Here is a 57,671-nt window from a genome sequence, read left to right on the forward strand (position 1 = left end):
GTATTGGGGTATCGCCAAGCGGTAAGGCACCGGTTTTTGATACCGGCATTCCCTGGTTCGAATCCAGGTACCCCAGCCATCGAAAATAGAGTAAGATTTTGGCTACGTAGCTCAGCTGGTTAGAGCACATCACTCATAATGATGGGGTCACAGGTTCGAATCCCGTCGTAGCCACCATACAAAGGAATTATTGATTCAGTTCGATAAATCCAAAAGAATTGTTGGGGTATCGCCAAGCGGTAAGGCTCTGGTTTCTGATACCAGCATTCCGAGGTTCGAATCCTCGTACCCCAGCCAATTTTAAAAGTCGCCCACGCTGTGCGCGCACCCGTTGGAGTATCTCCAGGCGCTAAGCCACCGGTTTGACCCCGGCACGAAATGGTCAACGTAAAATTGGGGTATCGCCAAGCGGTAAGGCACCGGATTCTGATTCCGGCATTCCGAGGTTCGAATCCTCGTACCCCAGCCAACATAAAGCAAAAAGCTCGCTTCGGCGGGCTTTTTTGCTTTATGAATTCCGAAAAAAGCTGACCTGAAGTGTACCTCGTTCTCAGCTCTGATAAATTACAGAGTCAATGAGTAAAAGGATTTACGATGAACTATCAGGTTTTCCCTCTCTTTACCCGCACCATAACCTTGCTCTTTTTTCTGATCGGCTTCGCTTTCTGCCTGTTCGGGATTTCAGCCTTACTAACCTACAGCATCGTGGTGGGTTTGTTTTTTCCCGTCGGCATATCCATGCGCCTGCATCGGCTCAACGAAACGGGCCTCGCGCTAACGCTCACCGAGGATACCCGCTGGATAACCTACATTCATGGCTTCCCGGCTAAGGAGCAGAGAGACGTCATTAAGAATCCCTGTTTTTGGTCAACAGAAAGAACGCGGCAATTTTTTCTTCGCTGCTTTGCGAGCAAGATGATTCTTCAGGCAGCATGTATCGCCATCCTTGCCTGTGACGTTCTGTCTTCCGAAGGCGACGCGGTAACTGCCATCATTGCGCTGCTGGCGCTGCTGTTCCTGCTCTATATGTCAGGTAAAAGCGCCTATTCCTTCTATTTGCTCACCACGAATCAGTGGCAGTGCGAATCCCTGACAACATCTGGCGGCAGTATCTGGTATCAGGGATTCTTGCCCAAAAAAGAGGGTAAAGACACGCTGTTTGCGCGATTATTTTGAATGCGGATTATAGCCCCAACGCGTATTTCAACGCATGACGCTTCAGTCCGCCGGCGCGTTCGGCCGCCATCAGCCCAATGTTTCTCAGCATACGCACCGGGGGCAGATCGTTGCTAAACCCGGCGTAAAACAGATCCATCCCAGACTGCATAATAAAGTTGTCCGCCTGACGTCGCGTCTGGTAGCGCTTAAGTACCGGCAGGCTGGCCCACTCTTCGCCGTGGGCTTTTGCTCTGCCAAGAATATCGAGCAGCGCATCGACATCGCGATAGCCGAGGTTAACCCCCTGCCCCGCCAGCGGATGAATGGTGTGCGCAGCATCGCCCACCAGCGCCATCCCCGGCTTAACATACTGCAATGCGTGGCGGCGGGTGAGCGGGAAGGCGCCCGCGCTCAGCGGCGTAATCTCTCCCAGCCGCGACGGGAAGTGGCGAGTAATTTCCTGCTGTAGCTGAGCCATACTCATCCCCTGCAGCTGGCGGATCCGCGCCGGCGCGTCGTACCACACCAGCGAGGCCCAATGATCGAACAGCGGTAAAAACGCGCGCGGCCCCGCCGGAGTGAACTGCTGCCAGGTGCTGTCGCCGGGATCGTCCGCACACTGTACGCTGATCAACATACAGGATTGCTGATACTGCCACGCGTGGATGCCGATTCCGGCCAGCTGACGCACCTGCGAACTGGCGCCGTCCGCGCCCACCACCAGCCGCGCATCAAGCCGGCTGCCGTCGGTCAGCGTTAAGGAGGCGTACGTTTCTTCCAGACGCATCTCCTGGAGCGATGTTCCCACCTGCAGCGATATGCGCTCATGGGCTTCCAGCGCCTGCCACAGGGCTCGCTGCAGGACGTTATTCTCCACCATATAGCCCAGTTCCGGCAGCTTCAGCTCCGCGGCGTTGAAGACAACATGCGCGCTTTCCCACTCCCAGGTTTCTAGCTGGCGGTACGCATGGGCGCGCATGGACCGCACGCTGTCCCAGACGCCGAGGCCTCTCAGCAGCCCTACCGATGACGCGCTGATTGCCGAAATACGCACGTCAGGCGGTGAAGACGCATCAAAAACCGGTGGCGCGTTTTTTTCAATGACCGTCACCGTAAAGCCCTGCTGCGCCAGGCCAAGCGCGAGGGCGCCGCCAACCATCCCGCCGCCGACGATAACGACATCTGTTGCATGAATTGTCATGGCTATTATCCTTAAACCCGAATCCCCTCAGTTTACCGGATTTTTATTCGGCTTGTGGTGATTACGGTCGTACTGGTCAGGGCGCGGTCAAAGCATTACAATACGCGTCCTGCAATCCTGGCTTTATATCCGTCACCCTTCACATTGCAGAGCAACATCCGGTGAAGACGCTGACTTTGGGTATACCTAATTAAGCATGAGCAAGTCGATGACAAAAAAACTCCATATTAAAACCTGGGGCTGTCAGATGAACGAATACGATTCATCAAAGATGGCCGATCTGCTGGATGCCACCCACGGGTATCAACTCACTGAAGTGGCGGAAGAAGCGGATGTGCTGCTGCTCAATACCTGCTCAATCCGTGAGAAGGCTCAGGAAAAAGTATTCCATCAGCTAGGACGCTGGAAGCTGCTGAAAGAGAAGAATCCCAACCTGATCATCGGCGTTGGCGGCTGCGTAGCCTCTCAGGAAGGCGACCATATTCGCCAGCGCGCCCACTACGTCGATATTATTTTTGGGCCGCAGACCCTGCACCGTCTGCCGGAAATGATCAACTCGGTACGAGGCAACCGCAGCCCGGTCGTCGATATCAGCTTCCCGGAAATCGAAAAATTCGACCGCCTGCCGGAACCGCGCGCCGAAGGCCCAAGCGCCTTTGTTTCCATCATGGAAGGCTGCAACAAGTACTGCACCTACTGCGTGGTGCCTTACACCCGCGGTGAGGAAGTGAGCCGCCCAAGCGACGATATCCTGTTTGAAATCGCCCAGCTTGCGGCTCAGGGCGTCCGTGAAGTCAACCTGCTCGGGCAGAACGTAAACGCCTGGCGCGGGGAAAACTATGACGGCACCACCGGTAGCTTTGCCGATCTCCTGCGTCTGGTTGCGGCGATCGACGGTATCGACCGGATCCGCTTTACCACCAGCCATCCCATCGAGTTCACCGACGATATCATCGAGGTTTACCGCGATACGCCGGAGCTGGTCAGCTTCCTGCACCTGCCGGTGCAGAGCGGTTCCGACCGCGTGCTGAACCTGATGGGCCGAACCCACACGGCGCTGGAATATAAAGCGATTATCCGCAAACTGCGCGCGGCGCGTCCGGATATTCAGATCAGCTCCGACTTCATCGTCGGCTTCCCTGGCGAAACCACCCAGGATTTCGAGCAGACCATGAAGCTGATTGCCGATGTGAATTTCGATATGAGCTACAGCTTCATCTTCTCCGCGCGTCCGGGAACGCCGGCGGCCGATATGGTTGACGACGTACCGGAAGAGGACAAGAAGCAGCGTTTGTATATTCTGCAGGAGCGCATCAACCAGCAGGCGATGGCCTGGAGCCGCCGTATGCTCGGCACCGTGCAGCGCATTCTGGTGGAAGGCACCTCACGTAAGAGCATCATGGAGCTGTCTGGCCGCACCGAAAATAACCGCGTGGTGAACTTCGAAGGCTCGCCTGAGATGATCGGCAAGTTTGTCGATGTCGAGATCACCGACGTCTGGACAAACTCCCTGCGCGGTAAAGTGGTGCGCACCGAGGACGAAATGGGTCTGCGCATCGCGGAAACCCCGGAGTCGGTAATTGCCCGCACCCGTAAAGAAAACGATCTTGGCGTCGGTATCTACCAGCCATAATCCGTTCAGGCCTGCCGGCTCCGGCAGGCCTTGTATTTCCTCTCCTGAACCCAATATCTATAGCGATGCTTGCGCCATATTCCGATGACGTGAATAATTTCCTGACCGGCTACCTTCCGGCTATCTATGTATAAGAGGAACAGCTTGAATACAGACACTCGCGAAATCACCCTTGAGCCCGCGGACAACGCCCGTCTGCTGAGCCTGTGCGGCCCGTTTGATGACAACATTAAACAGCTGGAACGCCGCCTCGGCATCGAGATTAACCGTCGTGACAACCACTTTAAACTGACCGGTCGGCCGATTTGCGTCACCGCTGCGGCGGATATCCTGCGCAGTCTGTACGTCGATACCGCGCCGATGCGCGGCGAAATTCAGGATATTGAACCGGAACAAATTCATCTGGCGATCAAAGAAGCCCGCGTGCTGGAGCAGAGCGCCGAAAGCGTGCCGGACTACGGTAAGGCCATCAATATCAAAACCAAGCGCGGCGTGATTAAACCGCGTACGCCGAATCAGGCGCAGTACATCGCCAATATTCTTGACCACGACATTACCTTCGGCGTCGGTCCTGCCGGGACCGGGAAAACCTACCTGGCGGTCGCCGCCGCGGTAGACGCGCTGGAGCGCCAGGAGATCCGCCGTATTCTTCTGACCCGTCCGGCGGTTGAGGCCGGCGAAAAACTGGGCTTCCTGCCCGGCGATTTGAACCAGAAAGTCGATCCGTACCTGCGGCCCCTTTACGACGCGCTGTTCGAGATGCTCGGCTTCGAGAAAGTCGAAAAGTTGATTGAGCGCAACGTGATTGAAGTCGCGCCGCTGGCCTATATGCGCGGCCGTACGCTGAACGATGCGTTTATCATTCTCGACGAAAGCCAGAACACGACCATTGAACAGATGAAAATGTTCCTGACCCGTATCGGCTTTAACTCTAAGGCGGTCATTACCGGCGACGTCACGCAGATTGACCTGCCGCGCAGCACCAAATCGGGCCTGCGCCATGCGATTGAAGTGCTGGCGGAAGTCGATGAGATCAGCTTCAACTTCTTCCATAGCGAAGACGTCGTGCGCCACCCGGTTGTCGCCCGCATCGTTAACGCCTATGAAGCCTGGGAAGAAGCAGACCAGAAACGTAAAGCAGAACTGGCCGCCGAGCGCAAACGCGAAGCCCAGGAACAGGAGCATAAATGAGTCAGGTCATTCTCGATTTACAGCTGGCTTGCGAAGATAACAGCGGAATGCCGGATGAAGCCCTGTTTCAGCGCTGGGTCGATAGCGTTATCCCGCAGTTTCAGGAAGAGTCGGAGCTGACGATTCGCCTGGTTGATGAAGCGGAAAGCCACGAGCTGAACCTGACCTATCGCGGGAAGGACAAACCGACTAACGTGCTCTCTTTCCCGTTCGAAGCCCCGCCGGGTATCGAAATGCCGCTGCTTGGCGACCTGGTCATCTGCCGTCAGGTGGTTGAACAGGAAGCGAAAGAGCAAGGTAAACCGCTGGAAGCGCACTGGGCGCATATGGTGGTCCACGGTAGCCTGCATCTTTTGGGCTATGACCACATCATTGATGAAGAAGCGGAAGAGATGGAATCCCTCGAAACAGAGATAATGCTTGCTCTGGGCTATGAGGATCCGTACATTGCCGAGAAGGAATAACCCGTTGCCGGCTTTGCCGGCGACTGGCCGCTATGCCGGGCGCTGAGTATACGCGTGACGAGCGACTATTTAACTAACATGAGAACCCATACGACGCCATGAGCGACGACAATTCACACAGTAGCGACACAGTAAACAGCAAAAAGGGATTCTTCTCCCTGTTACTCAGCCAGCTCTTTCACGGTGAACCCAAAAATCGTGACGAACTGCTGGCGCTGATCCGTGATTCCGGGCAAAACGACCTTATCGACGAAGATACGCGCGATATGCTCGAAGGGGTAATGGATATTGCCGACCAGCGCGTCCGCGACATCATGATCCCCCGCTCGCAGATGATTACCCTGAAACGCAACCAGACGCTGGACGAGTGCCTCGATGTCATCATCGAATCGGCCCACTCGCGTTTCCCGGTGATCAGCGAAGATAAAGATCACATCGAAGGGATTCTGATGGCCAAAGATCTGCTGCCGTTTATGCGCAGCGATGCCGAAGCCTTCAGCATGGAAAAAGTGTTGCGTCCGGCGGTTGTCGTGCCCGAGAGCAAGCGGGTTGACCGCATGCTGAAGGAGTTTCGCTCCCAACGTTACCATATGGCTATCGTGATCGATGAGTTTGGCGGCGTCTCAGGTCTGGTGACCATTGAAGATATCCTTGAGCTCATCGTCGGTGAAATAGAAGACGAATACGACGAAGAAGAAGATATCGATTTCCGTCAGCTGAGCCGCCACACGTGGACGGTGCGCGCGCTGGCCTCAATCGAAGATTTCAACGAAGCGTACGGCACCCACTTCAGCGATGAAGAGGTCGACACCATCGGCGGTCTGGTCATGCAGGCGTTTGGTCATCTGCCTGCCCGCGGCGAGTCTATCGACATTGATGGTTACCAATTCAAGGTCGCAATGGCTGACAGTCGACGTATTATTCAGGTACATGTAAAGCTTCCTGATGATGCCCCGCAGCCGAAGCTGGAAGACTAATCCAACGGGACGATTAACCTAAATGGTATTTGCCTCTCTTATTGAACGCCAGCGCGTACGTTTGCTGCTGGCGCTGTTATTCGGAGCCAGCGGAACGCTGGCTTTTTCACCTTATGACTTCTGGCCCGCAGCCCTTATTTCGTTAATTGGCCTGCAAGGTTTAACCCTCAACCGACGTCCCCTGCAAAGCGCCGCGATTGGCTATTCCTGGGGGTTAGGGCTGTTCGGCTCCGGTATTAACTGGGTCTACGTGAGCATCGCGCAGTTCGGCGGCATGCCCGGTCCGGTCAACGTTTTCCTGGTGGTGCTGCTGGCGGCCTATCTGTCGCTCTATAGCGGATTATTTGCCGGCATTCTTTCGCGCCTGTGGCCAAAAACCAGCTGGATACGCGTGGCTATCGCCGCGCCGGTGGTGTGGCAAATCAGCGAATTTCTGCGCGGCTGGGTGCTCACCGGCTTCCCGTGGCTACAGTTCGGCTACAGTCAGATTGACGGCCCGCTCAAAGGCCTGGCTCCCGTGATGGGCGTTGAGGCGATTAACTTCCTGCTGATGCTTGTCAGCGGCCTGCTGGTATTGGCCATCGCGCAGCGTAACTGGAAGCCGCTGATCGCCGCCGTCGTGCTGTTCGCCCTGCCCTTCCCGCTTCGCTATATTCAGTGGTATCAACCGCTGCCGGCGCGCGCGACCACGGTTTCGCTGGTACAGGGCGATATCCCCCAGGCGATGAAATGGGACCAGAATCAGCTGCTCAACACCCTGAAAACCTATCTGGATCTCACCCAGCCGCATATGGGTAAATCGCAGCTGATCGTCTGGCCGGAGTCCGCGATTCCGGATCTGGAAATTAACCAGCAGCGCTTCCTCAGCATGATGGACGACCTGATGCGGTCGAAAAATAGCTCGCTGATCACCGGCATCGTCGATGCGCGTCTGAACGCGCGCAATCGCTACGATACGTACAACACCATTATTACGCTGGGCAAAGATAACCCGTACAGCTACGACTCAAAGAATCGCTACAACAAGAATCATCTGGTGCCGTTTGGTGAGTTTGTGCCGCTGGAATCGATTCTGCGTCCGCTGGCGCCGTTCTTCGACCTGCCAATGTCCTCTTTCAGCCGCGGGCCGTACGTGCAGCCGCAGCTGGTGGCGCATAATATGCGTCTGACGGCGGCTATCTGCTACGAGATCATTCTTGGCGAGCAGGTGCGGGATAACTTCCGCCCGGATACGGATTTTCTGTTAACTATTTCGAATGACGCATGGTTCGGCAAATCTATCGGCCCGTGGCAGCACTTCCAGATGGCGCGAATGCGCGCGCTGGAGCTGGCCCGTCCGCTGCTGCGCAGCACCAATAACGGCATTACCGCGGTCATCGGCCCGCGCGGTGAAATACAGGAGATGATCCCGCAGTTCACCCGCGCCGTATTAACCACCAAAGTGACCCCAACGGCAGGACTGACGCCGTACGCGCGTACGGGGAACTGGCCGCTGTGGGCGTTAACCGCCTTGTTTGGCTTTGCTGCGCTGCTGATGAGCCTGCGCCAGCGCCGTCAATAATTGCTTCTCCCGCGGCGGCATTCGTCGCCGCGGTCATCTCCCCTTCTTATCCATTCTGGCACGACCATTGCTTAATAAATTCATGTCGCAACGCGATCCTCGGGGGTACAACCCGGTTGCACCACCATCGATCGTCAGGCGGCGCCATTTTGGTGCAATGGGGGATTTTTGCCTTTAAATGGTGCGGTGCGCTTCGCAAAAATCAACAATATAAGAGCAAAATCTTTACATTAAGCCAAACTAAATGCTAACAAACACATACAAATGCTGCACGCAAAGACGGCAGCGATAAAAAAGCACACACATTCACAATGGGTATCAATAGCGTCTGACGGCGCTGAGGATAAGGAGTCGGATATGCAATTACGTAAACTGGCCGCAGCAATGCTGGTCATGGGCCTCACCGCTGGGGTGGCGCATGCAGAAGATGCGGCATCCACCGCTGGCCAGAGCACTCTGGATAAAATTGCCAAAAACGGCGTTATCGTCGTTGGTCACCGTGAATCATCCGTTCCGTTCTCTTACTATGACAACAAGCAGCAGGTCGTTGGCTACTCCCAGGACTACTCGAATGCGATCGTTGATGCCATCAAGAAGAAGCTGAACAAGCCGGATCTGCAGGTCAAACTGATCCCGGTCACCTCACAAAACCGTATTCCGCTGCTGCAAAACGGCACGTATGATTTCGAATGCGGCTCCACCACCAACAACCTTGAGCGCCAGAAACAGGCGGCCTTCTCCGATACGATTTTCGTCGTCGGTACCCGTCTGCTGGTGAAAAAAGGCGGCGCGATTAAAGATTTCCCGGACCTGAAGGATAAAGCCGTCGTCGTCACCTCCGGCACCACCTCCGAAATTCTGCTGCACAAGCTGAACGACGAGAAAAAAATGAATATGCGTATTATCAGCGCAAAAGATCACGGTGACTCTTTCCGTACTCTGGAAAGCGGTCGCGCGGTGGCCTTTATGATGGATGACGCGCTGCTGGCGGGCGAACGTGCGAAAGCGAAGAAACCGGATAACTGGGAGATTGTCGGTACCGCTCAGTCTCAGGAAGCCTACGGCTGCATGCTGCGCAAAGACGATCCGCAGTTCAAAACGCTGGTCGATGAGACGGTCGCCCAGGTTCAGACCTCCGGTGAAGCCGAAAAATGGTTCGATAAGTGGTTTAAAAATCCTATTCCGCCAAAGAACCTGAATATGAACTTTGAACTCTCTGACGAGATGAAAGCGCTGTTCAAATCACCTAACGATAAAGCTCTTAACTAATTAAAAAAACAAAGGGCGGGGAATCCTGCCCTCCCGATTGTTGCTACGGCGCGGACAGACTATACGGCGGCTGGTCGTTCCCCAGCGGCCGCGAATACCGAAACAGGCTGAGCAACAATCTTCGAGGGTAGCGCTGCTACCCTTTTTTTTCCAGGAGTCATTTATGTCAATAGACTGGAACTGGGGGATATTCCTGCAACAGGCCCCGTTCGGCAACACCACCTATTTAGGCTGGCTGTGGAGTGGTTTTCAGATCACCGTCACCCTGTCGGTAACGGCCTGGATTATCGCGTTCTTTGTAGGTTCGCTCTTCGGTATTCTCCGTACGGTCCCGAACCGTCTGCTGTCGACTATCGGCACCTGCTACGTTGAACTTTTTCGTAACGTTCCGCTTATCGTTCAATTTTTCACCTGGTATCTGGTGGTGCCTGAACTGCTGCCGGAAAACATCGGCATGTGGTTTAAGTCCGAGCTGGATCCGAATATTCAGTTTTTCGTTTCTTCGATGCTGTGTCTGGGATTGTTTACCGCCGCGCGCGTCTGCGAGCAGGTTCGTTCCGGTATTCAATCCCTGCCGCGCGGCCAGAAAAACGCCGGGCTGGCGATGGGGCTAACGCTCCCGCAAACCTACCGTTACGTTCTGCTGCCCAACGCCTATCGCGTTATCGTGCCGCCAATGACCTCTGAAATGATGAACCTGGTGAAAAACTCGGCCATCGCCTCCACCATTGGTCTTGCCGATATGGCCGCGCAGGCGGGCAAGCTGCTGGACTACTCGGCCCATGCCTGGGAATCGTTTACCGCTATCACCCTCGCCTACGTGTTTATCAACGCCGTTATTATGCTGATCATGTACGTGGTCGAACGTAAAGTCCGCCTGCCGGGCAATATGGGGGGTAAATAATGTACGATTTTGACTGGAGCTCCATTATTCCTTCCATGCCATACCTGCTGGCAGGGCTGGTGATTACCTTAAAAATTACCGTGACCGCGATTGTTGTCGGAATTGTGTGGGGGACGATCCTGGCCGTGATGCGCCTGTCGAGCTTCCTGCCGCTGGCGTGGTTCGCCAAAACCTACGTTAACGTTTTCCGCTCCATTCCGCTGGTGATGGTACTGCTGTGGTTTTATCTGATTGTTCCCGGGTTCCTGCAGAACGTGCTTGGCCTGTCGCCGAAAACCGATATCCGCCTGATTTCGGCGATGATCGCCTTCTCCATGTTTGAAGCGGCCTATTACTCGGAAATTATCCGTGCCGGCATTCAGAGTATCTCGCGCGGCCAGTCCAGCGCCGCGCTGGCGCTGGGCATGACCCACTGGCAATCCATGAAGCTAGTGATTCTGCCGCAGGCCTTCCGCGCCATGGTACCGCTGCTGCTGACGCAGGGCATCGTCCTGTTCCAGGATACCTCGCTGGTTTATGTTCTGAGCCTGGCCGACTTTTTCCGCACCGCCTCAACTATCGGCGAGCGTGATGGAACCCAGGTAGAGATGATCCTGTTCGCAGGCGCCGTATATTTTGTGTTTAGTCTCAGCGCATCGCTGTTGGTCAGCTGGTTGAAGAAAAGGACTGTGTAATGATTACCCTGAAAAATGTTTCAAAATGGTATGGTCACTTTCAGGTGCTGACCGATTGCTCCACGGAAGTGAAAAAAGGCGAAGTGGTGGTGGTCTGCGGGCCCTCGGGCTCGGGTAAATCAACGCTGATAAAAACCGTAAACGGCCTTGAACCCATTCAGCAAGGTCAAATCATCGTCGACGGCACCACCGTCAACGATAAAAAGACCAACCTGGCCAAACTGCGCTCGCGCGTCGGGATGGTATTCCAGCACTTTGAGCTGTTCCCCCATTTATCGATTATTGAGAACCTCACCCTGGCGCAGGTCAAGGTGCTCAACCGCGATAAAGCCGCCTCCCGGGCGAAAGGGCTTAAGCTGCTGGAACGCGTGGGTCTTTCCGCTCATGCCGAAAAATTCCCCGCCCAGCTCTCGGGTGGCCAACAGCAGCGCGTGGCCATCGCCCGCGCGCTGTGTATGGATCCTATCGCCATGCTGTTTGATGAACCCACCTCCGCGCTGGATCCGGAGATGATTAACGAAGTGCTGGACGTCATGGTTGAACTGGCGAACGAAGGGATGACCATGATGGTGGTCACCCATGAAATGGGCTTTGCGCGTAAGGTAGCCAACCGGGTTATCTTTATGGATGAAGGAAAAATTGTCGAAGACGCCGATAAAGAAGCGTTTTTTGCTAACCCGCAATCTGAACGCGCCAAAGACTTCCTCGCCAAAATTCTGCATTAATCTTCCGGCGTGTACGGTACCGTACACGCCTTTTATCTCTTCCCGCTCCTGTCTCTCTCCATAGTTATGGCAATAGTTTCGCTGCTATTAAATACGCGACATAAATATATCCAGCCTCACGCCAAATAATTCACGACCTGAAACGCTCAATTCAACAAAAATTCACGCTTTACATCGTGGATTACATAATCTGCCATAGATAACATGGCGCAGATTTGACAACAGCACTGAGCACCGACAGCGGCCATTTTGTTTTTTAGAAAAATAAAATTCTTAACATTGAGAACCTGGCTTCGTTAACCCTACTCAGTAAACGCTAAACATCCTTGAAAAGGATATAACGGACGAATGAAACAAATGGATATTGCTTCGTGAATAATAAAAGTCTCATAACCGCCCTTTCTCTTTATATTCTGCTAACCGCGTCGACATTGGCGAATGTATCGATTAGTAATACCAATCAGGTGGAACAGGATAAGGCACGTCAAAGCGCATTGGCGCCAGCACAGCAGGAATACTCGCCATCAGGTACAGGATCGCAAAAATATAAACTCGCCTTTCCCCCTGAAGCAACCTGCCGATATATCGACCATGTCGAAATTATTTCCGCTGACCACAAGCTGACCCACAGTCTGCTAGGTAATATTGCTATCCAGGCAGAAAAAAAGTGTCTGGGCATTGAAGGCATACGTCTACTCACCACAACCTTGCAAAATGAACTTATTGCCCGGGGATATATCACTTCGCTTATTGATGTACCTTCGCAATCCCTGAATGATGGCATTCTGAGCATCACGTTGAGCTATGGCTATATCGGTAATATTAGCTGGGCTTCCGACAATAGCGCGACAACCAGCCTGTGGAATGCCATACCGGCTAAAACAGGGGATATTCTGAAGCTAACCGAACTGGAACAGGGGATGGCTAACCTGCAGCGTTTACCCGGCTCATCGGCGCAGATGAAAATCATGCCGGGTAAGAAAAATGCGGAAAGCGATATCCAGATCTCCCGGCATCTCGCACGAAACTGGCAAGTGGGCGCATGGCTGGATGATGCAGGAAGCCGTAGCAGCGGGCGTTACCAGGCCGGTGGCGCGCTTTATCTTTATGACCTGACGACGCTAAATGACATTCTCTATTTATCCATGGGGGGGGATGTCGAGTTTAATCAACATAACGATGGCAACCAGAATAAAAGTCTCTATTATTCTATTCCCTTTGGATTTTGGTCACTCAGTATTTACGGTTCACAAAGTGAATATCGCCAGCAGTTCAATGGCAGATACTCTACCATCGAATATAAAAGCAAAAATGATTACGCCAGCGCAACCTTAACGCGTCTAATTTCGCACACCCGTCAGCAAAAAACGACTGTTGATGCGCGAATATCTAAAAGCACCTCACATTACTATTTTGGTGGCAGCGAATTGAGCGTTATGCGCAAACAGAATCCTGCCTGGGATATTACTGCACATCACCAGCGATACTTTACCCATACCATTATAGATGCCAGCCTGGGGGTACAGCGTAGCCTTCCCTGGCTCAGTTCAATGCCAACTCCGGAGGAAAAAGCCGGTCTGTACAGTAAGCTTTCGCGCGTTATTCATGCCGACCTTCAAGCCTTAATGAAGTTTGAATCAACGGGGGATAAATTCAGCTACGCCCCGCATATTAATATACAAATCAGTCCCGATATCTTATCCGCAGACAATCAGTTTAATATAGGCAACCGTTGGACAGTACGAGGTTTTGACGGAGAAAGAACGCTTTCAGGAAATCAAGGCTGGTACTGGCGCAATGATTTCATTTGGGATATTCCCACCCCGGATCGGCAGCTGTACTTAGGCATAGACGTTGGGCGCATTACAGGAACCGAGCAGTACGAAAGTGGCAAAGTCATGTCTGGCGCCACGGTGGGAATACGCGGAAGCATAATTTCAACTCAGTATGACTTATTCATCGGAACCCCACTGATAAAGCCAAACGGTTTTCATACAGACCCTGCAAACCTGGGATTTTCATTACAATGGAGGTATTAAAATCAGTTTTTCAACGCATCAGTTAACCTCATTTATTTCTAAAGGACCCTATTAAATGTTTAAATTCAAGTTAACCTATGTTGCGCTAGCAGCAGCATTGAGCTCAAGCTTTGTTTATGCCGACCCGACAACTTATACCCATTTATCAGGCGCCAAAGTCATTGATATTGAAAAACCCAATGCCGCCGGCGTCTCACATAATATGTATCGTGAGTTTAATGTTGATAGTAAGGGTGTTGTTCTGAACAATAGCCCCAGCGATCTCTCCCATGCGACGTTGGGGAATATCGCTAAAAATAACAATCTGACTAATGGTAGCGCTTCGGTTATTCTTAACGAAGTTACCTCAAACAGTGCAAGCGCACTCAATGGATTTATTGAAGTTGCGGGTCAACGAGCTGATGTGGTTATTGCTAACCCCAATGGTATTTCCTGCTCAGGATGTAGTTTCATCAACACCAATAAGGCGATTTTAACGACAGGAAAGGTCACATTTTCTGATACTGGCGCTATCGCCAGCTATGACGTTACCGGCGGTAAACTGTCCATCGACAAGAATGGAATGGATGCGAGCAATAGCTATGCGGTTCTGCTCGCCGATGCGATAGCCATTAACGGTGCGGTTAATGCGAAGAACGCGATAGTGGCTGCAGGAAACTTCACGTTTGATAACGGCTCAGGCGCGATAACCTCAGCGGGTAAATCAGCAACGGCGCTGCAGTATCTTTACCCTGAATATAGTATCGACATTAGTAATCTTGGTGGCATCAAAGCCAATAGTATTACTATGGTTGGCAATAATTTAGGTTTTGGCGTTCGAAATAAAGGCGCTATTGTTGCTAACACCAGCCTTTCTTTAACCAGCTATGGCTCACTTACCAACGAAGGCTCTATCGCCAGCAAGGGTGTTATCACTCAGCTAATATCTGCAGGTAATTTAAAAAACACCGGCAATATATCCGCCAATAATACTGCCTTGTTGAACAGCCTAAGCTCGTTAACCAATAGCGGAACCATTTCCAGCACCGGGAAGTTACTCGTCAATGCATCCGGGAATATCGAAAATACGGGTACGCTTAAAGCAGTCAACGCACTGAGCGTCATGACTAATGGCAACCTGAAAACGACATATGGTTCTAATTTGCTTTCAGATAACCAGCTGACCGTCACCACCGCAGGTAACATTGAAAACGGAGGCTCGACCCGAGGTAAAAACACAACGGTGACCTTCGGAGGAGATACGCTTAAAGTCACTGGTAATATTTATGGCTACGACACCCTGCTGGTCCAGGCGAAAATAAATGACCAGATAACATCCGGGGAAATTACCAACGCGGGTACCACCTCCGGCGGCAACGTGACCGTAAAAACCGATGGTACTCTGACGTTAAAAAAAGGGAGTTTTATGGAAGGTGCTGATACGCTGACAACAAAAAGCTACCAGCTAAAGAATGAAGGATATATTGGTGGACACCATATCAATATCGAAAATGATGTTACCAGCAACTATGGCGCGATTGTTGGCCGTGATAACGTTGTAATTAAAACCTATAACGATCTTTACAATGAAGGCGAAATTTTAAGTTCAACAAACATGACCTTGGATACACAAAATCACGGTAATATCACTAACCGTTATCACATTGGTGCTGGCGCCACATTAACCATGACGGCTAAAAAAGTGGTTAACGGAGGGTATCGCTGCGGTTTCCTTAATCTGGCAACCTGTGGCAAAGGCACGATTTCCACTAATAATCTGGTTTTAAATTCCTCACATAAATACGCCAGTGAAATGGGCGGCACTCAGCAGTTTAAGAGCGCGACCATTAACACCATCAATTAACATGAAGTTATCATTGAAAATGCGCGTCTTTTGTTAAAAGAAAGTTTATGCTGGTGCTTCGGCGCCAGCATTTTTACGCATACAGATGAAGGGTTAGCCTCCCTTTTAGAAGGAAGGCCAATATATTAACGCGCTTTATATTGGCCCTCGTACTGACATAACGCCTGCGTAAAAGGCTTCGCGCATAGCTAACGCCTATTTACGGCTCGAATGGCCGGCGCTGGAACTGATCGTGCCCGCATTTAGGACAACGCGGTAGCACATCCGGCGTATAAACCGGCAGATGGTAATGGCACTTCTCACACACCAGATTGCCGAGCCCCACGACTTCGCCGCTATGATAGACGCCGTGGTGGCTGAGATCCTGGAACACCTCGCGCCACTCAAGCTGAGTTTTATCGGTAATATCCGCCAGCTCCTGCCACAGGCTCTCTTTGATCACCCGCATAAAGACGCTATCAGTCAGCTCATCCTGACTCTCTTCATAACTGAGCGCGAACTCTTCCAGGTCGCGTCTGACTGCGCGGATCACATTCTCGATTTCGCTCTGCGTTAACTCGCCGGACTGGCTAATCTTGACCCTGGCCTGCTCCACCAGCGCATCAATATCGCGTTCTCCATTGCGTAACCGCTCGCTGAGCGTCGACACCAGCTCTCGGTAGAATTGAGCAACCTTGTTCATCTTTTCGCCTCCGGTGTGGTTAACTTCTTCTTATGATAGACGTTATCTGCGGATTGCTCTGCCAGCCAAGCCACAGAGTCACGAAATATTCTCCACCGCTTTCATCTCTGTAAGTGTGTGAAAGGCTGTTTTGACGTTGGCGTTTGGGCTATGCTATGCCGATCTGAAATAACACATCCATTGGCTACATTTTGTAGCTGTATTGAAAACAGGACCACTGGCTGCCATGCAAGAGCAATACCGCCCGGAAGAGATAGAATCAAAAGTCCAGCAACACTGGGACGAGAAGCGTACCTTTGAAGTTACCGAAGACGAGAGCAAAGAGAAGTATTACTGCCTGTCGATGCTTCCCTATCCTTCTGGTCGACTACACATGGGCCACGTGCGCAACTATACCATCGGCGACGTGATTTCCCGTTACCAGCGTATGTTGGGCAAAAATGTCCTGCAGCCTATCGGCTGGGATGCGTTTGGTCTGCCTGCGGAAGGCGCCGCGGTGAAAAACAACACCGCTCCGGCCCCGTGGACCTACGACAATATCGCCTACATGAAAAACCAGCTGAAAAAGCTGGGCTTCGGCTATGACTGGAGCCGTGAAGTGGCAACCTGCACCCCGGAATACTACCGCTGGGAGCAGAAGTTCTTCACCGAGCTGTATAAAAAGGGGCTGGTCTATAAAAAAACCTCCGCGGTAAACTGGTGCCCGAACGATCAGACCGTTCTGGCGAATGAACAGGTTATCGACGGCTGCTGCTGGCGCTGCGACACGAAAGTAGAGCGTAAAGAGATCCCGCAGTGGTTTATCAAAATCACCGCCTACGCTGACGAGCTGCTGAACGATCTGGATAACCTGGATCACTGGCCTGATACCGTTAAAACCATGCAGCGCAACTGGATTGGCCGCTCCGAAGGCGTCGAAATCTCCTTCGACGTTAACGACTACGCCGACAAGCTGACCGTTTATACCACCCGCCCGGACACCTTTATGGGCTGTACCTACCTGGCCGTCGCTGCGGGTCACCCGCTGGCGCAGCAGGCAGCAGCCAATAACCCCGCGCTGGCGACGTTTATCGACGAATGCCGTAACACCAAAGTTGCCGAAGCCGAAATGGCAACCATGGAGAAAAAAGGCGTCGATACCGGCTATAAAGCGATTCACCCGCTGACCGGCGAAGCGATCCCGGTATGGGCGGCAAACTTTGTGCTGATGGAGTACGGCACCGGCGCGGTGATGGCCGTTCCGGGTCACGATCAGCGCGACTACGAGTTTGCCAGCAAGTACGGTCTCAACATCAAGCCGGTCATCCTGGCCGCTGATGGCTCCGAACCCGATCTCTCCGAACAGGCGCTGACCGAAAAAGGCGTGCTGTTCAACTCCGGCGAATTCGACGGTCTGGATCACGAAGCTGGCTTTAATGCCATCGCGGATAAGCTCGCGTCTCTTGGCGTCGGCGAACGTAAAGTGAACTACCGTCTGCGCGACTGGGGCGTTTCCCGTCAGCGCTACTGGGGTGCGCCGATCCCAATGGTGACCCTTGAAGACGGTACCGTGATGCCGACGCCGGAAGATCAGCTGCCGGTTATTCTGCCGGAAGACGTCGTGATGGACGGCATCACCAGCCCAATCAAAGCCGATCCTGAGTGGGCGAAAACCACCGTTAACGGCCAGCCGGCGCTGCGCGAAACCGATACGTTTGACACCTTTATGGAGTCTTCCTGGTACTACGCGCGCTACACCTGCCCGCAGTACGACCAGGGTATGCTCGACCCCGAAGCGGCCAACTACTGGCTGCCGGTCGATATCTATATCGGTGGTATCGAACACGCCATTATGCACCTGCTCTATTTCCGCTTCTTCCACAAGCTGATGCGCGACGCGGGCATGGTAAACTCTGACGAACCGGCTAAACAGCTGCTTTGCCAGGGCATGGTGCTGGCAGATGCCTTCTACTATGTTGGCGAAAACGGCGAGCGTAACTGGGTCTCTCCGAAAGAGGCGACCACCGAGCGCGACGAGAAAGGGCGTATCGTTAAAGCCTTCGATCCGCAGGGTCGCGAGCTGGTCTATACCGGCATGAGCAAGATGTCCAAGTCGAAAAACAACGGCATCGACCCGCAGGAGATGGTGGAACGCTACGGCGCGGACACCGTGCGCCTGTTTATGATGTTCGCTTCTCCGGCCGACATGACGCTGGAGTGGCAGGAATCCGGCGTGGAAGGTGCGAACCGCTTCCTGAAACGCGTCTGGAAACTGGTTTACGAACACACCACCCTGGGTGAAGCCCCTGCGCTGGACGTTGCCAGCCTCAGCGAAGATCAAAAAGCGCTGCGTCGCGACGTGCACAAAACCATCGCGAAAGTGACCGATGACATCGGCCGTCGTCAGACCTTCAACACCGCGATTGCGGCGATTATGGAGCTGATGAACAAGCTGGCGAAAGCGCCACAGGAAAACGATCAGGATCGCGCGCTGATGCGTGAGGCCCTGCTGGCCGTGGTTCGCATGCTCAACCCGTTCACCCCGCACGCCAGCTTTACCCTGTGGCAGGAGCTGGGCGGCGAAGGCGATATTGACAACACGCCGTGGCCGGTCGCTGATGAAAGCGCAATGGTTGAAGACACGACTCTGGTCGTGGTCCAGGTAAATGGTAAAGTTCGTGGTAAAATTACCGTTGCGGTGGATGCAACTGAAGAGCAGGTTCGTGAGCGCGCGGGTCAGGAGCATCTGGTCGCGAAATATCTCGACGGTGTGACCGTACGTAAAGTGATCTACGTTCCGGGTAAACTGCTCAATCTGGTCGTTGGCTAAGCGCAGGAGGAAGCGTGCGATATCTGGCAACATTGTTGTTATCTTTGGCGGTGTTAATCACCGCCGGTTGCGGCTGGCACCTGCGTAGCACTACGCAGGTTCCGACCGCAATGAAAACCATGATCTTCCAGTCGGGCGATCCCAATGGACCATTAAGTCGTGCTGTCCGTAATCAGCTGCGTCTGAACGGCGTTGAACTGGTCGATAGCAGTACCCTGCGCAAGGATATTCCTTCCCTGCGTCTGGAGACATCGTCCATTCAGAAAGATACAGCATCTATTTTCCAGGACGGCCGTACTGCGGAATATCAGATGGTGATGACGGTAAATGCCAGCGTCCTGATCCCAGGCCATGATATCTATCCCATCACGACCAAAGTCTACCGCTCGTTCTTCGATAACCCGCAGGCGGCGTTAGCGAAAGATGCCGAGCAGGACATGATCGTTCAGGAAATGTACGACAAAGCCGCGGAGCAGCTGATCCGTAAGCTGCCGAGCGTACACGTTGCGGATGTCGAAGCCACCAAAGAGGATGAGAAGCCGGTCACGACGACCCCAGCCGCTTCAACCTCCGGCAATCGCGTCTCCACCACGCTGGGTAACTGATGATTCGGTTGTACCCGGAACAGCTCCGCGCGCAGCTCACTGAAGGGCTGCGCGCGGCCTATCTGCTGCTTGGCAACGATCCGCTGCTGTTGCAGGAAAGCCAGGACGCCATCCGCGAAGCCGCGGCCGCCCAGGGCTTTATCGAACATCACACCGCCACCGTTGATGCCAGTACCGACTGGCCTGCCCTCTTCTCGTTAAGTCAGGCCATGAGCCTGTTTTCCAGCCGCCAGACGCTGCTGCTCATCCTGCCCGATAATGGCCCTAATGCGGCAATTAACGAACAGCTCGCGACGCTTGTCGGCATGCTGCATGACGATTTATTGCTCATCGTTCGCGGTAATAAGCTGACGAAAGCGCAGGAGAACGCCGCATGGATGACGGCGCTGACCAGCCGGGCGGTGCAGGTAAGCTGCCAGACGCCGGAATATGCCCAGCTGCCGCGCTGGCTCGCCGCGCGCGCAAAGCAGAATAATCTGCAGCTTGATGACGCGGCCAGTCAGCTGCTGTGCTACTGCTATGAAGGTAATTTGCTGGCGCTGGCGCAGGCTCTGGAGCGTCTGTCGCTGCTGTGGCCTGACGGTAAACTGACGCTGCCGCGGGTTGAACAGGCGGTGAATGATGCCGCGCATTTCACCCCCTATCACTGGGTTGATGCGCTGCTGGCCGGGAAAAGTAAGCGCGTACTCCACGTTCTGCAACAGCTGCGTCTGGAAGGCAGCGAGCCCGCCATCCTGCTGCGCACCCTACAGCGCGAGCTGCTGCTGCTGGTCAACCTGAAGCGGCAGTCGACCCATACGCCGCTGCGTTCGCTGTTTGACAAACATCGCGTGTGGCAGAACCGCCGCCAGCTTGTGAGCGATGCGCTGGCCCGCCTCAGCGCCGACCAGCTGCGCCAGGCCGTCACGTTGCTGACCCGTGCCGAACTCACCTTCAAGCAGGATTACGGGCACTCCGTATGGCCCGAGCTGGAAAGTCTCTCTTTATTGCTCTGCCATAAAGCGCTGGCAGACGTTTTTATTGATGGTTGATATGACTCAGTTACTGGCAATGTACGGCGGCACCTTCGATCCGGTGCATTATGGTCACCTTAAACCGGTGGAAATTCTGGCCAACCAGATTGGCCTTAATCAAGTCACCATCGTGCCCAACAACGTGCCGCCGCACCGCCCGCAGCCCGAAGCCACCAGCGACCAACGCAGGCATATGCTGGAGCTGGCCATCGCGGATAAGCCGCTGTTTATCCTCGACGATCGCGAACTCAAGCGCGACACGCCGTCATACTCCGCGCAAACCCTGCGCGAGTGGCGCCAGGAGCAAGGGCCAAAACGGTCGCTGGCGTTTATTATTGGCCAGGATTCGCTGCTCACCTTTACCACCTGGCACGACTATGAAAGCATTCTTGATAACGTGCATCTGATCGTTTGCCGGCGCCCGGGCTATCCGCTGACCATGGCGTGCGAGCAGGATCAGCAGTGGCTGGACAAACATCTCACTCATGACGTCGAGCGGATGCATAGCAGCCCGGCGGGCGTTATCTACCTGGCCGAAACGCCGTGGTTTGATATCTCAGCCACCCTGATTCGCCAGCGTCTTGAATCCGGCGAATCCTGCGCGGACATGCTGCCGGAAACCGTACTCGACTATATCCATGAGCAGAAGCTCTACTGCTAGCCTTGCCACAAGGACAGTCTCATAGACTCCTTTCGAGAGGGTCATCATGAAGTTATGGTTAGTTCGTCATGGCGAAACCGAGGCCAACGTCGCGGGCCTCTATAGCGGGCATGCGCCCACTGCGTTAACCGAGCGCGGAATCAAACAAGCGCAAACGCTGGGAAAGCGGCTGCGGGCCGTCCCGTTTCAGCGCGCGTTTTGCAGTGAGCTTGAGCGAACCCAGCGCACGGCCAGCCTCCTGCTGGGCGACCGTGACGTCCCCCGCCAGTCCTTCGCCGCGCTCAATGAAATGTTCTTCGGCGACTGGGAAATGCGCCACCACCGCGATTTACAGCAGGAAGATGCCGAAAACTACGCCGCATGGTGCGCCGACTGGCAGCACGCGGCGCCCACCAACGGGGAGGGCTTCCAGGCGTTTGCCGAACGCGTCCGCGGTTTTACCGTCACCCTCTCTCAGTTTCGGGAACTTGACCATCTGCTTATCGTCGGTCATCAGGGCGTGCTTAGCCTCTTAGTCGCGCAACTTCTGAACATGCCGGATTCGGCGATGTGGCACTTCCCCATCGAGCATGGCGCGTGGAGCCTTGTCGATCTCCAGCCTGATTTCACCACGCTGCGCGTACTAAATAGCCGGGCCGTTTGGCTGGCGGAAGAAGAATTGCGCGCAGACCATTGACAGTGCAAAGCAGGCTGTTATTCTCCGCAGCCAGGCTGCATCCGCCATTTGAACTTTGCAGAAATTGTTTTACAAAAATGGCGATGCAATCATCGGCGATGGATGGGATGATAGCCGCCTTCACCGCCCGTTTATCGACATTTATCCCGACTTTGCCAACAGTTCGGGTATACTGTCAGGCTGTTTATTGTTATCACTCTTCACACACCCAGGGGGAACTCTTGCAGGGTAAAGCACTCCAGGATTTTGTTATCGACAAAATTGATGACCTGAAAGGTCAGGACATCGTAGCCATTGACGTTCATGGCAAATCCAGCATTACAGATTGCATGGTTATCTGCACAGGCACTTCCACGCGCCATGTTATGTCCATTGCCGACCACGTTGTGCAGGAGTCTCGCGCCGCCGGGATGCTGCCGCTGGGCGTTGAAGGCGAAGCCGCCGCGGACTGGATCGTGGTCGATCTCGGCGACGTTATGGTTCACGTTATGCAGGAAGAGAGCCGTCGTCTGTACGAGCTGGAAAAACTCTGGAGTTAGCGCGTGAAGCTGCACCTGGTAGCCGTTGGCACCAAAATGCCGGACTGGGTTCAGACCGGCTTTAGCGAATATCTGCGCCGTTTTCCAAAGGATATGCCGTTCGAACTGGTGGAAATTCCCGCCGGTAAACGCGGCAAAAACGCCGACATCAAGCGCATTCTCGAAAAAGAAGGTGAAATGATGCTGGCGGCTGCAGGCAAAAACCGCATCGTCACCCTGGATATTCCGGGGAAACCTTGGGATACGCCGCAGCTGGCGCGCGAACTGGAACGCTGGAAACAGGATGGCCGCGACGTTAGCCTGCTTATCGGCGGCCCGGAAGGCCTTTCACCCGCCTGCAAAGCGGCGGCGGAACAAAGTTGGTCGCTCTCAACGCTCACCCTACCTCACCCGCTGGTCCGCGTACTGGTGGCCGAGAGTCTGTATCGGGCGTGGAGCATTACCACCAACCACCCTTACCACCGTGAGTAATGATGACCAGGGTAGACTAAGCAGCGAATGAAATTACAGAATTCTTTCCGCGACTATACGGCTGAATCCTCGCTGTTCGTGCGCCGGGCGCTGGTCGCTTTTTTGGGGATTTTGCTGCTTACCGGCGTACTGATCGCCAACCTTTATAACGTGCAAATTGTGCGTTACACCGACTATCAAACGCGTTCAAACGAAAACCGCATCAAGCTGGTCCCGATTCCGCCGAGCCGCGGCATTATCTACGATCGCAACGGCACGCCGCTGGCGCTCAACCGTACGATTTACCAGCTGGAGATGATGCCGGAGAAGGTCGACAACGTTCAGCAAACGCTGGATGCGCTGCGCGATGTTATCGACCTCACCGATGACGATGTGGCGAACTTTAAAAAAGAGCGCGCCCGCTCGCACCGCTTTACCTCTATTCCGGTGAAAGTTAACCTCAGCGAAGTGCAGGTCGCCCGTTTCGCAGTGAACCAGTACCGTTTTCCCGGCGTGGAAGTCAAAGGCTATAAGCGCCGCTACTATCCCTATAACTCCGCCCTGACCCACGTTATCGGCTACGTCTCTAAAATTAACGATAAAGACGTCGATCGCCTGGATAAAGAGGGGAAGCTGGCTAACTACGCCTCCACGCACGATATCGGCAAGCTGGGCATCGAGCGCTATTACGAAGATGTCCTGCACGGGCAAACCGGCTATGAAGAGGTTGAAGTGAACAACCGCGGCCGCGTGATTCGCCAGCTGAAAGAGGTCCCGCCGCAGGCCGGGCGCGATATCTATTTAACGCTCGACCTGAAGCTACAGCAGTACATTGAAACGCTGCTGGCCGGCAGCCGCGCGGCGGTCGTAGTCACCGACCCGCGCACTGGCGCAATCCTCGCGCTGGTCTCGACGCCAAGCTACGATCCCAACCTGTTCGTTGACGGTATTTCCAGCAAAGACTACTCCGGACTCCTCAACGATCCCAATACGCCGCTGGTTAACCGCGCGACTCAGGGCGTTTACCCACCGGCGTCGACGGTTAAGCCATACGTGGCCGTCTCGGCGCTCAGCGCCGGGGTTATTACCCGCAACACCAGCCTGTTTGACCCCGGCTGGTGGCAGCTTCCCGGCTCGGATAAACGCTACCGCGACTGGAAAAAGTGGGGCCACGGCCATCTGAACGTCACCAAAGCGCTGGAGGAGTCGGCCGACACCTACTTCTACCAGGTCGCCTACGACATGGGCATCGATCGCCTGTCGGAGTGGATGGGCAAATTCGGCTATGGCCACTATACCGGCGTTGACCTGGCGGAAGAGCGCTCCGGCAATATGCCGACCCGCGAATGGAAGCTCAAGCGCTTCAAGAAACCGTGGTACCAGGGCGATACTATCCCGGTCGGCATCGGACAGGGCTACTGGACGGCGACGCCTATCCAGATGAACAAGGCGCTGATGATCCTGATTAACGACGGCGTGGTTAAAGTACCGCACCTGCTGCAGAGCACGGTGGAGGACGGCAAACCGGTGCCGTGGGTTCAGCCGCATGAACCGCCGGTCGGCGATATTCACTCCGGTTTTTGGGAAATCGCCAAAGACGGGATGTTTGGCGTAGCCAACCGCGGCAACGGTACCGCGCATAAATACTTCGCCAGCGCGCCGTATAAAATTGCGGCCAAATCGGGTACCGCTCAGGTCTTCGGCCTGAAAGCCAATGAAACCTATAACGCGCACAGAATCGCTGAACGCCTGCGTGACCATAAACTGATGACGGCGTTTGCCCCTTACAACAACCCCCAGGTTGCCGTGGCGATTATTCTTGAGAACGGCGGCGCAGGTCCGGCAGTCGGTACCATTATGCGTCAGATTCTCGATCATATAATGCTGGGTGATAACAACACCAATCTGCCGAGTGAAAACCCGGCGGTAACGGCTGGGGAGGATCAATAATGACTGATAATCCGAATAAAAAATCGCTATGGGATAAAATCCACCTCGACCCCACCATGCTGCTTATCCTGCTGGCGCTGCTGACCTACAGCGCGCTGGTGATCTGGAGCGCCAGCGGTCAGGACATGGGCATGATGGAGCGCAAAATCGGCCAGATCGCCATGGGGATTGTTATCATGATCGTCATGGCGCAAATCCCGCCGCGAGTCTATGAAGGCTGGGCGCCCTATCTCTATATCTTCTGTATTATCCTGCTTGTGGCGGTTGACGCCTTCGGCGCCATCTCCAAAGGGGCGCAGCGCTGGCTGGATCTCGGCATCGTCCGTTTCCAGCCGTCGGAAATCGCCAAAATAGCCGTACCGCTGATGGTGGCGCGCTTTATCAACCGCGACGTTTGCCCGCCATCGCTGAAAAATACCGCTATCGCGCTGGTGCTGATTTTCCTGCCTACGCTGCTGGTCGCCGCGCAGCCTGACCTCGGGACCTCGATTCTGGTCGCCCTGTCCGGTCTGTTTGTCCTATTTCTGTCTGGCCTGAGCTGGCGTCTGATTGGTATTGCCGTGGTGCTGGTCGCCGCCTTTATTCCCATCCTCTGGTTCTTCCTGATGCATGATTATCAGCGCCAGCGCGTAATGATGCTGCTCGACCCGGAAACCGATCCGCTCGGCGCGGGTTACCACATTATTCAGTCAAAAATCGCCATCGGCTCCGGCGGATTGCGCGGAAAAGGCTGGCTGCACGGAACCCAGTCGCAGCTGGAGTTTCTGCCTGAGCGCCATACCGACTTTATCTTTGCCGTCCTGGCGGAAGAGCTGGGGCTGATAGGCGTGCTGATTCTGCTGGCGCTCTATATTCTGCTGATTATGCGCGGGTTGTGGATTGCCGCCCAGGCGCAAACCACCTTTGGCCGGGTGATGGCCGGTGGTTTAATGTTGATTTTATTCGTTTATGTCTTCGTAAATATTGGTATGGTAAGTGGTATTTTACCGGTGGTGGGGGTACCTTTGCCGCTGGTCAGCTACGGGGGCTCTGCCCTAATCGTATTGATGGCCGGGTTTGGTATCGTCATGTCGATCCATACTCACAGAAAAATGTTGTCGAAAAGCGTGTAAGGGGTTCGCGATGCGTAAGCAATGGCTGGGGATCTGCATAGCAGCAGGGCTGCTGGCGGCATGTTCGAGTGAAGACGTTCAACAGAAAACGGTCAGCACTCCACAGCCGGCCGTTTGCAATGGCCCAACGGTGGAGATTAGCGGCGCCGACCCGCAGTACGAAACGCCTAACGCCACGGCGAATCAGGATTATGAACGCGACGGCAAAAGCTACAAAATCGTCCAGGATCCGTCTAACTTCACCCAGGCAGGCTTCGCAGCCATCTACGACGCCGAGCCTAACAGCAATCTGACCGCATCGGGAGAAGCGTTCGATCCCACGCAGCTTACCGCGGCCCATCCTACGCTGCCGATCCCAAGCTACGCGCGGATCACCAACCTGGCGAACGGCCGCATGATCGTCGTGCGCATCAACGATCGCGGGCCTTACGGTAACGATCGCGTGATTTCACTGTCCCGCGCCTCAGCCGATCGTCTGAATACCTCGAACAATACCAAAGTGCGCATCGACCCGATCGTCGTCGCACCGGACGGCTCGCTTTCCGGTCCGGGTATGGCCTGTACCACCGTAGCCAAACAGACCTACGCGCTGCCCGCCCGCCCGAATCTTGACGGCGACAGCGGCGCGGCAATGAGTCAACCCGCGCAAACTGACGTGCACGCCATCAGTAATTCAACGCTGAAGCCGGAAGACGCCACCGGCGCGCCGGTCAACAGCGGCGGTTTCCTCGGCGCCCCGACGCCGCTGAATAACGGCGTGCTGGAAGGCAGCGAGCCTGTCGTTCAAAGCGCGCCGGTGACCGCCCCGGGCTCAGTACAAGGCAGCGTTGCGCCCGCCGTGGCCGCCACCGCTGCCGTAGCGCCTGCCGCAGCGGCCAGCGCCAGCGGCGATTTCGTCGTACAGGTCGGCGCCGTCAGCGACCAGGCTCGCGCGCAGCAGTACCAGCAGCGTCTGAGTCAGCAATTTTCCGTCCCGGGCCGCGTCACGCAAAACGGCGCGGTATGGCGTATTCAGCTCGGCCCATTCAGCAGCAAAGCGCAGGCCAGCACGATTCAACAGCGTCTGCAAAGCGAAGCTCAGCTGCAGTCATTTATTACTCGCGCCAACTAAAGGCATCGCACCCGCCTCCCCTGCTCGTTGCGCATGACAAAGTCATTAACAAAGTCGTGCGCAATGTCGGATGCTGGTTCGTAGTGCGTTTGTTATAGTAAGGCACTTTTTTTAACTCCATCACGGATGCCGTTGTTCAGACCATGAAGACCTCTTTTACCGCTCGCTTACTCGTTACGGCGCTCTCCGTGGCAGCGCTGTCCTCCGCTGCCCGCGCCGATGACCTGAATATCAAAACGATGATCCCAGGCGCCCCGCAGATTGACGCCGAATCCTGGATTCTTATCGATTACAACTCAGGCAAAGTCCTGGCAGAAAACAACGCCGACTCCCGCCGCGATCCGGCGAGCCTGACCAAAATGATGACCAGCTATGTGATTGGTCAGGCCATGAAAGCGGGCAAGTTTAAAGAGTCCGATCTGGTCACCGTGGGTAACGACGCGTGGGCGACCGGCAACCCGGTCTTCAAAGGCTCCTCGCTGATGTTCCTTAAACCGGGTATGCAAGTGCCGGTTTCGCAGCTGATCCGCGGCATCAACCTGCAGTCCGGCAACGACGCCTGCGTGGCGATGGCCGACTACGTCGCCGGCAGCCAGGATGCCTTCGTCAGCCTGATGAACAACTACGTTAACGCCCTTGGTCTGAAAAACACCCACTTCCAGACCGTACACGGCCTGGATGCCGATGGTCAGTTCAGCTCCGCGCGCGACATGGCGCTTATCGGCCAGGCGCTGATCCGCGATGTCCCGAATGAATACACCATCTATAAAGAAAAAGAGTTTACCTTCAACGGTATTCGTCAGCTCAACCGCAACGGGCTGCTGTGGGATAACAGCCTGAACGTCGACGGGATTAAAACCGGCCATACTGACAAAGCGGGCTATAACCTCGTGGCCTCGGCAACCGAAGGCCAGATGCGCCTGATCTCCGCCGTGATGGGCGGCCGCACCTACAAAGGCCGCGAGTCTGAAAGCAAAAAGCTGCTGACCTGGGGCTTCCGCTTCTTTGAAACCGTTAATCCGATTAAAGCCGGTAAAGAGTTCGCTTCTGAGCCTGCCTGGTTTGGCGATACCGATCGCGCCTCGCTCGGCGTGGATAAAGACGTTTATCTGACTATCCCGCGCGGTCGCATGAAAGATCTGAAGGCCAGCTACGTGCTGAATAACGCTGAGCTGCACGCGCCGCTGCAGAAAAATCAGGTGGTAGGCACCATTAACTTCCAGCTGGATGGCAAAACGATCGATCAGCGCCCGCTGGTCGTACTGCAGGAAATCCCGGAAGGCAATTTCTTCGGTAAAATCATTGATTACATTAAATTAATGTTCCATCACTGGTTTGGTTAAAAATCGACCACTTGAAAGTGTGATTTAGATCCCCATATACTAGTTATCCTGATAACTCCCACACGTCGTGGGAGTTATTATTTTTTGTTGTAACACCGGAGCTGACATGAAAACCAAACTTAACGAACTGCTTGAATTCCCTACTCCATTTACTTACAAAGTAATGGGACAGGCGTTGCCGGAGCTGGTTGACCAGGTGGTTGAAGTGGTACAGCGCCATGCACCAGGTGATTACTCTCCGACGGTAAAACCCAGCAGCAAAGGCAACTACCACTCAGTCTCTATCACCATCAATGCAACCCATATTGAGCAGGTAGAAACCCTCTACGAAGAGCTGGGCAATATTGAAATCGTACGAATGGTGCTGTAAATCTCTTCCCCTGACCCGGCCTCCACGCCGGGTCATTCTCGCTTTCTCGCTGTGATATACTTCCCCACTCAAATCATTCTCTCTCTGCGGAGACGTTGTTTTGCAGCACAATAAAATCCTCATCCGCCAGCTCGGCCTGCAACCTTACGAACCTGTCTCGCAGGCAATGCATGAATTTACCGACACCCGCGACGATGCCACGCTGGATGAAATCTGGCTGGTAGAGCATTACCCGGTGTTCACACAGGGTCAGGCCGGAAAGGCCGAACATGTTCTGGTTCCCGGCGAGATCCCGGTTATTCAGAGCGATCGCGGCGGACAGGTCACCTATCATGGTCCCGGACAGCAGGTGATGTACGTTCTGCTGAACCTGAAACGGCGCAAGCTGGGCGTACGTGAGCTGGTCACGCTGTTAGAGCAAACCGTTGTGAATACCCTGGCGGAGTACGGTATTGAATCGCACCCGCGAGCAGACGCCCCCGGCGTCTACGTGGGCGATCGAAAAATCTGCTCCCTGGGTTTGCGCATCCGCAAAGGCTGCTCATTCCACGGCCTGGCGCTGAATATCAACATGGATCTGTCACCGTTCCTGAGGATTAACCCCTGCGGTTATGCCGGAATGGAGATGACCCAGATGCGCCAGTGGCTGCCCGATGCCCGTACGGAGACCGTGTCCCCACGCCTGGCCGCCAATCTGCTGGCGTTGCTCAACGATCCACCCGCGGAATATCTTCAAGGCCGCTAGCCATCACGTCCCGCTACCGCGGGACGTCACATTTATCCCTCAGGCGCGATTAAGCCTTTATTTTTGCAATCAATTATCACTAATAAAATAATTGTGGCCGCTATAATGGTGCTAATCATCACTAGCGGAAATACAGAGTGGAAGAAAATAACGCTCAGAGCGTACCAACCGAACGAGTTGACGATCGCTACGATCGGCAGATGTTTCGCATTTTGCGCAACATAGACCTCAATTTACTCACTATTTTTGAAGCTGTTTACGTCCATAACGGTATCGTCAACGCGGCAAAAATACTGAATATCACGCCGTCGGCGATTAGTCAGTCCCTGAACAAACTGCGTGCCCTCTTCCCTGACCCGCTCTTTATTCGCAAGGGCCAGGGCGTGACGCCAACGGCCTACGCCACGCATCTGCATAAGCATATCAGTGAGGGGATGGAGGCGTTTCTCAACGCCCTGGATTTAACCGGCAATACGCAGCGGGAACGGGTGATAACCGTTGCCACCTCTCCGGCTATCGGCGCGTTGATCATGCCTGTTATCACCAAAAAGCTGCGGAGCGTCTTTCCCCAGATTTTGCTGCACAACGTCGCCATTACCGACGCGGCCAGCCAGTTAAACCAGCGTCAGGTTGACCTGCTGGTCGACAGCTTCCCCCACAGCGGGCAGGCGATTGCGCACCATGTGCTATTTCAGGATAGCGTACATATCTTCTGCCGGGCAGGGCATCCGGCCCTCGCGCTCCCCGCAAACTCAGCAAACCTGGGCCAATATGAATTCGCTCTCCTGCAGCCCGAAGGACAGCGCTATACGACCATCCTGCGTCACCTGCAGGAGCATCTCGGCGAACGCCGCTATGGTTTCAGTAGCTATAATCTGTTAACTCAAGCAGCCCTGGTCAACGACAGCGATATGCTGGGGCTAATCACTTCCGGAATGTTTTCCCTGGTCGAGAAGATTTGGCCCTTAAAAATGCTCGATTTCCCGCCGCTGCGGGAAGAAAAAATTGATATTGCGCTGCACTATAACAAGCTCAGCGCGCAGGAGCCCTTGCTGAAAGAGATCGTAGAGACGATTCGTCAGGCTTTTTAGCCGATAAGGCACGAGAGGGAAAAGCATAAAACAACAACTATTTTACAATTTGCCCGGCCAGCAGGCTGCTTTATGCCCCGTATCAATGATATACTGCCTGCGTTTAATTCAAAAATAGTTGATAAATGCAACATTTACTTGAATTGATTCGCTTTCCTTCGTCACTCGCAACTGGAACACGCACGCTATGAGTAAACCCATTGTGATGGAACGCGGTGTAAAATACCGCGATGCCGATAAAATGGCCCTTATCCCGGTGAAAAACGTGGCAACTGAGCGTGAAGCTCTGCTCAGAAAACCGGAATGGATGAAAATCAAACTTCCGGCTGACTCGTCCCGTATCCAGGGGATCAAGGCAGCGATGCGTAAGAACGGCCTGCACTCCGTGTGCGAAGAAGCCTCTTGCCCTAACCTCGCGGAATGTTTTAACCACGGAACGGCAACCTTTATGATCCTGGGCGCCATCTGTACCCGTCGTTGCCCGTTCTGCGATGTTGCCCACGGTCGCCCGGTGACGCCGGACGCCAATGAACCGCAAAAGCTGGCGCAAACCATCGCCGATATGGCGCTGCGCTATGTGGTGGTGACTTCCGTGGATCGCGACGATCTGCGCGATGGCGGCGCTCAGCACTTTGCCGACTGCATCAGCGCGATTCGCGAAAAAAGCCCGACGATTAAAATTGAAACCCTGGTGCCGGACTTCCGCGGCCGTATGGATCGTGCGCTGGAAATCCTTCAGGCGACGCCGCCGGACGTGTTTAACCATAACCTGGAAAACGTGCCGCGCCTGTATCGCCAGGTCCGCCCGGGGGCCGACTACAACTGGTCCCTGAAGCTGCTGGAACGTTTTAAAGAAGCCCACCCGGAGATCCCGACGAAATCGGGCCTGATGGTGGGGTTAGGCGAAACCAATGCTGAAATCGTAGAAGTGATGCGCGATCTGCGCCGCCACGGCGTCACCATGCTGACGTTAGGCCAGTATTTACAGCCGAGCCGCCACCACCTGCCGGTACAGCGCTACGTCAGCCCGGATGAGTTCGAAGAGATGAAAGCCGAAGCGATGGCCATGGGCTTTACCCATGCTGCCTGCGGGCCGTTCGTTCGTTCCTCCTATCATGCCGATCTACAGGCCAAAGGCATGGAAGTGAAGTAATCTCTGCCTCGACCGCGGCGTGATATTTTTAGCGCAGCGGTCCGTTCTGCCGATGCGTTTCGTTACCCGCTAAAAATCCCACCCCGGTAACAGTTGGTTGCATCTTTTTCGTCAAAACCCAGTGCCAATAACAAAAAGAGGCCGCAGCGCTATCGCTGCAGCCTCTTTGCCGACGCGGTTTATCCCCGTCGGTAGCGAGCCCCCTCGTTCAGGAAACTCGTCGCGAATTACTCTTTATGAGAGAGCTTCTGTGCCGGCGCTTCTTCAGCACTGGTCTTTTTCGCACTGTCATCGTCATCGTTCATGGCTTTTTTAAAGCCTTTGATAGCTGAGCCCAGGTCTCCACCCAGCGTGCGTAACTTTTTGGTACCAAACACCAGGATAATCAGCGCTGCGACTACCAGCAGTTTGGTAATACTAATCTCACCCATAGCTAACCTTCTTCTCTAATACAAGCTGCGAATACGCCATCATACACGCATACAATTAACGGCTATTTGACGCGCGGACACAATAGCAATCTGTAACAAGGTGAATCAAGCCTTGTTTAAAAAAACGTCATAATAATTGCGGTGGCGCAAAGCGGCGATTCTGCAACACCGGCAGACGCTCGCGTACCTGCTGAATATAATCAGCTGAAAGTTCGGCAAAAATCAACTGCGGCCGCTCTCCTGCCCCGGCAAGCGTTGTTCCTAAGGGATCGACAATACGACTCTGGCCGATATTACGCGTCCCGCACTCCCCGGCGGCGACAATATAACAGGTAGTATCCAGGGCCCGCGCCGCCAATAGCGTCGCCCAGTGGTGCTCCTTCAGCGGCCCTTTTACCCACGCGGCGGGCAACACGATGAGCTGCGCACCGCTGAGCGCTAACGACAGCGCCAGCTCAGGGAAACGTAAATCGTAGCAGGTCATCAGCCCGACGCGCATCCCATCCACCTCGATAAGCAGCGGAATCTGCCGCCCGGCATCGACCAGCCGGGACTCCTGAATATTGAAAGCATCATACAGATGCAGTTTCTGATATTGCGCAATAATCTTGCCCTGACGTAGCGCCACCAGCGTATTCGCTGCCCGTCCTTCGCCGGAAGGAATATGCAGGGTCAGCACCGTCGTCAACGCGCTGTTTTCGCTCTCTGCCAGCAAGAGCCGTAGAAAGCCGCCATCAAGGCGCTGGGCGGATTTAACCGATAAGTCCGCATCGCTATCGTCTCGCGCCAGCAGCGCTTCCGGGAGAACCAGAAGCGCAGCCCCCCGCTCCGCGGCCTGACGCATCATGCTCACGCAGGTCTGCGCGTTTTCCGTCCAGTCCGGCGTTACGGCAAATTGTCCGGCAGCAACAAGCATCTTTTCTCTCCCGTCAGGTTAGTCATAGCCAGTGAGGTCTTTCGCGCGCTACACTCGAAGTTTAGTCTCGATCAATAAACAGGGAATGACCGTGTTGCAACTCCTTTTGGCTGTGTTTCTTGGCGGCGGCACCGGCAGCGTTTTGCGCTGGTGGCTGGGTATGAAGTTTAACCCTATGCATCATGCTATCCCCATTGGTACGCTCACCGCTAACCTGCTGGGCGCTTTTATTATCGGCGCAGGGCTGGCATGGTTTAACCGCCTGACGGATATCGATCCGATGTGGAAGCTGCTTATCACCACCGGCTTTTGCGGCGGGCTGACCACCTTCTCCACGTTTTCCGCCGAAGTGGTGTTTCTACTCCAGCAGGGGCGCTTTAGCTGGGCGTTACTCAACGTACTGGTCAACTTGTTAGGCTCATTTGCCATGACGGCCACCGCGTTCTGGCTGTTTTCACATGCGGCCAGCCGCTAGCCCCTGACCGCAGGCAAAAAAAAACCCGCCATGAGCGGGTTTTTATATTCTACTGACGCGTTGCTTAGATAGGCATTACGTTTGCAGCAGAAGGGCCTTTGGCACCGTTAGTGATTTCGAACTCTACGCGCTGACCTTCAGCCAGAGTTTTGAAACCGTTGGACTGGATTGCAGAGAAATGTACGAATACATCTTTGCTGCCATCTTCCGGAGTAATGAAACCGAATCCTTTGGACTCATTAAACCACTTAACGTTACCTTTAATCTTAGACATCAAAATTACCTTTATATGAAAAAATCGACACTAATACTGTGTCGGGTATCAGTACACCAATTGTGGTACCTTTTGTCCAGCGCAACTTTGCTAAAAAGTGATAAAAGTCTCTATCTTTTTGCACCGGGATCACGTTAGTCATTGTTTTTCAACAAGACAGTCCGCTTATCTCTTTTATTGCTATAAAAAATCGCATCAAAACTGAATGCGCGCCCAGGCAAAGTAAACGTTTCCGTTGTTATAGGTGCCCGGGATATAGGTCATCTGGAACGTGGCCGGGCCGTAACCGATAGAAGCCAGAGGCAGCACGACCGGAATCGGGATGTAGTTCCAGTTATCGCGCGCCGTCACGCCAAGCGTATAGCCTAAACCCAGATGGAAATTATCGTCTGCTAAGGGACGCCAGGTTTTCTCCCAGCCATAGCCGCCGATAGGCTCCCACTTATTATAAGAGTCTTTAAAGGCCATCAAATAGATGCCATGCCAGTTCCCTTTATCATCCCAGCGCGAGACGCCGAAGCCGGCGCCCCAGGGACGTTCGTTGTAGCGGTCCGTTTTCTCTTTGTCATAGGCGAAACGGGCGTGCCAGGTCACCGCGGGGATATAAAGATCATAGTGCTCAGGCTCATTCCAGGTCTGCGCGACGTTATCGCTCAGCGTATTGTAGCCGTCGCGAAGCGTCGAACTAAACGAAGCATTAGCGGAGGTGGATGATAGCAGCAGGCCCAGGCATCCCAGAAACAACCCTATAAATCGACGTCGCATTACACTTTTCTCTTACCAGTATCATTTTTAAAGCGGAGTAAGATAACAAAGATAATCTTAATACTACCTTAACGGTATTAGGCAAACTCTTGATTTATCCGGTGCAAAAAATCTGAAAATCTCTCGCGTCCAGGCTTTGACCAGGCGGGCATGTTACTGCCTGACAGGGATTCTCATCGATTTATTGATTTGCGTCAGCGAGTTTTGCCCGTTTTTTAGGCACATTCCCTCACTAAATTTTTTCTTCGCTTCATTTATTAGTAGATTCTTTGGGTTAATGGTTTAGGGGTAAAAGAATGCTTACGCTAGTAGAGATCCTGATTGGGATTGTGGTCATTGTGGGCGTCGCCCGCTATATCATTAAAGGCTATTCCGCCACCGGCGTGCTGTTCGTCGGTGGCTTAGTATTACTCATCGCCAGCGCGCTGATGGGGCATAAGGTTTTACCAGGCGACGCAAAGAGCACCGGTTATTCAGCAACCGATATCGTTGAATATATTAAGATACTGCTGATGAGCCGCGGCGGCGACCTCGGCATGATGATCATGATGCTCTGCGGTTTCGCGACTTATATGACGCACATCGGCGCCAATGACATGGTGGTGAAGCTGGCGTCAAAACCGCTGCGCTTCATTAACTCCCCCTATCTACTGATGATCGCCGCTTATTTCGTTGCCTGCCTGATGTCGCTGGCCGTCTCCTCCGCTACCGGTCTGGGAGTACTGCTGATGGCGACACTGTTCCCGGTGATGGTCAACGTGGGCATCAGCCGCGGCGCTGCCGCCGCTATCTGCGCTTCTCCGGCGGCGATTATTCTCTCCCCCACTTCCGGGGATGTCGTGCTGGCCGCCAAAGCCGCCGAAATGCCGCTGATTGACTTTGCCTTTAAAACCACGCTGCCCATTTCTATTGTGGCCATTATCAGCATGGCGATCGCTCACTTTTTCTGGCAGCGCTACCTGGATAAAAAAGAAAACGTCGCCCATGAAATGCTCGATGTAAACGAGATAACCACGACCGCCCCCGCTTTCTACGCCATTCTGCCGTTTACGCCGATAATCGGCGTACTGATTTTCGACGGCAAATGGGGCCCGGAGCTGCACATCATCACCATTCTTGTGCTCTGCATGCTGCTGGCGGCGGTTCTGGAATTCTGCCGCGGCTTTAACACTAAAAATGTGTTCAATGGCCTGGAAGCGGCGTATCGCGGCATGGCTGACGCGTTTGCCGGTGTGGTGATGCTGCTGGTGGCCGCCGGCGTCTTTGCTCAGGGGCTGAGTGCCATTGGCTTTATTAACGGTCTGATCTCTATCGCCACGTCGTTCGGCTCCGCCAGTATCATTCTGATGCTGGTGCTGGTCATTCTGACCATGCTGGCGGCGATGACCACCGGTTCCGGTAACGCCCCCTTCTATGCTTTCGTTGAGATGATCCCGAAGCTGGCGCACTCTTCCGGCATCAATCCGGCTTATCTCTCGATCCCGATGCTGCAGGCATCTAACCTTGGCCGAACCATTTCTCCGGTCTCCGGCGTGGTGGTCGCCGTGGCCGGGATGGCAAAAATTTCGCCGTTCGAAGTGGTGAAACGGACCTCTGTCCCGGTGCTGGTTGGTTTGTTAGTGGTGATTATCGCCACCGAAGTTCTGGTTCCCGGCAGCGCAATCCGCTAACGCTGAAACCGTGTGAAAAGGCGCCTGTTGGCGCCTTTTTTATGCTTTAATAACTCAATGTTATCAATGACCAATTGTCATCAGGAATAAAAATGTTCAGGAAGGATTTCGTTGCCATTGCCCTTTTGCTCAGCGCCGCCCAGGTCAGCGCAGATCCGCTGATCGCCACGCAATACGGTGATTTTGACCGCTACGTGCTGGCTCTCTCCTGGCAAACGGGGTTCTGCCAAAGTATGCAAGACCGCAACCGCAGCGAACCGGAAGAGTGCCGCCTGCAGCAGGAACTCAGCAATAAAGCCGATTTTCTCACCGTTCACGGCCTGTGGCCGAGCCTGCCAAAATCTATTGCCGCACGGGGGGTAGACGAGCGGCGCTGGATGCGCTTTGGCTGTGCGACCCGCCCTGTTCCCAATATGCCGGAAGCAAAAGCCGGGCAAAAATGTCGGGCGGCTGAAACCGGGCTCTCGCTGGAAATGGCGAATAAGCTTAACGGCGTGATGCCGGGTTCGGGCGGTAACTCATGTCTCGAACGTTATGAATACGCCAAGCATGGCGTTTGCTTTGGTTTCGATCCTGACAACTATTTCGGCACCATGGTGCGCCTGAACGGCGAGATAAAACAGAGCCATCTGGGCGCTTTCCTGGCCAAACACTATGGGCAAACCGTTAGCCGGGATGGCTTCAACGCCGCGGTTGCTGAGGCCTATGGAAAACAGAACGTCAGGGCTTTCAAGTTAACCTGCAACGGCAACCCCGCCTATCTGACTGAGATGCAAATCTCCATCAAAGCAGCGGCCATTAATGCCCCTCTCTCCGCTGATTCATTCTTACCCCAACCCCATCCGGGGAACTGCGGTAAGCAATTTCTGCTGGATAAAGCCGGCTAGATTTCATACAACTCCGCTATGGTTCGTTGATGAATGTGCGTTTAATCACTTCAAACCACCAGCAAGTCTCAGTATGATGAGAGGACATTAACCCTTGCCATTTTCGGCGAGGGTTTTCTTTTACGGACAGGTTCCTGGATAACATGGAGTATGAGATGACCAGACCCGCAATTATCATTAATGAACTGGATGCAGAACGCATCGACAGACTGCTGGAACAACCGGCTTTCGCCAACTCACCGGTAGCGGACGCGCTGAATGACGAGCTTGACCGCGCGCAGATGCTGGCCCCGGAAGCCATGCCGCATGATGTTGTCAGCATGAATAGCAAGGTCAGATTTCGCGATTTAACCACCGGTGAAGAGCGCATCCGCACGCTGGTTTTCCCAGCGCAGGTCACGGATAGCGCCACCCAGCTTTCGGTGATGGCGCCGGTTGGCGCAGCCCTGCTGGGCCTCAAAGTCGGCAGCACGATTCACTGGGAATTACCGGGCGGCACCTCAACGCACCTTGAAGTGCTGGAACTGCTGTATCAGCCGGAGGCCGCTGGCGATTTTCACCGTTAATCTCCCCGCTGCCTGAAGCGTTTCGCGCTTTATCCAGAGGATGTTACTGCATCCTCTTTCTGCATCTTTCGCTCTTCTCCTCTCTTTTGACAAACTTTTACGCCGCCCTCGTACCGTTCTGACAATTTTGCGACCTGAATGGCACAATACTTTCCTATAATGTGTTGATATAAAAGCAGACGAACAAGGAGGAATGCATATGTATAAAACCATCATTATGCCCGTTGATGTCTTTGAAATGGAGTTAAGCGATAAAGCCGTTCGCCATGCGGAGTTTTTAGCCCAGCAGGACGGGGTTATCCATCTTCTCCACGTACTGCCCGGTTCATCAAGCTTCACGATGAGTCGTTTTACCGCCGATCTGCGCCGCTTTGAAGAGCATTTGCAGCATGAAGCAGAAACGCGCCTGAAAACGATGGCCGGCCATTTCAGCATTGACCCGTCGCGAATCAAAATGCACGTCCGCTTTGGCAACGTGCGCGATATGGTCAATGAACTGGCCAATGAAATTAAAGCCGATGTGGTGGTGATAGGCTCCCGCAACCCTTCAATCAGCACCCATCTGCTGGGTTCCAACGCCTCAAGCGTGATTCGCCATGCGCATATTCCGGTGATGGTGGTCAGGTAGCGGCAGTAAGGTAAAAAAAGAGGCTACCCCAGGGTAGCCTCTTTGCTGTGCAGGTTTGGTCTTACTTTATTATGAATTATGCAGTCTTAGTGCGAATCAGGTAATCGAACGAGCTCAAGGACGCCTTCGCACCTTCGCCGGTGGCGATAATAATCTGTTTGTACGGAACGGTCGTGCAGTCGCCGGCAGCGAAAACGCCCTTCACGTTGGTTTCACATTTCGCATCAATGATGATTTCACCCATGCGGTTGCGCTCAATCGCGCCTTCCAGCCAGTTGGTATTCGGCAGCAGACCGATCTGCACGAAGATCCCCGACAGCGCAACATGATGCTCATCGCCGCTCACGCGGTCGCGGTACTGCAGGCCAGTGACTTTGCTACCGTCGCCCACCACTTCCGTGGTCTGCGCGTTGAGAATGATATCGACGTTTTTCAGGCTGCGGACTTTATCCTGCAGAACCTGGTCGGCCTTCATTTCCGGCGCGAACTCCAGCAGAGTAACATGTTCAACAACGCCAGCCAGATCGATTGCCGCTTCCACACCGGAGTTACCGCCGCCGATAACCGCCACGCGCTTGCCTTTAAACAGCGGGCCGTCGCAGTGCGGGCAGTAGGTCACGCCCTTGGTACGATACTGATCCTCACCCGGCACGTTCATGTTACGCCATTTCGCGCCAGTGGCAATGATAACGCTACGCGCTTTCAGCACCGCGCCGGAAGCGGTCTCAACCTGATGCAGGCCGCCTTCAACCGTCGCCGGGATCAGTCTGGAGGCGCTCTGAGAATCGATCACATCAACATCGTATTCGCTGACGTGCGCTTTTAATGCGCCAGCCAGTTTCTGGCCTTCCGTTTTGGGTACGGAAATATAGTTTTCAATATCAACGGTATCCAGCACCTGGCCGCCAAAGCGTTCACCCATCAGGCCGGTACGAATGCCTTTACGCGCGGAGTAAACGGCTGCCGCTGCGCCGGACGGGCCGGAGCCGACGATTAACACATCATAGGCTTCACGTTTATTCAGCTCTTCCGCCGCGCGTTTTTCCGCGCCGGTATCCACTTTGGCAACGATTTCCGTCAGCGTCATGCGACCCTGACCAAATTCCTTACCGTTCATAAATACCGCCGGTACGCCCATCACGTTGCGTTCGGTGATTTCATTCTGATACGTTCCGCCGTCAATCGCCGTGTGCTTGATGCGCGGGTTCAGTACCGCCATCAGGTTCAGCGCCTGAACCACATCCGGGCAGTTATGGCATGAAAGCGAATAGTAGGTTTCGAACTCAAAATCACCGTCGATATTGCGGATCTGCTCCAGCAGGGTCTGCGCTTCTTTTGACGGATGACCGCCGGTCCACAGCAGAGCCAGAACTAAAGAGGTGAATTCATGTCCCAGCGGAGAGCCGGCAAAGCGCGGCCCCTGGCTGGAGCCGGGATTGGTAATCAGGAATGACGGCTTACGCACCGCCAGGCCGTTATCTTCTTTGAAGGTAACTTTATCTGACAGTTCAGCAATTTCAGCCAGCAGTTCCCTGATTTCTGCCGATTTAGCGCCGTCATCCAGCGTGGCAATCAGCTCAACAGGTTTGGTCAGCTTCTCAAGATAAGCCTTGAGCTGGGTTTTCATGTTGGTGTCGAGCATTTTTATCTCCTGGGCTTAAAACATCATCATGCAAGCGGCCTCGTTCAGGCAGCCTGAATACGCTTGCATCATGGTGTTGGAATAAAATGGGCGCAGATGCGCCCAGATATTACTACGCAATTTCCTAAGCATTTCGCGCAAGAGCAAGGCGGCTAGCCTGAGAATCCCCGGAAGCTTACCTCAGTAAGTGACCGGGGTGAGCAGGCGACGCCAACGCAGCAATTGCGTGAAAGGAGACGGAAATTTAGATTTTGCCGACCAGGTCCAGAGACGGAGCCAGAGTCGCTTCACCTTCTTTCCATTTAGCCGGGCACACTTCGCCTGGGTGAGAAGCTACGTACTGAGCTGCTTTGATTTTACGCAGCAGGTCAGACGCGTCGCGGCCGATACCTTCAGCGGTAACTTCGATAGCCTGGATGATACCCTGCGGGTCAACAACGAAGGTGGCACGATCTGCCAGGCCTTCATCTTCACGCATGTTGTCGAAGTTACGGGTCAGGGCGCCAGTCGGGTCGCCGATCATCGCGTATTTGATTTTCGCGATGGTTTCAGAGCTGCTGTGCCACGCTTTGTGGGTGAAGTGAGTGTCGGTAGAGACGGAGTAAACGTCTACGCCCAGCTTCTGCAGTTCTTCGTAGTGGTCTGCCACATCGCCCAGTTCAGTCGGGCAAACGAAGGTGAAGTCAGCCGGGTAGAAGAAGAAGACGCTCCAGCGGCCTTCAGTATCTTTCTCGGTAACTTCGATGAATTCACCGTTTTTGAACGCCTGGTTTTTGAAAGGTTTGATTTTGGTATTAATTAAGGACATCTATACTTCCTCCGTGTTTTCGTTGAGGTCTAAGTTAACGAATTTTTCCTGACTCGACCAATGCGTTTGCATTATCGAATCAATAAGCGTTATCTAACAACCGGAACAAGACAACTTTGTGAACCTGTCAACGCGATGACAATCTTCTACCGCGTTTCGCATTATATGCGCTGAAAAGTAAAAAGGCCGCCCTCGCAGGCGGCCCCGTTACCTGAAACACCCGCAGGTAGGTTCAGCGCCAGTAGCTGGCAATGTGTTGCGCTCTACACCTTAATGTAACAGCTAAGGGATTACATCACCCGCTGAACGAAAGGGCAATCCACGCGGCGGCAGGTCTTACCTATGGCTGTAATAGGTTTTACCGCTCCCCATATCTATTCCGGTGATTTCCCCGGGCATCACCATGTCGAAACGCCCGTTCTTTCTGACATGTTTCCCGCGTTAGCGCGATGCAGACGGTCCCCCGCTGCCGCTCTTCCACTCGCCATACTTGCCCGCAGGATCCCGCGAAAGCCGGAGGATAAAGATATTGAATTCCCCCCCTCGGTTGATAAACGATCGCGGTACCAACAACGTATCAGTAAATGACAATATGAATAACAAAACAGGCTTCAATAAGCGTTCGGGCTTGCCGTTAAAGAAAAACTACAGATGATAAGCGGGGCAAGGCAAGCATTTATAAATGACCTCCTCCCCTGACTTTAGCGGTACACAAAAGGATCTGGTAGAATGCGCAACGCTGGTATATATTTAGATAAACTTAATGACTACGCCAGCATTAAATAATAAGAAACAAACATTCACACAATGAATATAACACGGATATATACTCATCTATTTCCCTTACCGCCAGCTTAACAGGACGTTGATAATGGCTAATCTTTACGATCTCAAGAAATTTGATCTGAACCTACTCGTTATTTTCGAATGCATTTACCAGCATTTAAGCATCAGTAAAGCGGCGGAAACGCTATTTATTACGCCCTCCGCCGTCAGTCAGTCGCTTCAGCGGTTACGCACCCAGCTGAACGATCCGCTATTCGTTCGCTCAGGTAAAGGAATTACGCCTACCACCGTAGGGGTTAATCTCCACCATCATCTTGAAAAAAATCTTAATCAATTAGAACAAACTATTTATCTCACCAATCGTTCTGAATTAAAGAAACGTCTGGTTGTCTATGCGCCGCAGCTTTTTATAACCCCTAAAACAACCAGCCTGATCCATATGTTATTAGATGATTCAAACCTTCACGTTGAACATCATGACCTGCTGGCGTCCGGAGAGTCGGTAGAAAGCCTGCTGGCCTACCGTAAAGCCGACCTGATATTCAGCACCACCCCCCTGTCATCGCGAGCCACGGTGTGTAAACGTATCCAGGATTTGGATATTTCTCTGGTCTGTAGTGAAAATCATCCTCGGCTGGCATCGCTAACAACGACAAAAGCCATACTGCAGGAGCGCTTTACTTATTATATTTGTAACGATCAGGGAACGAAGTCTTTTCAAAGCCAGGCGGCCGGCATACTGTCTGAAAGGAAAATTTCTTTCAGTAGCGATTCATACATAGCAATCCTTAATGTTATTCAGCAAACTGATATTATTGGGTTTGTACCCAGCTGTATTTTAGAGCATATCAGTTTCCATAATAAGTTTAAGATTATAGAGGCGCCGTTTAAGATCCCCTCCATCGCTATTTATATGATTTACAACCGGGTAAATCTTGACGATCCAAACTTTGCAAACTTTATCGACGAGTGCCAAAAAAATAAGATTATTGAATAGTTAAAGCCATTTTATTTAATTAGTGAATGATAACTAATCTCTTGATTAAGAAATAAATATGATATAAGTACACAGTATCTTTTAGCATTAAAGGAATAATGGCTGTGTCTTTTATTAAACTTCCATTACCCGAGTCCGTTCTGCAGGCCAGTCAGCAGCGAATAGAATGGGTAATGGAAAACTTCTCCCGTGTTTGCGTCTCTTTTTCTGGCGGTAAAGATTCTACAATCATGCTGCATCTCACGGCGCAGCACGCCCGCCGTACAGGCAAAAAGATTTGCGTCCTGTTTGTCGACTGGGAAGCGCAGTTCTCCTGCACCATTGCGCATTGTGAAAAGATGCGCGCAGAGTATCGCGACGTTATTGAGCAATTTTTCTGGGTCGCGTTGCCTCTCACCACCCAGAACTCTCTGACCCAATATCATCCCGAATGGCAGTGCTGGGAACCCGGCGCGCGCTGGGTGCGCCAACCGCCAAAGGACGCGATTACCGATCCCGGCTTTTTCCCGTTTTATCAATCGGGCATGAGTTTTGAAACGTTCGTTCGCGAATTTGCCGATTGGTTTTCGCGAAATCGTCCCGCGGCGATAATGATCGGCATCCGCGCCGATGAATCGTTAAATCGGTTTATCACCATCTCCTCGCAGCGCAAGCTTCGCTTCGCCGACGATAAACCCTGGACCACCTCCGCGCCGGGCGGACACGCGTGGTACATCTATCCTATCTACGACTGGAAAACCGCCGATATCTGGACCTGGTTCGGCAAAAGCGGCCTGTCCTACAACCCGCTCTATAACCTGATGTATCAGGCGGGCGTTCCGCTGCGCTATATGCGTATCTGCGAACCCTTTGGCCCGGAGCAGCGCCAGGGGCTGTGGCTCTACCATGTGCTGGAGCCTGAACGCTGGGCCGCCATGTGCCAGCGCGTCAGCGGCGTCCACTGCGGCGGAGTTTATGCCGGTCACGATAATCAGTTCTACGGCCATCGAAAGCTGGATAAACCTGCGCAGCATACCTGGAAAAGCTACGCCCTGTTTTTACTCGACAGCATGCCGGAGAAAACGGCGGAACATTACCGCAATAAAATCGCCGTCTATCTTCACTGGTACCAAAAAAAGGGAATGATAGATATTCCGGACACGCAGCCGGCGGATATTGGCTCGAAAGACGTCCCGTCCTGGCGGCGCATCTGTAAAGTTCTGTTGAACAATGATTACTGGTGCCGCCAGCTCTCTTTCAGCCCGACCAAAGCGAATCAATATAAACGCTATCGCGAACGGATGAATAAAAAGCGCCAGCAATGGGGGATACTATGCAACGACAATTAATCCAGGATCTCGAACGCTATCTGCAATCGCTGGAAGATGAAGAGGAAAAGATTACTGCGCTTAACGCCTTTCGCCAGATTCTGCATGAATATAGCCCCTTCAAATCCCAACCGGTTGACTGCGTATTGTGGGTAAAACAGGGCGCCGTTTTGCCTAATGATTACAACCCAAATAATCTTGCGCCACCGGAAAAACGCCTGCTGTTTACCTCGCTGGAAACGGACGGCTTCACGCAGCCCGTTGTGGTAGTGAAACAGGATCAGGAGCGCTATTCCATTATCGACGGTTTTCACCGTCATGAGCTGGCGAGCGGCAGAGCGGCGCTGAAGAAACGACTGAAAGGCTACCTTCCCGTCACCTGCCTGGAAAAGAGCAGCCCCAGGCGTGATTCGCTGATGGCCGCCACCATCCGCCACAACCGGGCGCGCGGACGTCATCAGATTCATGCGATGTCGGAAATCGTCCAGGAGCTGGCGCATCTCGGCTGGTGTGACGAGAAAATCGGCAAAGAGTTAGGGATGGACTCAGACGAAGTATTGCGCCTGAAGCAAATCAACGGTCTGGTGGAGATGTTCAGCGACCGTCAATTTTCTCAGGCGTGGACCGTTAAATAACTACAGACGACACAGTCGTTCCGCCGCAGCCAGCAGCGTGGCTGGCTGTTTGGCGAAGCACAGGCGTATCAGCTTATGCGGGAACGGATCGGCGCAGAACACCGATAGCGGAATCGCCGCGACGCCGATTTCGGTGGTTAACCAGCGGCAGAAGCTGACATCATCCAGATCCGAGACCGCGCTGTAGTCCGCCAGCAGGAAGTAGGTCCCTTCGCAGGGCAAAATGTCCAGCCGACTGGCGCGCAGCGCATCAATAAACAGGTCCCGCCGCTCGCGGTAAAACGCCGGCAGCTGGCGATAGTGCTCCGGCTCGCTGCGCAGCATATCGGCAATCGCCAGTTGAGCGGGCGTATTGACGGCAAAAGTCAGATACTGATGCACTTTACGCAGCTCGGCGCTAATGGCGGCAGGCGCCACGCAGTAGCCCACCTTCCAGCCGGTCATATGGAAGGTCTTGCCAAACGAAGAGACCGCCACCGCCCGCTCGCGCAGCTGCGGATGCGCCAGCACGCTGGCATGCCCTTCGGCGGCAAAGCAGATATGTTCGTAAACCTCATCGCTCAGCACATAGATTTCACGATCGGCAATCGCCTGCCACAGCGCGGCAAAATCTTCCCGCTGCCATACCGTCGCTGACGGGTTGTGCGGCGTATTGAGGATAACCAGTCGGGTTTTGTCGCTGAGGCTCGCGGCGAACTGCTGCCAGTCAACGCGAAAATGCGGCGGCTGGAGAGCAATGCGCTTCAGCACGCCGCCCGACAGCTCAATCGCCGGGGCGTAGCTATCATAGCTAGGGTCAAAGCAAATGACTTCGTCGCCGGAACGTACCAGCGCGGTAATCGCCGCATACAGCGCTTCCGTCGCGCCGGCGGTAACGGTCACGTCGCTGTTGGCATCGGGACGATAGCCGTACAGCTCTTCCGTTTTATCGACGATGGCGTCGCGTAGCGCGGCCACGCCTGTCATCGGCGCGTACTGATTCGCCCCCTGCGCCACGTGATACGCCAGACGCTCCTGCAGATAGCGCGGACCATCGAAATCCGGGAACCCCTGCGACAGGTTAATCGCCTGATGCTGCTGGGCCAGAGCGCTCATTTGGGTAAAGATCGTGGTGCCAAGTGAAGGGAGTTTACTCTCAGGAATCAGTGGCTTATTGCTCATTCTTTTTGTACCGTCTGTCATGCTGTTGTTGAAGCCACTATAACACGATGTTAATATTTGGCAATCAAGACGCTTAGACGTCTAAATGATAATGTTATTTCGCTTATGCTTATGAGTGGAAAACAGCGAGCAGCACAACGCCACCGTCAGCACGACCTACCGCTCACTCTGGAGAACTCATGATCCGCGCTATCGTGACCGATATTGAAGGCACCACCAGCGACATTCGCTTCGTCCACAACGTCCTGTTCCCGTACGCTCGCGAACGCCTGGCCGGCTTCGTGACCGCCCAGCAGTTTGTCGATCCGGTAAAGACCATTCTCGATAACCTGCGCGAAGAGATCGCCCAACCGGCGGCCAGCGTCGAGCAGCTTATTGCTACCCTGTTCGCCTTTATGGATGAAGACCGCAAATCCACCGCCCTCAAGGCGCTCCAGGGGATTATCTGGCGCGAAGGCTACGTCAATGGCGACTTCACCGGCCACCTGTATCCTGACGTCCTGCCGTCGCTGGAAAAATGGAAGTCACAGGGTATTGATTTATATGTATATTCCTCAGGCTCCGTCGCCGCGCAGAAATTGTTATTTGGCTACAGCGACGAAGGTGATATTACTCATCTGTTCAACGGCTATTTCGATACCCTGGTAGGCGCCAAGCGCGAAGCGCAGTCCTACCGCAATATTGCTGAGCAGCTGGGACAGCCTCCTGCCGCCATTCTGTTCCTGTCCGATATCCATCAGGAGCTGGATGCCGCCGAAGAGGCCGGCTTCCGCACCCTACAGCTGGTGCGCGGCGACCGTGACCCGGCCAGCCACCATCCGCAGGTTCAGCGTTTTGACGATATTCATCCGGAGCAGATCCCAGCATGAGCGCATTAACCATTTTTTCCGTGAAAGACCCGCAAAACTCTCTCTGGTACAGCACGAACGCCGAAGAGATCCAGCAGCAGCTCAACGCCAAAGGCGTCCGCTTCGAGCGCTGGCAGGCCGACCGCGATTTAGGCCCGGCGCCAGCCTCAGAAACGGTTATTGCCGCCTATCAGCATGCGATTGATAAGCTGGTGGCTGAGAAGGGTTACCAGAGCTGGGACGTGATCAGCCTGCGTGCGGATAATCCGCAGAAAGAGGCGCTGCGGGAAAAATTCCTCAACGAGCATACCCACGGGGAAGACGAAGTGCGCTTCTTCGTCGAGGGGGCCGGCCTGTTTTGCCTGCATATTGGCGACGAGGTATTCCAGGTGCTCTGTGAAAAGAACGACCTGATTTCCGTTCCGGCGCACACGCCGCACTGGTTTGATATGGGCTCGGAGCCCAACTTCACCGCCATCCGCATCTTCGACAACCCGGAAGGCTGGATTGCCCAGTTTACCGGCGACGATATCGCCAGCGCCTACCCGCGGCTGGCGTAACGCGCCTTATCCGGGCTACCGATCTGCAGACAACTGTGAACATGTAGCCCGGGCAGGCGCCCTGCGCCGCCCCCGGGAGCAGAACGCAGCGTGGCTGAATTTCCCGGAGGCGATGCTGCGCATCTGTCCGGGCTATCCGCCCCAGGAGGGCTTTGATTCCGTAAGCCGGGAATTACCGGGCGCCTAACCCTGAATAAACATCGGCGGGTCGAAAGCGGTCACCGGCGGCAGCGCGTCCCGCCACGGCGCAATCTCCACCCAGCAGCTTTGGGCGCTGCAGCCCTGCCCCAGCCGCGAGCTGCCGCGATCTTCGGTCAACACGTTGGGATTGCCGTGCTTATCCAGAGACCCCTTTTCAGCCGGATCCAGCGGATCGTACCAGGCGCCGGTCGACATCTGCACCACTCCGGGCAAAATCTGCTCGCTGAGGTGCACCCCGGCAAGAATGGCTCCCCGGGCGTTATAGACCTTGACCACGCTGCCTTCGCTGATATCCCGCGCCTGCGCATCCTGCGGATGCATCCACAGCGGCTCGCGCCCCTGAATTTTCGTCGCCCGGCTCACGCTGCCGTGATCGTACTGGCTGTGCAGGCGGGTGCGCGGCTGGCTGGAGAGCAGATGCAGCGGCCAGCGCGCCGCCTCCTGCCGCTGCCAGGCCGCCTCCTGCTCATCCCACCACGGGTGGCCGGGACACTCGCGATAGCCAAACCCGGCGATGGTTTCGGAAAAAAGCTCGATCTTGCCGGAAGGCGTAGAGAGCGGATAGCGCTGCGGGTCGGCGCGAAAATCCGCCAGGAAAACCTGCGGTTTCTCCGGCGCGCTGTATTCCAGCACCCCCTGCCGCCAGAATTCATCAAACGACGGCAGCGCGATCCCCTCTTCCCGCGCGCGAGGCCGCGACGCTTCGTAGATCTCCCGCAGCCACTGCCCGGCGTCGCGCCCCTCGCTAAAGCGCTCGCCGCAGCCCAGCCGCTCGGCAAGGTCGCAGAAGATGGCGTAATCATCGCGCGCTTCGCCCACCGGCGGGATCTGCGCGCTCATGGCGATCATAAAACCGTCGTGACCGCCGCTGCCGATATCTTCCCGCTCCAGCGAAGTAGTGACCGGCAGAACGATATCGGAAAATTTGGCCTGCGCGGTCCAGAACTGTTCATGAACGACCACCGTTTCCGGCCGCCGCCAGGCTTCACACAGGCGGTTAATATCCTGATGATGATGAAACGCGTTGCCGCCGGCCCAGTAGACGAGGCGGATGTCGGGATAGCGCAGATGCTGGCCGTCAAACTCGTATGCCTCGCCCGGATGCAGCAGCATATCGGAAAGGCGCGCCACCGGAATCACCTGGTTTACCGCGTTCTCTCCGGCGGGAAGGCGCGGGCCGGAAAAGGCCTTACGCGCCGCCCCCGCCAGATTGGTGCAGGCGTAGCCAAACCCCAGACCGCCGCCCGGCGTACCGATTTGCCCCAGCAGCGCGGTGAGCGCCACCGTCGCCCAGTAGGCCTGCTCGCCCTGGCGCGCCCGCTGAATCGACCAGGAGATATTGACCATCGTGCGCTGGCTGGCCATCTCGCGCGCCAGCGCGGCAATCCGCTGCGCCTCAATACCGGTTATCGCCGCCGCCCACTCCGGCGTTTTTGCGACGCCATCGCTCTCCCCCATCAGGTAGGTGCGATAGGGTGCGAAACCCACGGTATGGCTGGCGATAAAACCGCTGTCGTAGAGGGATTCATTAATCAGCACATAACAGAGCGCCAGCAGCAGCGCGGTATCGGTTCCCGGACGAACCGCAAGCCACTCGGCGCTCTCCACGGCGCTCAGGTCATTGCGCACCGGGCTGATATTGATAAAGCGCGTCCCCTGCGCCTGCATCTTTTCCAGCCAGTATTTCAGCATATGGTCGTTGGCGCCGCCGCCGTTGACCTGCGCATTACGCAGCGGCAGGCCGCCGAATGCGACAAACAGCTGGCATTCGCGCGCCAGCTCGGAAAAGTGGGTATGCTGGCGGTGCAGCGGGCTCAGCGGCCCGAGAATATGCGGCAGGATGCGCTCGCCCGCCGCGCTGCTGTAGGTGTTGGTGCTGGCGGTATAGCCGCCGAAGCACTTGAGGAAGCGGTGCAGCTGACTTTGCGCGTGGTGAAAACGGCCGGCGCTGGCCCAGCCGTAGGAGCCGCCGAAAATCGCCTCATTGCCGCAGCGCGTTTTGACCGAATTCAGTTCGCGGGCCAGTAAATCGAGCGCCACCTCCCAGCTCACCTCAACAAACGGCTCTTTACCGCGCCCCTCGCGCGAAGCCGGGCCATTTTGCAGGTAGCCCGCGCGCACCGCCGGACGGCGAATGCGCGTCTTGCTGGTGACCGCATCGGGGAGCGACTGACCAATACGTGAGGGATTTTTATCCCAGGGCACCGGCGTCACCGTCTCAATGTTGCCGTCACGGGCCTGGACCTGCCAGGTTCCCCAGTGCATTACGGTCAGATTATGTTGTTTTTTCATCTTGCCTGTTTTCTTCTCACCCGATAAAGGCCGCCATAATAAAGCGTGCGAATCCTGGGAATAAAATACGTATCACCATACAATCTGCTACAGAGAAAGGATTTTTCACGCAGAATAGCTCTACGCCATTCCAGGATGCGATATATTACAGTGACAGAATAATTTTAATTAAGTAGCAATCTTTATTTGAATAAATAAGAGTTGCAAGCAAATTAAGCCCACAAAAATAAAAAGGGATTAAGCTGCATCATGAAATATTTTCAGGTTACAGATAACAAATTTACGTTTTCCTCAGGCAAATCTGCGATATAACATCGTTAATATACCCTAAATAATTCAAGTTTCAGGACAAAACGGTTAACCGTTTTGAACAGCGCTTGCGCTGGCCCCGTAAGGGGTGAGGCCGCAGGCCGAGTAACGCGGCAAGTAAGAGAGTCCCGATGAGCTTACTCAAGTAAGTGATTCGGGTGAACGCACGTAGCCAACGCACATGCAACTTGAAGTATAACGGGTATAACTTAGACATATTTTGTATTTGAGATTGTGTGGCTGTTGTTGTCATGCTACTGCTCCGCACAGCCACCTCCATCACAGGACCATAATAAGAATGTCGCAGAAAATGAAATTATTGCCCATCGCGCTGGGCCTGCTCTCGCTCGCCTCCGTCAACGCTCTGGCGGCGGATGCCTTATCACTTCAGGGAAAAACTATCGGCGTCGCCGTGGTCGGGACGCAGCACTTCTGGGATCGTGAAGCCTATAAGGGTGCGACCGAAGAGGTAGAGAAACTGGGGGGTAAAGTGATCGGCGTCGATGGCGGCCGCGATAACCAGGTTCATGCGAATAACCACGATATTTTACTGTCGCGCAAGGTCGATGCGGTAATTAGCATTCTGGGCGACAGCGCCGTTGAGCCTAAATTCAAAGCGCTACGCGATGCCGGCATTCCGGTATTTACCGTAGACCACGTTTCAAAATATTCGGTCAATAACACCACCTCCGATAACTACACCCTGGGATCGACCATTGGTCGCTATATGGCCGATGAACTGGGCGGCAAAGGCAACGTTGCGGTATTTAACGCATTCTCCAGCTCCCTGCGTATTTGCGGCATTCGTTATGACCAGTGGAAATATGTCCTCAAGGATTATCCGGATATTCACATTATTCAGCCGGAGCTGGCCGAGCAGTTTGCCAACTCGCCGGAAGATGCGCGTAAGAAAACCCTCGAACTGCTGAGCCAGTATCCAAAAGGCAAACTCGACGCCATCCATGTCGCCTGCTGGGATCAGCCGGCTATCGGTATTGTCCAGGCGCTGGAAGAGACCGGCCGCGATAAAGACGTCAAGGTCACCGCGATCGACGCCGGCCCGGAAACCCTGGAGATCATGGCCGAGCCGGGCAGCCCGTTCGTCGCCAACGTCGCCCAGCAGCCGCACCTGATCGGCCAGACCTCCGCCGATAACGTCGCGCGCTACTTCGACAAACAGAAGCTGCCCCTGCAGACCTTTATTCCGGTGGTGCCGGTGAAAGGCCCGCAGGAGGCAAAAGCGGTCTACAAACAGCTGGGATATGGCGAACTGCAGTGATCACTCCATCCTCCGGCGGGGTTAACCCCGCCGCTGGTCTGGCGATGAACCAGATCGGCAAAAGCTTTGCCAACGTGACTGCATTAAATGCGGTCACGCTGCTTCTGAATCCCGGTGAAATTCACGGCCTGATCGGCGAGAACGGCGCGGGAAAATCGACGCTAATAAAAATCCTCGCGGGCGTCTATCGGGCCGACAGCGGCAGCGCCACCCTTGACGGCGCGCCGCTGCCGCTCGGCAATCCCGCGGCGATTGAAGCGCTGGGTATCCGCGTTATTCACCAGGAACTCAACCTAATCCCGCACTTTACGGTGGCGGAATCGGTGTTTCTCGGCCAGGAGTACCGCACCCGCTGGGGCGCGCTGGACCGGCGGCGAATGAACGCGGCCACCCGGGCGTTTTTCCGCGACAGCTGGCAGCTGGATATTCATCCCCGCCGCCTGATCCGCGACCTCAGCCTCGCCGAACGCAAGCTGGTGCAAATCGCCAGAGCGCTGATCGACGGCGCGGCAAAGCTGGTGGTATTCGATGAGCCCACCGCGCCGCTGGAAGCGCAGGAAGCCGGCCTGGTCACCTCCGCGATTCTGCGCCTGCGGGAGCAGGGGATCGCGATTCTCTACATTTCCCACTATCTCAACGAAATCGCCGCCCTTTGCGATCGCGGCACGGTGCTACGTAACGGCGAGGTGGTCGGCTACCCCGACCGGGCGCTGCTGCAGAATACCGACGCGCTGATCAAAATGATGGTCGGCCGCGATATCGAACAGCTCTATACCCCGCGCCAGAGCAGCGCGCATCAGGTCGATGCCGCTGCCCCGGTACTGTCGGTTCGCCATCTCAGCGACGGGCAGCAGTTACGCGATATTACCTTTGATATTCAGCCGGGCGAGATCGTCGGCGTCGCCGGACTGCTGGGCGCCGGGCGCGACGTGCTGATCGATCTGCTTTACGGGCTACGCCGCGCCCGCAGCGGCACGATAAGCGTTGACGGCCAGCCGAAGCGGCTGCGGACGCCGTATCAGGCTACCCGGGCCGGACTGGCCCTGGTGCCGCGCGACCGCCGCCATCAGGGGCTGATTCTCCCCTTCACCACCGCCGACAATATCAATCTGGCCTCGCTACCGGAGACCGCCACTTTCGGCTGGGAGCACCGCAGCCGGGCGCTGGAAAAAGCGCGCAGCTGGATCGACCAGCTCTCTATCCGCCCCGGCCGTCCGGAGCTTCCGGTGCGCTTTATGAGCGGCGGCAACCAGCAAAAGGCGATTCTCGCCCGCTGGCTGGGCACCGATGCGCGGCTTTTTATTCTTGATGAACCTACTCTCGGGGTGGATATCGGCGCGCGACGCGATATTTATCAGCGCACCCGCGAGCTGGCGGATCGCGGTCGCGGCGTGCTGGTCTCATCCAGCGACGCGCCGGAGCTGCTGGGCCTTTGCGACCGCATCCTGGTGATGTGGCGCGGCGAGCTGGTGGCCAATCTCCCGACCCGGGGGCTGACGCTGGACGCGCTGCTGGTGACGATTAACGGTGGACAGGAACAACAGGTATGAGTGCAGGTATCCAGCGCCGCCCCCTTCCGGGCATCACGACGCTTATCGAAAAATTTCCCCTGATTCTCTTTTTTGCGCTGCTGATCTGGCTCAGCCTGCAGTCGCCTTTCTTTTTAAGCTGGCAAAATATCAGCATGATGCTGGTGCAAAGCGTGCCGCTGGCGATCCTCTGCTTCGGCCTGGTCTGCGTGATTGCCGTCGGCGGCGATGATGTGGTCTCCGGCGGCATCGACCTGTCGCTGCCCGCCATCGCGGTGCTCGGCGTCGCGCTGCTCAGCCTCGGCATGGCGGAGTGGAACACCCCTTACCTGGCGCTGTTGTTACTGCTGATCGCCGTTAGCCTGGCCTGCGGCGCCGTCAACGCCACGCTGGTGCTGGCGGCGGGCCTGCCGCCGCTGCTGGCGACCCTGTCAACTTCGGTGGCCTTCACCGGGCTGACCGACCTGCTGACCGGCCAGCGGCGCATCGCGGTGAGCGACCCGCTGATGGTGGCCTTTCGCGATAACGATCTGTTCGGCATTCCCTGGCCGCTGCTCTATCTGCTGGCGGTATTCGCGCTGTTTCAGTTTTTGCTCCACCACTCCCGCTTCGGCCAGCATTTACAGGCGGTGGGCGGTAACCGCGATATGGCGCAGATGAGCGGACTCAACGTTCGCCGTTTGACCATTATCGTCTGGCTGCTGGCGGGCATCGCCGCCGGCCTGGCGATTTTGCCGCTGCTCAGCCAGGGCTCAGGCAGCTCCAGCGGCACGGCGACGCCGCTGCTGCTGGAAACCGTCCTCGCGACCTTTATCGGCGCGGCGTTCTCGCGGCGGCGCGTGGTCACCATCTGGGGGGCGCTGCTCGGCGCGGTGCTGGTCAACGCGCTCTCTAACGGGCTCGGCCTGCTGGGAGTGAATATTTTCTGGATGGGCGCGATCAAAGGCGGCCTGATCCTCGTGGTGCTGGCGGCTTCAGCGGTCAGACATAAAGGAGGCCATTAATGAGCCAACTGACGCTCAAGACCCCCTCAACGGGGCAAACCGGCAGCGGTCCGCTGGCGTGGCTATCGCGGGCAGGATTCGGCGTCATTACCCTGCTGGCGATTGCCCTGTTCGGCTGGGCGAACCCGGTATTTCTGACCTTCGATAACTGGGCCAATTTGCTGCAGGGCAGCGCGATTCTGCTGATCGTGGCGATGGCGATGACCCTTATCGTTAGCGCCGGGGCGATTGACCTCTCCGTCGGCGTGGCGCTGGATTTCGGCGCCGCTTTTGCGCTGGTGGCGCTGAAGACCTGGCACCTGCCGTGGCAGGCGGCGGTGGGTTGCGCGCTGCTCGGCGGGGTGATTATCGGCCTGCTGAACGCCTTTCTGATCCTTGTCTGCCAGATTCGTCCGTTCCTCGCCACCCTCGGCACCTGGTTTATCGCCAGCAGCGCCGAGCGTATCTATACCGACGGCGGCGGCTCTATCTCCTACCGCCGGATGGCGCCGGAGTATCACGATCTCGCGGTCGGCAATATCGCCGGTATTCCGACGCCGGTGGTGATTGTGCTGGCGCTGTGGCTGGTAGCCTGGCTGCTGACCGAACGCACGCTGTTTGGCAAGTACGTGCGCGCTATCGGCCAGAACGGCGAAGCGGCGCGTATCGCCGGCATCCGCGATCGCCGGACCATGCTGTGGGTGCTGGTGGCGGCCTCCGCGCTGTGCGCCGTCGGCGGCGTCATTCTCTCCGCCAACCTGCGCCAGTTTACGCCGCTGGCCGGCCAGGCCTACCTGATGGACGCCATCGCCGCGGTCTTTATCGGTACCGCCTTTAACCGGCTGGGCCGGGTCAGCATCGCCGGCACCCTCGGCGGGGTGCTGTTTCTCGCGATTATTGATAACGGCCTGAACCTGATGGGGCTGAACTACCTGGTGAAGGATGCGCTGGTGGGCGTGATTCTGGTGGTCGCGCTGGCCCTCTCCTTCTGGCAGGCGCGTCTGCGCCAGACCCATCGTTAAGCGGAGCACCTATGGCAGCTTTTGACGCCGTCTTTGTCGGTCTGACTATTCTTGATATCGCCGGTCGCCCGGTGATCGACATCCCGCCGCGCGGCGGGGTAGCCTTTATCGAACAAATTCGTCTTAACCCCGCCGGAACCGCCGCCGGGGCCAATATTAACGCCGCGAAGCTGGGCATTCGCACCGCCGCGGTGGCCTGCCTCGGTGAAGATGAAAAAGCCGATTTTATCCTCGCCAGCTATGCGCGGCTGGGGATCGACTGCTCGCTGGTCCAGCGTACGGCGCAGCGGGAAACGTCGGCGACGATCCTGCCCATCCGCCCCAACGGCGAGCGCCCGGCGCTGCACTGTCGGGGCGCTTCCGATGCGCTTTTTATCCGCGAAGAAGAGTTTGACGCGATCCTCGACTGCCGGTTCCTGCACCACGGCGGCACCGGCCTGCTGGCGGCGATGGATAGGGGGCAAAGCGCGCTGCTGCTGCGGGCGGCGAAAGCCCGCGGCGTCACCACCAGCTTCGATTTAATCGCCCCTGACGCGGGCACCCTGGATCTGCTGCGCCCGCTGCTGCCGTCGGTGGACTACTTTATGCCTTCCCTTGAAGAAGCGGCGTATCTCTCCGGGGAGACCCAGCCGGAAGCGATTGCCCGCGTCTTCTTTGCGCTTGGCGTCGGAACCTGCATTCTGAAGGACGGCGAAAACGGCTCCTGGCTGCTGACCCGCGACGGCGCCGTCGAGCATATCGCGCCGTTCCGGGTCGATGCCGTAGATACTACCGGCTGCGGCGACAGCTACTGCGGTGGCTTTATTGCCGCACTGGCCCGGGGGTTAAGCGTCAAAGCGGCGTGCGAGGTGGCTTCCGCCGTCGCCGCGCTGGTGGCGACCGGCATGGGATCGGATGCCGGCGTGGTGGACTGGCAGCATACGCAGGAGTTTATGGCGACCCACCGTCGCGGATAACAAGCTTCGCCGCCGCATTGCGCGGCGGCAAGCGCGGCTTAACGCCACTGGTAGAGCAGCGGCTCTCCGGCGACATAGCGCTGGAGGTCGGCGGCAATCATCGCCGTATGCTTAGCAATGCTCTCCCGCGTCGCCCCGGCGATATGCGGCGTAATAATCACGTTATCAAACTCGGTGACAAACGGATGGTCGCGCCACAGCGGCTCGCGATGGTAGACATCCAGCGCCGCGCCGCCCAGCGGGCCGTGGCGCAGCGCGTGAATCAGCGCTTCTTCGTCCACGACCGCCGCGCGCGAGGTATTGATCAGCAGCGCGCCCGGCTTCATGCTGTTCAACAATGGCGCGTTCACCAGCCCATCGCTGTGCGGGCCGCTGCTTAGATGCAGGCTCACGATATCCGCCTCGCGGAACAGCCCCTCAAGGGTCGTCTTTTGCAGCCCCGGTTCGTTGATATCCTCGGCGGCGACAAACGGGTCCACCACCAGTACCGCCATGCCAAAGGCGCGGGCGATACGCGCCACCCGGCGGCCAATATTACCGTAGCCAATCAGCCCCAGGGTTTTGTTGCGCAGCTCGCTGCCTTTAAAGACTTCATAAGGGCTTTGCGGACTAACGTCCCACACTACATCGCGGCGCAGTCCGCTCTGGGTGGCCTGCGCCGCGTTTTCGGCGTGGGTGAATTCGCCGCGCTTCAGCGCCGCGTGGGATTGCGGAATATGCCGCGCCAGGCTCAGCATCAGCCCCAGCGTCAGCTCGGCGGCGGCGTCCGCGTTGCGTCCCGGCGTATAGAGCACGCGGATACCGCGCGCCTGGGCGGCTTTGGTATCAATATTCACCGGATTGGCGCGGGTGCAGGCGATCACCTGTAAACGCGGGCAGGCGGCGATCACCGCTTCCGTCACCTCATCGTAGCTGGTCACCAGCACCTCGGCGTCGTGGGCCAGTTCGATCAGCTGGCCTGCGCTCAGCTTCGGTTTGCCCAGCGCCCAGCCTTCCACCCGCAGTTCGCCCAGTTGCTGAAAAGCGCTGAGGTCGCCGGCGTGTTCGGCGGTAAAAACAATTTTCATATGCGTTGTTCCTGAGAAATACGTTGAAGCGCCTCGCGGCGGGCCTGCCACACCGGGAGCATCTGCTCGCGCAGCAGGCGATACACCGGATAGAGCGCGGCGTAGCGGCTGTGCGCCTGCGGATGGGGTCGATAGCGGGTCTGCTCCAGCGCCGGATAGCGGCTCAGGGCATCGACGCTGCGCGCCGCCAGAATCGCCGCGCCGCGCGCGCTAAGCTCGTTGAAAGGACTGGAAACCACCGTTCTGCCGGTGCAGTCGGCAATGATTTGCAGCCAGGTTGCCGAAGCCGCGCCGCCGCCGGTCAGGTACAGTTCGCCGCCCTGCGGGTAGCCCTGAAGCGAGTCGACGATAGCGTAAGCCAGCCCTTCAAACACCGCCCGCAGCAGCTCCGCACGGGTGGTGTGCTGGCTAATGCCGAAATAACCGGCCCGCGCCTCGGGGCTAAAGAACGGGGCGCGTTCGCCGTTGAGGTAGGGTTGCCAGAAGACGCCGCCGCTGCCGGGCTCAACGCTGGCGATATGCTGTTCCAGCTGCTGTAAATCCGGCTCCAGCGCAATCTGCTGCTGGAGCCAGTCGATGTTCGGCGTCCCGGCCTGCATCGGAAAAAGGTTAATAAAGCTGCCCGCTTCGGTATGGGTGACGTAGCGCGTCCCCTCGTTGACCGTCTGGCGACCGTGGCAGACGATACCGGTGCAGCAGGTGGTGCCAAGAATGGTATAAATATCGCC

Annotated in this window: 54 protein-coding genes and 4 tRNA genes (1 of these 58 cut by a window edge); 46 read left to right on the forward strand and 12 right to left on the reverse strand. The window is 55.4% G+C overall.

Going from position 1 to position 57,671, the window contains the following annotated elements:
• The first annotated feature begins 4 nt into the window (after positions 1-4).
• The 5 genes from ACESQ2_RS19575 to ACESQ2_RS19595 all read left to right on the forward strand — a co-directional run bounded on the left by ACESQ2_RS19575 (position 5) and on the right by ACESQ2_RS19595 (position 1,176).
• A tRNA-Gln gene (locus ACESQ2_RS19575) sits at positions 5-79 on the forward strand.
• Positions 80-100: 21 nt separating this feature from the next.
• Positions 101-177 (forward strand) — tRNA-Met (locus tag ACESQ2_RS19580).
• 45 nt (positions 178-222) lie between these two features.
• Positions 223-297 (forward strand) — tRNA-Gln (locus ACESQ2_RS19585).
• Between the two features lie 97 nt (positions 298-394).
• Positions 395-469: transfer RNA gene (locus ACESQ2_RS19590), tRNA-Gln, on the forward strand.
• A 125-nt stretch (positions 470-594) separates the two neighbouring features.
• On the forward strand, positions 595-1,176 hold the full coding sequence (locus tag ACESQ2_RS19595) for a hypothetical protein (protein WP_373171128.1): 582 nt from the start codon (positions 595-597) through the stop codon (positions 1,174-1,176).
• A gap of 7 nt (positions 1,177-1,183) precedes the next feature.
• On the opposite strand, the gene ubiF is transcribed toward ACESQ2_RS19595, so the two are convergent.
• A complete protein-coding gene (gene ubiF, locus ACESQ2_RS19600; RefSeq protein ID WP_373171129.1) occupies positions 1,184-2,359 on the reverse strand; it encodes a 3-demethoxyubiquinol 3-hydroxylase in 1,176 nt (391 codons plus the stop codon).
• Positions 2,360-2,567: 208 nt separating this feature from the next.
• Between ubiF and miaB the strand changes: the two genes are divergently transcribed.
• The 11 genes from miaB (at position 2,568) to ACESQ2_RS19655 (ending at position 15,639) form a co-directional block, all read left to right on the forward strand.
• Entirely contained in the window at positions 2,568-3,992 is a 1,425-nt protein-coding gene (miaB, locus tag ACESQ2_RS19605) for a tRNA (N6-isopentenyl adenosine(37)-C2)-methylthiotransferase MiaB (protein ID WP_004111391.1), read from the forward strand.
• A 144-nt stretch (positions 3,993-4,136) separates the two neighbouring features.
• On the forward strand, positions 4,137-5,183 hold the full coding sequence (locus tag ACESQ2_RS19610) for a PhoH family protein (RefSeq protein ID WP_177897800.1): 1,047 nt from the start codon (positions 4,137-4,139) through the stop codon (positions 5,181-5,183).
• Entirely contained in the window at positions 5,180-5,647 is a 468-nt protein-coding gene (gene ybeY, locus ACESQ2_RS19615; RefSeq protein WP_004130446.1) for an rRNA maturation RNase YbeY, read from the forward strand. The genes ACESQ2_RS19610 and ybeY overlap by 4 nt, the downstream gene beginning before the upstream one ends.
• Before the next feature lie 98 nt (positions 5,648-5,745).
• Positions 5,746-6,624: a CNNM family magnesium/cobalt transport protein CorC gene (gene corC, locus ACESQ2_RS19620; protein ID WP_004130445.1), complete on the forward strand. Its 879-nt coding sequence runs from the start codon at positions 5,746-5,748 to the stop codon at positions 6,622-6,624.
• Between the two features lie 22 nt (positions 6,625-6,646).
• Entirely contained in the window at positions 6,647-8,185 is a 1,539-nt protein-coding gene (gene lnt, locus ACESQ2_RS19625) for an apolipoprotein N-acyltransferase (RefSeq protein WP_373171131.1), read from the forward strand.
• A 357-nt stretch (positions 8,186-8,542) separates the two neighbouring features.
• The gene (locus ACESQ2_RS19630; protein WP_004848819.1) at positions 8,543-9,454 is read left to right on the forward strand and encodes an amino acid ABC transporter substrate-binding protein; all 912 of its coding nucleotides are present in this window, start codon (positions 8,543-8,545) and stop codon (positions 9,452-9,454) included.
• Between the two features lie 163 nt (positions 9,455-9,617).
• A complete protein-coding gene (locus ACESQ2_RS19635; RefSeq protein WP_014837812.1) occupies positions 9,618-10,358 on the forward strand; it encodes an amino acid ABC transporter permease in 741 nt (246 codons plus the stop codon).
• Positions 10,358-11,032, forward strand: coding sequence for a glutamate/aspartate ABC transporter permease GltK (gltK, locus tag ACESQ2_RS19640; protein ID WP_004848815.1), 675 nt, complete (start codon positions 10,358-10,360; stop codon positions 11,030-11,032). Before ACESQ2_RS19635 ends, gltK begins: the two co-directional genes overlap by 1 nt.
• The gene (locus ACESQ2_RS19645) at positions 11,032-11,757 is read left to right on the forward strand and encodes an amino acid ABC transporter ATP-binding protein (RefSeq protein ID WP_004848813.1); all 726 of its coding nucleotides are present in this window, start codon (positions 11,032-11,034) and stop codon (positions 11,755-11,757) included. The genes gltK and ACESQ2_RS19645 overlap by 1 nt, the downstream gene beginning before the upstream one ends.
• Before the next feature lie 371 nt (positions 11,758-12,128).
• Positions 12,129-13,796, forward strand: a complete 1,668-nt coding sequence (locus tag ACESQ2_RS19650) for a ShlB/FhaC/HecB family hemolysin secretion/activation protein (RefSeq protein ID WP_373171132.1) — start codon at positions 12,129-12,131, stop codon at positions 13,794-13,796.
• A 55-nt stretch (positions 13,797-13,851) separates the two neighbouring features.
• Positions 13,852-15,639, forward strand: coding sequence for a filamentous hemagglutinin N-terminal domain-containing protein (locus ACESQ2_RS19655; RefSeq protein WP_373171133.1), 1,788 nt, complete (start codon positions 13,852-13,854; stop codon positions 15,637-15,639).
• A 199-nt stretch (positions 15,640-15,838) separates the two neighbouring features.
• Here the strand turns inward: ACESQ2_RS19655 and ACESQ2_RS19660 are convergent, their stop codons facing one another.
• A complete protein-coding gene (locus tag ACESQ2_RS19660) occupies positions 15,839-16,321 on the reverse strand; it encodes a zinc ribbon-containing protein (protein ID WP_014228404.1) in 483 nt (160 codons plus the stop codon).
• Between the two features lie 226 nt (positions 16,322-16,547).
• Between ACESQ2_RS19660 and leuS the strand changes: the two genes are divergently transcribed.
• The 15 genes from leuS to lipA all read left to right on the forward strand — a co-directional run bounded on the left by leuS (position 16,548) and on the right by lipA (position 31,949).
• Positions 16,548-19,130, forward strand: a complete 2,583-nt coding sequence (gene leuS / locus ACESQ2_RS19665) for a leucine--tRNA ligase (protein ID WP_014228403.1) — start codon at positions 16,548-16,550, stop codon at positions 19,128-19,130.
• Between the two features lie 14 nt (positions 19,131-19,144).
• Entirely contained in the window at positions 19,145-19,735 is a 591-nt protein-coding gene (lptE, locus tag ACESQ2_RS19670) for an LPS assembly lipoprotein LptE (RefSeq protein WP_004130425.1), read from the forward strand.
• Complete coding sequence (gene holA / locus ACESQ2_RS19675) at positions 19,735-20,766, forward strand: DNA polymerase III subunit delta (protein ID WP_373171135.1); 1,032 nt, start codon at positions 19,735-19,737, stop codon at positions 20,764-20,766. Before lptE ends, holA begins: the two co-directional genes overlap by 1 nt.
• A complete protein-coding gene (gene nadD, locus ACESQ2_RS19680) occupies positions 20,759-21,409 on the forward strand; it encodes a nicotinate-nucleotide adenylyltransferase (RefSeq protein ID WP_004848799.1) in 651 nt (216 codons plus the stop codon). Before holA ends, nadD begins: the two co-directional genes overlap by 8 nt.
• A 46-nt stretch (positions 21,410-21,455) precedes the next feature.
• On the forward strand, positions 21,456-22,085 hold the full coding sequence (locus tag ACESQ2_RS19685; RefSeq protein WP_025106398.1) for an adenosylcobalamin/alpha-ribazole phosphatase: 630 nt from the start codon (positions 21,456-21,458) through the stop codon (positions 22,083-22,085).
• Between the two features lie 221 nt (positions 22,086-22,306).
• On the forward strand, positions 22,307-22,624 hold the full coding sequence (gene rsfS, locus ACESQ2_RS19690) for a ribosome silencing factor (RefSeq protein ID WP_004100162.1): 318 nt from the start codon (positions 22,307-22,309) through the stop codon (positions 22,622-22,624).
• A gap of 3 nt (positions 22,625-22,627) precedes the next feature.
• Positions 22,628-23,095: a 23S rRNA (pseudouridine(1915)-N(3))-methyltransferase RlmH gene (gene rlmH / locus ACESQ2_RS19695; protein ID WP_004100160.1), complete on the forward strand. Its 468-nt coding sequence runs from the start codon at positions 22,628-22,630 to the stop codon at positions 23,093-23,095.
• Positions 23,096-23,122: 27 nt separating this feature from the next.
• Positions 23,123-25,024, forward strand: a complete 1,902-nt coding sequence (gene mrdA / locus ACESQ2_RS19700) for a peptidoglycan DD-transpeptidase MrdA (protein WP_004130417.1) — start codon at positions 23,123-23,125, stop codon at positions 25,022-25,024.
• Positions 25,024-26,136, forward strand: a complete 1,113-nt coding sequence (mrdB, locus tag ACESQ2_RS19705; RefSeq protein WP_004100156.1) for a peptidoglycan glycosyltransferase MrdB — start codon at positions 25,024-25,026, stop codon at positions 26,134-26,136. Before mrdA ends, mrdB begins: the two co-directional genes overlap by 1 nt.
• A 10-nt stretch (positions 26,137-26,146) precedes the next feature.
• Positions 26,147-27,247: an endolytic peptidoglycan transglycosylase RlpA gene (rlpA, locus tag ACESQ2_RS19710; protein WP_025106399.1), complete on the forward strand. Its 1,101-nt coding sequence runs from the start codon at positions 26,147-26,149 to the stop codon at positions 27,245-27,247.
• Positions 27,248-27,390: 143 nt separating this feature from the next.
• Positions 27,391-28,590, forward strand: coding sequence for a D-alanyl-D-alanine carboxypeptidase DacA (gene dacA, locus ACESQ2_RS19715; protein WP_014228398.1), 1,200 nt, complete (start codon positions 27,391-27,393; stop codon positions 28,588-28,590).
• Between the two features lie 106 nt (positions 28,591-28,696).
• The gene (gene ybeD, locus ACESQ2_RS19720; protein ID WP_004100153.1) at positions 28,697-28,960 is read left to right on the forward strand and encodes a DUF493 family protein YbeD; all 264 of its coding nucleotides are present in this window, start codon (positions 28,697-28,699) and stop codon (positions 28,958-28,960) included.
• Between the two features lie 100 nt (positions 28,961-29,060).
• Positions 29,061-29,705 (forward strand): lipoyl(octanoyl) transferase LipB, encoded by a 645-nt coding sequence (gene lipB / locus ACESQ2_RS19725; RefSeq protein WP_014228397.1) that lies wholly within the window; start codon positions 29,061-29,063, stop codon positions 29,703-29,705.
• A gap of 137 nt (positions 29,706-29,842) precedes the next feature.
• The gene (locus ACESQ2_RS19730) at positions 29,843-30,796 is read left to right on the forward strand and encodes a YbeF family transcriptional regulator (RefSeq protein WP_373171137.1); all 954 of its coding nucleotides are present in this window, start codon (positions 29,843-29,845) and stop codon (positions 30,794-30,796) included.
• Positions 30,797-30,983: 187 nt separating this feature from the next.
• Positions 30,984-31,949: a lipoyl synthase gene (gene lipA / locus ACESQ2_RS19735; RefSeq protein WP_004848774.1), complete on the forward strand. Its 966-nt coding sequence runs from the start codon at positions 30,984-30,986 to the stop codon at positions 31,947-31,949.
• A gap of 227 nt (positions 31,950-32,176) precedes the next feature.
• On the opposite strand, the gene tatE is transcribed toward lipA, so the two are convergent.
• Both tatE and ACESQ2_RS19745 read right to left on the reverse strand, forming a co-directional pair.
• The gene (tatE, locus tag ACESQ2_RS19740; protein WP_004130411.1) at positions 32,177-32,380 is read right to left on the reverse strand and encodes a twin-arginine translocase subunit TatE; all 204 of its coding nucleotides are present in this window, start codon (positions 32,378-32,380) and stop codon (positions 32,177-32,179) included.
• Between the two features lie 127 nt (positions 32,381-32,507).
• On the reverse strand, positions 32,508-33,296 hold the full coding sequence (locus ACESQ2_RS19745) for a deaminated glutathione amidase (protein ID WP_046876569.1): 789 nt from the start codon (positions 33,294-33,296) through the stop codon (positions 32,508-32,510).
• A 91-nt stretch (positions 33,297-33,387) separates the two neighbouring features.
• On the opposite strand from ACESQ2_RS19745, the gene crcB reads away from it, so the two are divergent.
• Positions 33,388-33,771: a fluoride efflux transporter CrcB gene (gene crcB, locus ACESQ2_RS19750; RefSeq protein ID WP_025106403.1), complete on the forward strand. Its 384-nt coding sequence runs from the start codon at positions 33,388-33,390 to the stop codon at positions 33,769-33,771.
• Between the two features lie 64 nt (positions 33,772-33,835).
• Here the strand turns inward: crcB and cspE are convergent, their stop codons facing one another.
• Positions 33,836-34,045, reverse strand: a complete 210-nt coding sequence (cspE, locus tag ACESQ2_RS19755; protein WP_004100146.1) for a transcription antiterminator/RNA stability regulator CspE — start codon at positions 34,043-34,045, stop codon at positions 33,836-33,838.
• A gap of 195 nt (positions 34,046-34,240) precedes the next feature.
• The gene (gene pagP, locus ACESQ2_RS19760; protein ID WP_014228393.1) at positions 34,241-34,810 is read right to left on the reverse strand and encodes a lipid IV(A) palmitoyltransferase PagP; all 570 of its coding nucleotides are present in this window, start codon (positions 34,808-34,810) and stop codon (positions 34,241-34,243) included.
• Positions 34,811-35,106: 296 nt separating this feature from the next.
• Between pagP and dcuC the strand changes: the two genes are divergently transcribed.
• The 4 genes from dcuC (at position 35,107) to uspG (ending at position 38,561) form a co-directional block, all read left to right on the forward strand.
• Positions 35,107-36,480, forward strand: a complete 1,374-nt coding sequence (gene dcuC, locus ACESQ2_RS19765) for an anaerobic C4-dicarboxylate transporter DcuC (RefSeq protein ID WP_373171138.1) — start codon at positions 35,107-35,109, stop codon at positions 36,478-36,480.
• Between the two features lie 92 nt (positions 36,481-36,572).
• Positions 36,573-37,367: a ribonuclease I gene (gene rna / locus ACESQ2_RS19770; RefSeq protein ID WP_014228391.1), complete on the forward strand. Its 795-nt coding sequence runs from the start codon at positions 36,573-36,575 to the stop codon at positions 37,365-37,367.
• Positions 37,368-37,522: 155 nt separating this feature from the next.
• The gene (gene rnk, locus ACESQ2_RS19775) at positions 37,523-37,933 is read left to right on the forward strand and encodes a nucleoside diphosphate kinase regulator (RefSeq protein ID WP_014228390.1); all 411 of its coding nucleotides are present in this window, start codon (positions 37,523-37,525) and stop codon (positions 37,931-37,933) included.
• A 199-nt stretch (positions 37,934-38,132) separates the two neighbouring features.
• Positions 38,133-38,561: a universal stress protein UspG gene (gene uspG, locus ACESQ2_RS19780; protein WP_004100140.1), complete on the forward strand. Its 429-nt coding sequence runs from the start codon at positions 38,133-38,135 to the stop codon at positions 38,559-38,561.
• Between the two features lie 76 nt (positions 38,562-38,637).
• Here the strand turns inward: uspG and ahpF are convergent, their stop codons facing one another.
• Entirely contained in the window at positions 38,638-40,203 is a 1,566-nt protein-coding gene (gene ahpF / locus ACESQ2_RS19785; protein ID WP_004848755.1) for an alkyl hydroperoxide reductase subunit F, read from the reverse strand.
• A gap of 244 nt (positions 40,204-40,447) precedes the next feature.
• Entirely contained in the window at positions 40,448-41,011 is a 564-nt protein-coding gene (ahpC, locus tag ACESQ2_RS19790; RefSeq protein ID WP_002894394.1) for an alkyl hydroperoxide reductase subunit C, read from the reverse strand.
• An 871-nt stretch (positions 41,012-41,882) separates the two neighbouring features.
• On the opposite strand from ahpC, the gene ACESQ2_RS19795 reads away from it, so the two are divergent.
• The 3 genes from ACESQ2_RS19795 to ACESQ2_RS19805 all read left to right on the forward strand — a co-directional run bounded on the left by ACESQ2_RS19795 (position 41,883) and on the right by ACESQ2_RS19805 (position 44,736).
• Positions 41,883-42,794 carry a LysR family transcriptional regulator gene (locus ACESQ2_RS19795; protein WP_196545379.1) on the forward strand — a complete coding sequence of 304 codons (912 nt, stop codon included), beginning with the start codon at positions 41,883-41,885 and terminating at the stop codon, positions 42,792-42,794.
• 104 nt (positions 42,795-42,898) lie between these two features.
• Positions 42,899-44,122, forward strand: coding sequence for a phosphoadenosine phosphosulfate reductase (locus ACESQ2_RS19800; RefSeq protein ID WP_368762870.1), 1,224 nt, complete (start codon positions 42,899-42,901; stop codon positions 44,120-44,122).
• A complete protein-coding gene (locus tag ACESQ2_RS19805) occupies positions 44,107-44,736 on the forward strand; it encodes a ParB/RepB/Spo0J family partition protein (RefSeq protein ID WP_014228387.1) in 630 nt (209 codons plus the stop codon). Before ACESQ2_RS19800 ends, ACESQ2_RS19805 begins: the two co-directional genes overlap by 16 nt.
• Here the strand turns inward: ACESQ2_RS19805 and ACESQ2_RS19810 are convergent, their stop codons facing one another.
• Positions 44,737-45,882: a pyridoxal phosphate-dependent aminotransferase gene (locus ACESQ2_RS19810; RefSeq protein ID WP_160742792.1), complete on the reverse strand. Its 1,146-nt coding sequence runs from the start codon at positions 45,880-45,882 to the stop codon at positions 44,737-44,739.
• Between the two features lie 194 nt (positions 45,883-46,076).
• Between ACESQ2_RS19810 and mtnC the strand changes: the two genes are divergently transcribed.
• Positions 46,077-46,766: an acireductone synthase gene (gene mtnC / locus ACESQ2_RS19815; RefSeq protein ID WP_014837800.1), complete on the forward strand. Its 690-nt coding sequence runs from the start codon at positions 46,077-46,079 to the stop codon at positions 46,764-46,766.
• Complete coding sequence (locus ACESQ2_RS19820; protein WP_049069434.1) at positions 46,763-47,305, forward strand: acireductone dioxygenase; 543 nt, start codon at positions 46,763-46,765, stop codon at positions 47,303-47,305. Before mtnC ends, ACESQ2_RS19820 begins: the two co-directional genes overlap by 4 nt.
• 183 nt (positions 47,306-47,488) lie before the next feature.
• Here the strand turns inward: ACESQ2_RS19820 and ACESQ2_RS19825 are convergent, their stop codons facing one another.
• Positions 47,489-49,798, reverse strand: coding sequence for a molybdopterin-dependent oxidoreductase (locus tag ACESQ2_RS19825; protein WP_373171141.1), 2,310 nt, complete (start codon positions 49,796-49,798; stop codon positions 47,489-47,491).
• A gap of 607 nt (positions 49,799-50,405) precedes the next feature.
• Between ACESQ2_RS19825 and ACESQ2_RS19830 the strand changes: the two genes are divergently transcribed.
• Genes ACESQ2_RS19830 through ACESQ2_RS19850 form a run of 5 tightly spaced genes read left to right on the forward strand, consistent with a single transcriptional unit; the run spans position 50,406 to position 55,876 of the window.
• Positions 50,406-51,386, forward strand: a complete 981-nt coding sequence (locus tag ACESQ2_RS19830; protein WP_004848735.1) for a sugar ABC transporter substrate-binding protein — start codon at positions 50,406-50,408, stop codon at positions 51,384-51,386.
• Positions 51,387-51,430: 44 nt separating this feature from the next.
• A complete protein-coding gene (locus tag ACESQ2_RS19835) occupies positions 51,431-52,936 on the forward strand; it encodes a sugar ABC transporter ATP-binding protein (protein ID WP_046878164.1) in 1,506 nt (501 codons plus the stop codon).
• On the forward strand, positions 52,933-53,919 hold the full coding sequence (locus tag ACESQ2_RS19840; protein ID WP_014228381.1) for an ABC transporter permease: 987 nt from the start codon (positions 52,933-52,935) through the stop codon (positions 53,917-53,919). Before ACESQ2_RS19835 ends, ACESQ2_RS19840 begins: the two co-directional genes overlap by 4 nt.
• On the forward strand, positions 53,919-54,920 hold the full coding sequence (locus ACESQ2_RS19845; protein WP_004848729.1) for an ABC transporter permease: 1,002 nt from the start codon (positions 53,919-53,921) through the stop codon (positions 54,918-54,920). Before ACESQ2_RS19840 ends, ACESQ2_RS19845 begins: the two co-directional genes overlap by 1 nt.
• 11 nt (positions 54,921-54,931) lie before the next feature.
• Entirely contained in the window at positions 54,932-55,876 is a 945-nt protein-coding gene (locus tag ACESQ2_RS19850; protein ID WP_345911517.1) for a sugar kinase, read from the forward strand.
• A 38-nt stretch (positions 55,877-55,914) separates the two neighbouring features.
• On the opposite strand, the gene ACESQ2_RS19855 is transcribed toward ACESQ2_RS19850, so the two are convergent.
• Together ACESQ2_RS19855 and ACESQ2_RS19860 are read right to left on the reverse strand one after the other, a co-directional pair.
• The gene (locus ACESQ2_RS19855; RefSeq protein ID WP_004848726.1) at positions 55,915-56,943 is read right to left on the reverse strand and encodes a 2-hydroxyacid dehydrogenase; all 1,029 of its coding nucleotides are present in this window, start codon (positions 56,941-56,943) and stop codon (positions 55,915-55,917) included.
• Positions 56,940-57,671: the 3' portion of an FGGY-family carbohydrate kinase gene (locus tag ACESQ2_RS19860; RefSeq protein ID WP_032748674.1), read on the reverse strand. The gene runs 765 nt beyond the window's last position; the window shows 732 of its 1,497 coding nt (coding positions 766-1,497); its start codon lies off the right edge, out of view — the gene reads right to left on this strand; its stop codon occupies positions 56,940-56,942. Before ACESQ2_RS19860 ends, ACESQ2_RS19855 begins: the two co-directional genes overlap by 4 nt.

Origin of the sequence: Klebsiella sp. Q11 (assembly GCF_964241505.1) — a bacterium.
Taxonomy (GTDB): Bacteria; Pseudomonadota; Gammaproteobacteria; order Enterobacterales; family Enterobacteriaceae; genus Klebsiella; species Klebsiella michiganensis.

Excerpts from the sequence above, each read along its gene's own strand:
- ACESQ2_RS19595 (WP_373171128.1), top strand. The coding sequence starts at position 595 with ATGAACTATCAGGTTTTCCCTCTCTTTACCCGCACCATAACCTTGCTC.
- ubiF (WP_373171129.1), bottom strand. The coding sequence starts at position 2,359 with ATGACAATTCATGCAACAGATGTCGTTATCGTCGGCGGCGGGATGGTT.
- miaB (WP_004111391.1), top strand. The coding sequence starts at position 2,568 with ATGACAAAAAAACTCCATATTAAAACCTGGGGCTGTCAGATGAACGAA.
- ybeY (WP_004130446.1), top strand. The coding sequence starts at position 5,180 with ATGAGTCAGGTCATTCTCGATTTACAGCTGGCTTGCGAAGATAACAGC.
- corC (WP_004130445.1), top strand. The coding sequence starts at position 5,746 with ATGAGCGACGACAATTCACACAGTAGCGACACAGTAAACAGCAAAAAG.
- lnt (WP_373171131.1), top strand. The coding sequence starts at position 6,647 with ATGGTATTTGCCTCTCTTATTGAACGCCAGCGCGTACGTTTGCTGCTG.
- ACESQ2_RS19630 (WP_004848819.1), top strand. The coding sequence starts at position 8,543 with ATGCAATTACGTAAACTGGCCGCAGCAATGCTGGTCATGGGCCTCACC.
- ACESQ2_RS19635 (WP_014837812.1), top strand. The coding sequence starts at position 9,618 with ATGTCAATAGACTGGAACTGGGGGATATTCCTGCAACAGGCCCCGTTC.
- gltK (WP_004848815.1), top strand. The coding sequence starts at position 10,358 with ATGTACGATTTTGACTGGAGCTCCATTATTCCTTCCATGCCATACCTG.
- ACESQ2_RS19645 (WP_004848813.1), top strand. The coding sequence starts at position 11,032 with ATGATTACCCTGAAAAATGTTTCAAAATGGTATGGTCACTTTCAGGTG.
- ACESQ2_RS19655 (WP_373171133.1), top strand. The coding sequence starts at position 13,852 with ATGTTTAAATTCAAGTTAACCTATGTTGCGCTAGCAGCAGCATTGAGC.
- ACESQ2_RS19660 (WP_014228404.1), bottom strand. The coding sequence starts at position 16,321 with ATGAACAAGGTTGCTCAATTCTACCGAGAGCTGGTGTCGACGCTCAGC.
- leuS (WP_014228403.1), top strand. The coding sequence starts at position 16,548 with ATGCAAGAGCAATACCGCCCGGAAGAGATAGAATCAAAAGTCCAGCAA.
- holA (WP_373171135.1), top strand. The coding sequence starts at position 19,735 with ATGATTCGGTTGTACCCGGAACAGCTCCGCGCGCAGCTCACTGAAGGG.
- nadD (WP_004848799.1), top strand. The coding sequence starts at position 20,759 with ATGGTTGATATGACTCAGTTACTGGCAATGTACGGCGGCACCTTCGAT.
- ACESQ2_RS19685 (WP_025106398.1), top strand. The coding sequence starts at position 21,456 with ATGAAGTTATGGTTAGTTCGTCATGGCGAAACCGAGGCCAACGTCGCG.
- mrdA (WP_004130417.1), top strand. The coding sequence starts at position 23,123 with ATGAAATTACAGAATTCTTTCCGCGACTATACGGCTGAATCCTCGCTG.
- mrdB (WP_004100156.1), top strand. The coding sequence starts at position 25,024 with ATGACTGATAATCCGAATAAAAAATCGCTATGGGATAAAATCCACCTC.
- rlpA (WP_025106399.1), top strand. The coding sequence starts at position 26,147 with ATGCGTAAGCAATGGCTGGGGATCTGCATAGCAGCAGGGCTGCTGGCG.
- dacA (WP_014228398.1), top strand. The coding sequence starts at position 27,391 with ATGAAGACCTCTTTTACCGCTCGCTTACTCGTTACGGCGCTCTCCGTG.
- ybeD (WP_004100153.1), top strand. The coding sequence starts at position 28,697 with ATGAAAACCAAACTTAACGAACTGCTTGAATTCCCTACTCCATTTACT.
- lipA (WP_004848774.1), top strand. The coding sequence starts at position 30,984 with ATGAGTAAACCCATTGTGATGGAACGCGGTGTAAAATACCGCGATGCC.
- tatE (WP_004130411.1), bottom strand. The coding sequence starts at position 32,380 with ATGGGTGAGATTAGTATTACCAAACTGCTGGTAGTCGCAGCGCTGATT.
- ACESQ2_RS19745 (WP_046876569.1), bottom strand. The coding sequence starts at position 33,296 with ATGCTTGTTGCTGCCGGACAATTTGCCGTAACGCCGGACTGGACGGAA.
- cspE (WP_004100146.1), bottom strand. The coding sequence starts at position 34,045 with ATGTCTAAGATTAAAGGTAACGTTAAGTGGTTTAATGAGTCCAAAGGA.
- pagP (WP_014228393.1), bottom strand. The coding sequence starts at position 34,810 with ATGCGACGTCGATTTATAGGGTTGTTTCTGGGATGCCTGGGCCTGCTG.
- dcuC (WP_373171138.1), top strand. The coding sequence starts at position 35,107 with ATGCTTACGCTAGTAGAGATCCTGATTGGGATTGTGGTCATTGTGGGC.
- rna (WP_014228391.1), top strand. The coding sequence starts at position 36,573 with ATGTTCAGGAAGGATTTCGTTGCCATTGCCCTTTTGCTCAGCGCCGCC.
- rnk (WP_014228390.1), top strand. The coding sequence starts at position 37,523 with ATGACCAGACCCGCAATTATCATTAATGAACTGGATGCAGAACGCATC.
- uspG (WP_004100140.1), top strand. The coding sequence starts at position 38,133 with ATGTATAAAACCATCATTATGCCCGTTGATGTCTTTGAAATGGAGTTA.
- ahpF (WP_004848755.1), bottom strand. The coding sequence starts at position 40,203 with ATGCTCGACACCAACATGAAAACCCAGCTCAAGGCTTATCTTGAGAAG.
- ahpC (WP_002894394.1), bottom strand. The coding sequence starts at position 41,011 with ATGTCCTTAATTAATACCAAAATCAAACCTTTCAAAAACCAGGCGTTC.
- ACESQ2_RS19795 (WP_196545379.1), top strand. The coding sequence starts at position 41,883 with ATGGCTAATCTTTACGATCTCAAGAAATTTGATCTGAACCTACTCGTT.
- ACESQ2_RS19805 (WP_014228387.1), top strand. The coding sequence starts at position 44,107 with ATGCAACGACAATTAATCCAGGATCTCGAACGCTATCTGCAATCGCTG.
- mtnC (WP_014837800.1), top strand. The coding sequence starts at position 46,077 with ATGATCCGCGCTATCGTGACCGATATTGAAGGCACCACCAGCGACATT.
- ACESQ2_RS19820 (WP_049069434.1), top strand. The coding sequence starts at position 46,763 with ATGAGCGCATTAACCATTTTTTCCGTGAAAGACCCGCAAAACTCTCTC.
- ACESQ2_RS19825 (WP_373171141.1), bottom strand. The coding sequence starts at position 49,798 with ATGAAAAAACAACATAATCTGACCGTAATGCACTGGGGAACCTGGCAG.
- ACESQ2_RS19830 (WP_004848735.1), top strand. The coding sequence starts at position 50,406 with ATGTCGCAGAAAATGAAATTATTGCCCATCGCGCTGGGCCTGCTCTCG.
- ACESQ2_RS19835 (WP_046878164.1), top strand. The coding sequence starts at position 51,431 with ATGAACCAGATCGGCAAAAGCTTTGCCAACGTGACTGCATTAAATGCG.
- ACESQ2_RS19840 (WP_014228381.1), top strand. The coding sequence starts at position 52,933 with ATGAGTGCAGGTATCCAGCGCCGCCCCCTTCCGGGCATCACGACGCTT.
- ACESQ2_RS19845 (WP_004848729.1), top strand. The coding sequence starts at position 53,919 with ATGAGCCAACTGACGCTCAAGACCCCCTCAACGGGGCAAACCGGCAGC.
- ACESQ2_RS19850 (WP_345911517.1), top strand. The coding sequence starts at position 54,932 with ATGGCAGCTTTTGACGCCGTCTTTGTCGGTCTGACTATTCTTGATATC.
- ACESQ2_RS19855 (WP_004848726.1), bottom strand. The coding sequence starts at position 56,943 with ATGAAAATTGTTTTTACCGCCGAACACGCCGGCGACCTCAGCGCTTTT.